Genomic DNA, 57671 nt, shown 5'->3' on the forward strand with positions numbered 1-57671 from the left:
CAGGCGGGCCAGACCAGACTGCACCCCCCTGAAAGTCAGGTTGGTGTTTCTGGCTCTGGGTCAGGTTCAGGACGTTCCTGAAGAAGTTCTGGATCTGGCCATGCAGAATCTGGACGCGAGTCCCACGGCAGCAGCGAAAAATCCAGTAGACTGGTAGTGCAATGCAGGACCCGATCCAGTTCAAACAGAGCTTTCCCATTCGTTCCCGTCCAGATGTGTTGTTCCGTCTGGTGGGTGACCCCAAGAAACGCATGCGCTGGGACAAATCCCTGCGAAAATTCCAGTACGACGGTGAAGAAAAATTGCAGGTGGGTTCCAAAATGAAAGGCTTGCTGCAGTGGAAGTATGGCGGCATGGCCTTCCAGACCAAAATCACACACCTGCAAGGTCCAAACCGTCTGTCTCTGGAGAGCCTTCGCCCTTTTGGCCTCATTGAAAAAATGAGCCAGCAGTGGTCTTTCAAACCCATGCCTGGTGGCGCAGAAGTCACCTTCACGTTCACGGTGGTCCCGAGGTTCAAATTTGTGCGCCGTGGCATTGAGCGCATGGTGCAGGGCCTTTTTGCAGAAACCCTGCTGGAACTGCAGCGGGCAGTGGACTCTTCCACGGCTGGAGCCATGGAAGAAGCTGCTCAGGACATTGCCAAAAAACAGCGTGAAGAACGCAAAAAGAAGAAAAAGAAAGCCTGAGTGTTCAGAGCGTGTTCAAGACCCTGCAAAGGGTCTTTTTTGCTTTGGAGGGTCTTGATTGGAGGACAGAGTCCAATGCAGCCTGCACTTTCTGGGGCTTTTCACGTTTATGATGGTATCCGATGACTGTCGTCTTGCAATCCTCTGGCCTCAGCAAAAGTTATACCCTTGGCGTGGAAACCGTGCACGCACTGAAAAGAGCCGACCTGCAAATCCATCAAAGCAGTTTTGTGGCGGTGATGGGTCCCTCTGGGAGCGGAAAGAGCACCCTCCTCAATCTGCTGGGTTTGCTGGACACCCCGGATGAAGGCGAAGTGACCCTTGCAGGGGTGAAAACCAGAGGCCTGAATGACGATGCCCTGACTTTGCTCAGGCGGGATCGCATTGGATTCATTTTTCAGACCTTCGAACTGATTCCCACCCTCAGTGCAGAAGAAAACATTCTGCTCACCTCTGACCTCTCTGGAAAACTCAAAGAAGCCCGCCAGCATTTGCCCGGTTTGACCCAGCGTCTGGGCCTCTCTGGTCGCCTGAAAAACCGGCCTTCTGAGCTCTCAGGGGGGCAACGCCAGCGGGTGGCCATTGCCAGAGCCCTGATCAACCGACCATCGGTGATTCTGGCCGATGAACCCACCGGAAACCTCGACAGCAAAAACGGTCGGGAGGTGCTGGAGATTTTCCAAACCGGGGTGCGTGAAGATGGCTGGACGGTGGTGATGGTCACCCACGATCCAGCTGCAGCTCTGGCCGCAGACAAAATCGTGTTCTTGCGGGACGGTGAAATTGTGGGGGAGACCGAAACCAGCAGTCCAGACGCTCGGGCCAAAATTGAGGAGTTTGTCGGCGTTTGAGCCTGTGGCTTTCCAACATGGATATTGCGCAAGAAACGAAAAAATTGAAACACCTGAAACTCTGAACCGAATGCACAAAAGCAGAGAAAGAGGGCCGTGGCTCAGTGTCTTTTGATCTGCATTTGACCATTCTATCCACAGGGTCATTGACCTGATTTCAGGGATCTGCTATAAACAAGTTGATCGTTCAACCGATAAACCCAAAGGAGTGTGCAGCTGTGTCCCGTGCCACCTTGCGTGCTGTTGCGGAACGTGCTGGTGTGTCTTACCAGACGGTTTCCAACATCATCAACAACACAAAAGCGGTCAAACCTGAAACCCGTGAACGGGTGGAACAGGTGATCCGTGAGCTGGGTTTTGTGCCCAACTTCACGGCACGGGTTTTGCGCCAGCAGAAATCCATGACTCTGGGTTGCGTGTTCTACGAGGTCGCAGATTTCGACCTGCAGGACCCCTACCGCAACATGATTCAAGCTGCAGTTTCGAAAGCTGCTAAACAGGCCAATTACAGCCTGCTCACCTACCATGTGTTCCGTGAAAACCCGGCAGATTTTGAAGAACTCAAAATCCACCTGTCGCAGGGGAGACTGGATGGCCTGATTTTCCTGAGCCCCAGCATTCCCCAGTCGATCATCGAGGAAATTTCCCACTGGCAACGTCCGGTGGTGCTCTATGACCGCTTTGAGGAAAGCACCGATTTGCCGTCCTTCATGCCTCAATATGCCGATGGAATGCGTTTGCTGGTGGAGCACCTCACCTCCAGAGGTCGCAAGCGTCTGGCCTTTGTGGCTGGACGCAGGGAAGACCACACCCAGTCTGGAGAGTTGCGCCTGAGCAGTTTTCTGGAAGCCGCAAAAGCACAGGGTGCTCTGGCTTCAGAGGAACACCTGTGTTTTGGAGACTGGTCTTTCGAGAGTGGAAAGAAGGCTTTCTCGCAACTCTGGAACCTCAACCCGCGCCCAGATGCGATTCTGGCCGCCAACGACAGAATGGCCATAGGTTTGTTGCATGCTGCGCTTGAGGCTGGCATATCCGTGCCTCAGGAGGTGGCCATCACCGGTTTCGATGACATCGAGTTTTCCCAGTACACCCATCCCACCCTGACCACCGTGCATGTGCCATACATCGAAATGGTGGACCGGGCCATCGATGCCCTGCTGGCCATGATTGATGGAGAGGAAGTGCAGGATCACCTCTGGCTTCCTGTGACCCTGAGCGTCCGCCAGTCGTCCTGAATCCCTGACCTGTTTGATCTGCCTGTTGATGGATTGCCAAGTTGATCGATCAACTTATTTTTGGACCACTTGGTTGATCGATCAACCCGAGGAGGAGACCATGAACCCCAGCGAAGCCACCCCCGAGCCCACCGTTTTCAGAACGGTCAACCGCAGTGTCCGGCAGGAAGCCATCACCGGCCTTTTGTTTGTGTTGCCTGCCTTCATTGGATTTGTGCTGTTCTACCTGTATCCGGCCATCCGGGGACTGTGGATCAGTTTCACCGACTGGAACATGCTCCGGGAACCCACCTTCGTGGGTTTTGAGAATTACCTGCAGGTTTTCCAGGACGAAAAATTCTGGAATGCCTTGTGGATCACTTTCAAATACGTTTTGCTCAACATTCCCATCCAGACCCTCTTGGGGATTTTGCTGGCCGTGGCCATGGACCGGGTGGTCAAAAGCACCGTCATTCGGGGCCTGATGATTCTGCCTTACCTGCTGTCCAACGTGCTGGTGGCTCTGGTGTTCCTGTGGCTGCTGGACCCTTCTCTGGGCATTGTCAATGCCGGGTTGCAAGCTCTGGGCCTGCCAAAACAGGACTTTTTCGTGTCCACCGATCAGGCGCTTCCCACCGTGGCTTTTGTGAACATCTGGAGGCATGCTGGATTCACTGCCCTCTTGTTCTACGCCGGACTCCAGAGCATCCCCCGCAGTGTGTATGAGGCTGCCAAAATCGACGGAGCCAGCGAAAACCAGACCTTCTGGAGGATCACCCTGCCCCTTCTTAGACCTGTGACGGTTTTTGTGGCCGTGACCTCCATCATCGGATCTTTCCAGATTTTTGACACCGTGGCTGTGGCCACCAACGGCGGACCTGCAGATGCCACCAAGGTGCTGGTGTACTACATCTACGAAAACGGTTTTGCTTTCTTCAAGATGGGCTACGCCACCGCCATGAGCATGGTGCTGTTCGCCATCCTGATCATTTTCACCCTCCTGCAACTCAAATTCTTCCGCGCCGACCAGTCGGATCTGGCCTGAGAAAGGAACCCACATGACCGTGCAAACTGCAAAACCTCACAAGCGATTCGAATGGGACAGGTTTTTCGCCTGGTTTGGCATCACCCTCGTGATCCTGCTGTCCATTTTCCCCATCTGGATTGTGCTGAAGACCGCCCTGAGTTCCAGCACCACCCTCTTTGAAGGGGCCTCCAGAATCCTGCCCTCCGAACCCACGCTGGACAACTTCAAACGGGTGCTGGGCATGGTGAGCGCCGAAGAAGCCCTCAAGGCCGGAGGCTCGGGCCAGAGTGTGAATTTCCTCAAGGCCATCAAGAACTCGGTGGTGTTCACCGGACTGATCGTGCTGGGACAGACCTTCTTCTCCGCTCTGGCTGCATATGCTTTCGCTCGACTGAAATTCCCCTTCAGGGACCAGATCTTCACCCTGTTCCTGAGCGCCATGATGATCCCCGGCATTGTGCTGTTCATCCCCAACTTCATCACCATCAAGAACCTCGGGTGGCTCAACACCATGCAAGGCATGGTCGCCCCCTACATCCTGATGACCCCCTTCGCGGTGTTCTTCCTGAGGCAGTTTTTCCTCTCCATTCCCCGTGAAACCGAAGAAGCCGCCCTGCTCGATGGTGCATCCCCCTTCATGATCTTCTGGAAAATCGTCCTCCCCATGAGTCAGGGGCCTCTGGCAACACTGGGCATCCTCACCACCATTGGCATGTGGAACGAGTTCTTCTGGCCTTACCTGATCGGCAAAGACGAGGGTGTGTACACCCTGCCTGTCGCCCTGCAACAGTTCCAGACCCAGACCCCACAAGGTTCACCCGACTGGACAGGCCTGATGGCCGGAGCCTTTCTCTCCATCATTCCTGTGTTCATCCTGCTGGTGGTGATGGGCAAACGGGTCATCGAATCCCTCGCCTTCAGTGGCGGCAAATAGAGCCCCACACCAGAGCCATCCCAAACAAAGGTTTCAGTGTTCAAGTGGTGCAAGCCCTTGGATGGAGACACAACACGCCCCAAAAAGGCAAAAGAACACCCGGAGGAAAGCATGAAAAAGTTCGTGACCATCAGCAGCATTCTGGCCCTCACCTCTAGCGCACACGCCGCCACCACGGTGGATTACTGGCTCTGGGACAGCAGTCAGCTTCCCGCTTACCAGCAGTGCGCCAGAGACTTTCAGAAACTCAACCCTGACATCAGCATCAAAATCACCCAGAAAGGCTGGGACGATTACTGGACCGGCATCACCACCGGGTTTGTGGCAGGTACCGCCCCTGATGTGTTCACCAACCACCTCTCCAAGTACCCCGAGTTCGCCCTGAACGGCCAGATTGTGGACATCGCCCCTTACATCAAAAAAGACGGTGTGAAAGACATCTATCTGGAAGGCCTGTACACCCTGTGGGGCAGGGACGGGAAGCAGTATGGTCTGCCCAAAGACTGGGACACCGTGGCCATCATCTACAACAAGGACATGCTGAAAAAAGCCGGGATCGATCCCAAAGCCCTGTCCAACCTCAAGTGGAACCCCAAAGATGGAGGCACCTTTGAGAAACTGGTCGCCCAGCTGACCCTTGACCAGAACGGCAACAACGGCCTCTCCAAGGGCTTCGACAAGAGCAAAGTGAAGCAGTACGGCCTGATCAACCCCTGGGACCCCAACCCCTACGGACAGACCGGCTGGAGCTGGCTGGCGGTCTCCAACGGCTTCAAGTTCAACGATGGCCTGTACGCCACCAAATACTATTACGATGATCCCAAACTGGCTGAAACCATCCAGTGGCTTACCGATCTGGCCCTCAAAAAAGGCTACCTGCTGCCCTACAAGGACACCAAAGGTCTGGGTGCCAACGCCAACTTTGTGGCAGGCAAAGGGGCCATGACCACCGACGGAAGCTGGATGATCAAGTGGTACATCGAAAACGCCAAATTTGATGTGGGCTTCGCCCTGCTGCCTGTGGGTCCCTCTGGAAAACGCGTCAGCATGTTCAACGGCCTTGCAGACAGCATCTGGAGTGGCAGCAAGAAAAAAGACGAAGTCTGGAAATGGGTCAAGTACCTCGGCTCTGAAGCCTGCGAAAGCGCAGTGGGCAAATTTGGAGTGGTGTTCCCTGCCACCAAAAAAGGGGTGAGCAACGCTCTGGCAGCCCACAAGAAGAACGGTGCAGATGTCTCCGCCTTCACCAAACTGACCCAGACCAAAGGCTCCACCTTCCTGTTCCCGATCACCGACAACGCCAGCCAGATCAACTCGATCATGACCACCGCGCTGGAAAACGTGTATCTCGGCAAGGCCAATGCTGCTGAAGCCCTCAAAGAGGCCAACGAGAAAGTCAACAAACTCTTCAAGTAAATCCTCACCTCTCTTCTTCCTTTCCATGGGGGAGCCTTCGGCAAGAGGCTTCCCTTTTTTTCTTCAAGGAGCGTGCATGACCACCGAACGACTGACCACCGGTTTCAAAAGCTGGAGCCTCCCTCTGGACGATTACCAGATCCTCCTGAACGGATACCAGAGCTGGAGTCCAGCAGACCTCAGAAACCTTACGGACACCCAGGTGCGCCCAATTCTGGACGTGCTGGTGAAACAGGGTTACGACCTGCAGTTTCCACCCACCAACGCTGCAGGACACTGGCGCAGCCACCACCTGATTGCTCTGGTCACCGACAAAGGGGCCTACATCGGGTTTGCCCTGTCTGCCAAAACCAGCGTGACCTGCTGGGAAGCCCGCATCGAAAAGGATCAGGTGACTTTGACCCTGCAAGTGGACGGCGCCCCAGAGGAAGTGGCCTTTGAATGGACCGAACACCCGATTGAGCGTCTGGAAGCCCTCTCACAGGAATTTGCCCGCAACATGCAGTCCCCATCTCGGACCCCAATCCGGGTGTGGTGCAGCTGGTATTCTTATTACCGCCACATCACCGAAAAAGACTTTCTGGACAATGCAAAGCTGGCCCGTGACCTGCAGCTTCCCTTCGATTGTTTTCAACTCGATGACGGTTACCAGAACGATCTGGGCGACTGGTTGCTTCCCCGTCCAGCCTTTCAGGGGGATGTCAAGGGCATTCCAGCAAAAATCGAAGCTCTGGGTTTCAAAGCTGGCCTGTGGATGGCTCCATTCATTGCCAGCCCCACCAGCGAACTGTTCAAAACCCATCCCGAGTGGTTCCTGAAAGACGAAAACGGTCAACTGGTCGAGGCTGGAGACAACTGGGACAACGTGTATTACGCCCTTGACCTCAGCCAGCAAGAAGTGCTGGACTGGCTCGAAGATCTGGCCCGCACTTTCCGGGGTTTTGGGTACACCTACTTCAAGCTGGATTTCCTCTTTGCTGGAGCGCTTCCGGGTGTCAGGCAAAACGGCACCAGCAGAACCGAGGCCTACCGCAACGGACTGGCAGCCTTCAAAAAAGGTGCGCCAGATGCCTTCATCCTCGGGTGCGGAGCCCCTCTGGCCCAGAGTGTGGGTCTGGTGGAGGCCATGCGCATCGGACCGGATGTCACCCCTTTCTGGGACGAGTCTGCCCGCAGGCAGTGGGTGAGGGACGAGAGCACCCCCTCATTGAAAGGCACCTTGCAAACCTGCCTGAGCCGCTTTTACCAGCACCACTGGTACATGCCGGATCCAGATGTGATGTTGGCCCGCCAGAAACTCAGCCTGCTTTCGGACCGGGAACGCGAATCCCTCCTGAGGCTGTTGCAGGTGTGTGGTGGCCTTCTTGCCTCCAGTGATCCTTTGATGCTGCTGGAAGAACCGGACCTCGACCTCCTCAGGGAAGCTTTGATATTTCGGCCCAGAGACCTGCCCAGCACCTTGAACCGGCGTTTTGGTGTGGCACCCACCCATTATCACACGGTCACCTTCAATCTGACCGAAGAGATGCAGGATGGGATTGTGCCCCATGGAAGCCGGATGGAAAGGGTGCTGGAGCCTGTGTGATGGCCGAGAGCCGAGGATAAAACAGATTGCCGAGAGCCGAGGGCCGAGAGCAACAAAAGCTTTTGCTCATGTTTGATGAAGCAAGGTTGCTTCTGGAGAGGAAATGCAATACCAAAGCCCTCGGCACTGGGCTCTGGGCTCTCGGCGCTTTGTCTCCACAGGCGTGGTATACCTATTCATGTGACAAAACTTGAAGCCCAACAGCCCATGCCGGAATTTGCATTGCAGGACCAAGCGGGAAAAACCCACAAACTGACCGATTACCGGGGCAAGTATGTGGTGCTCTATGTGTACCCCAAAGACGACACCCCCGGATGCACCAAAGAAGCCTGTGATTTCCGGGACAACCTTGAACTGAAAAACCTCGGGGTGCAGGTGCTGGGCCTGAGCAAAGACGATCAGGACAGCCACGCAGCCTTTGCAGAGAAATTCAGCCTGCCTTTCCCCCTGCTCTCTGACCTCTCTGGCGAATACATCACCAGCATTGGGGCTTGGGGCACCAAGAACATGTATGGCAACATTTCTGAAGGCATCAAACGCACCACCTTTGTGATTGACCCCGAGGGGAACGTCGTTAAGGCGTGGTATGCCGTCAAGGTGGATGGGCATGCCGAGAGCGTTCTGAAGACCATCCAGAAAGACATGGAGAAGAAATCCAAATGAGCCTTGAGGCCCTCAAAGAGCAGGCCGCCATCAAGGCCGTCGGTTACATCCAGAGCGGCATGCGGGTGGGCTTGGGAACGGGTTCCACAGCCAAATACGCCATTCTGGAACTGGCCCGCAAACTCCGTGAAGGGGAACTCTCAGACATCGTGACCGTGGCGACCAGCATTGAAAGCGAACGCCTTGCCCGTGAGAACGGCATCACCGTGCTTGACCTTGATCCCACCCCTCTGGACGTTGCCATTGACGGTGCAGACGAGATTTCCCCAGAGTTGAACCTGATCAAAGGCCTCGGGGCTGCCCTGCTGCGCGAAAAAGTGGTGGAAATTCAGGCCAAAACCTTCATCGTGATTGCCGATCACACCAAACTGGTGTCCCACTTGGGCCAGAAAGCACCCGTTCCCGTCGAGGTGGTCCAGTTTGGGGTCCAGAGCACCCTGAAACGCCTTGAGCAGTACGGCAACCCCAAACTGCGAGAGAAAAACGGCGAATTGCTGGTCACCGACAACGGCAACTTCATTGCAGACCTCTGGTTTGAGAATCCCGATCCAGTCACGCTGGAGCGCAACCTCAAAGGCACCCTCGGGGTGGTGGAAACCGGATTTTTTCTGGGCATGGCGTCCAGAGCGATTGTGGCCCATCAGGACCGGGTGGAGGAGATTTTTTTGCAGAAGGCTGAAGGCTGAAGGCTCTATGCCGAGTGCCCAGAGCCGAGTGCCGAGGGCAAAAAGCAGAAAGAAGGATGCCGAGCACATAGGGCAGAGCGCTTGAACAGCCAGAGAAAAACAAAGAGCGCCTTTTGGCGCTCTTTCTCGCTGTCTACTGTGAACTGTAAACTCAAACTCAAGACAGGGTTTTCTGAGGGAATTCATCCAACTGATAAGACCCAAACAGCGTCTGAATCGAGAGGTTGCGCTGCACGTCTTTGCGGGTCCAGCCTTCGGGCAATGCGAAGGTGATCACTCTGGGACGGTGGGCGGGCAGGTCCAGATAGTTGTCTGAGAAGACCACATCGGCATGCTTGAAATCCAGTTCCACAAAGCGGGCCAAGGTCTGTGAGGTGAGGGTCAGTTCTGCAGTGCTGCCTTCGGTTTTGACCTCTGCAACGATCTGGGGGCGGTCATATTTCATGTGCTTGTCGAGGCTGAAGGGCATCACCTGCGTTTGCAGCAGTTCGTTTTGCCAGAGTTCCACCACCAGCACGGTTTTTCCAGCTTCACCTTGCAAAGGAAGGCTGTGAACCAGTGTGTCTTTCAGGGCCAGAGCGGTGGTTTTCAGGCTGCCTCTGGAGAGGGCTTCGCCGGAAAGGGTTTCAAAACTCCAGCGCACTTCGATGGTCTGGTCCTGCACCCGGTCCGAAGTGACGTGCAGATCAATGCGGTCTGGATGGTCTTCCAGAGAAAGCAGCAGTGGAGCGTAAAAGCGTTTGGCAGCGTAGTGCAGGGCTTTCCAGCGTCCGTAATGGTCCAGACTGGCCCATGAGGCCACCGGCCAGCAGTCGTTCAGTTGCCAGTACAGGGTGCCGGAAACCCGGTGGCGGTTGCGCCTCCAGTGCTCCACCCCGTAACGCACCCCTTCGGCCTGCAAGACCATGCTGAGGTACACCAGTTTGGCAAAGGAGGTGGGCAATTTGAAGTGCTCCAGCATTTGCTTCACAATCAGACCGTTGCCGATGTGGCTTTTCTGGTGGTGTTCCATCACTTCTGAGGTGATGTTGTGGTCTTCTGGCCCTGCAAAGGTGTCAATGGTTTTCATGGGGGGCAAAGACTGAAAGCCAAACTCGGACATGAAGCGTGGAAACTGTGTGCGGTACGCTGAAAATGGAGCCCCTTTGTGCCAGACATCCCAGTAGTGCATGTCGCCCTGATCTGCTCCGTTGGCTTGCACAATGGGCAGGTGACTGGAAGGGGAGGAGGGCCAGAACAGGCGTGTGGGGTCTTCCTGACCCACCCACTCGGGCAAAAGGCGGTAAATGAACTGCTTGTATGCTTCTTTCAGGTGGGTGCGCTCGGGGGTGTCCCATCCCCACCATTCCCAGCCCATTTCCTGCTCGTTGTCTCCGCACCAGAGGGCAATGCAGGTGCGGTTCCTGAGGCGTTTCAGGTTGTCTTGCAGTTCCAGTTTGACGCTGTTCAGGAAGGCTTCTTCATGGACAGGGTAGATGTTGCAGGCGAAAATCAAATCCTGCCAGACCAAGAGGCCCAGTTCATCACAGAGGTCATAAAAACTGTCTGACTCGTAGTACCCTCCTCCCCAGACACGGATCATGTTCTGGTGGGAGGCCACTGCAGATTCCAGTAGGTTGCGTTCCTGACTGGCGGTGATGCGGGTGGGAAAAGAATCTGCGGGAATCCAGTTGCTGCCTTTGCAGAACACTTCGATGCCGTTCACAAAGAAGGTGAAAGAGCGGCCGTAGGCATCTGGAATTTGCTTGACTTCAATGGTCCTCAGGCCGACTTTCTGGGTTCGCTGATCCAGCATGGTTTTTCCAGAGACCAGTTCGGTTTCAAGGGTGTACAGGGGCTGTGCACCATACCCATTGGGCCACCAGAGCTCTGGTTTGGCGGTGGGGAAACTGAGGTGCACGGTGCCATCTGCGCCCACCAGAGCCGACCCTTCATGTTCAAGTTGTCCCTGTGGATCCAGCACCTTGACCTTGGTTTGGAGGGGAAGGGTGCCCCACTGCTCCACTTGCACTTTCAGATGCAACTGAACCTGACCGTCCTGATGGTTTTGCTGGATGTGCACATCGTCCAGTCGGGCTTGCTGGTGGGTTTCGAGCATCACCTTTTTCCAGACCCCGATGGTGGGCAGCACCGGACCCCAGTCCCAGCCGAAGTGGCTCGGGGCTTTGCGCAGGGTGGCGCTTTCAAAGACGCCGGGTCTGGTGGCTTTGGCCTCTCGCACAAAGGGCATGGGTGCCTTGAACAGCACATGCAAAGCATTTTTGCCTTGAAGCAGATCCGAGACATCCAGCCGGTAGGTGCGGAACATGTTGTCTGCGTCCAGCAGTTTCTGGCTGTTCAGGGTCACTTCTGCGAGGGTGTCCAGCCCTTCAAAGACCAGAAAAGAGCGGCTTCCTGCCTCGGGTTTGCTGGCAATAAAAGAAAAACGGTATTCCCAGTTGGTTTCTGCAACCCACGCCACATCTTTCTCGTGGGTGCCCACAAAGGGATCGGGAATTTTGCCCAGAGCGAGCAGGTCGGTGTGGACCCCTCCGGGAACGGTGGCGGGCATCCATTCTGTGCTGCCCACCTGACGAAACTGCCATGTGCCATTCAAGCTTTGACGTTGCATGTTGCTCCCCTGCTGTTTACTAAACTGTTACTCCAGCATAAGAGCAAAAAACAGCAAAGAAGCCGGGTTGTATGAAACACTTTCCAAATCAAGCGTAATTTTGCTTGTTTGTTACGAAATCTTGTGCTGATCCGTGAAGCAGGAGGATTCAACCGAATCCTCCTGCTTTGAAAAACCCTTTCCAGATCTAGGGTTTTTGGTTCTTCCGTCAATTGCTTGAAATGCTGTCAGCCTTTCTTGGGCTGGCTGGGTCTGACCTCTACCCGTGAAGGCAGGGTGCGCTCGGGCATCTCCAGCAGGTCTTGCACGATCTGGGCGATGTCCTCGGGTTGGATTTTCCAACTGTCCTGTGCGTTGGGGGTGTGGTTGTTGAAGTGGGTGGCCACACTTCCGGGCATGATCTGGGTGGCTTTGATGCCCAGAGCCCGCAAGTCCAGCATGGCCGCTTCGGTGAACCCGTTCAGACCAAATTTGCTGGCGTTGTACGCAGCCCCACCTGCAAAAGGATTTTTCCCTGCCAGGCTGGAAATGGTGATGAAGTACCCCTGTGTTTTGCTCAGGGCCTCCACGCTGGCTTTCAGGGTGTAAAACACCCCGGTCAGGTTGGTGTCAATGACCTTGTGCCAGTCTTCGATGCTCAGGTCCTGCACGGGTTTGAACACGCCCACACCGGCGTTGGCGACCACCACATCCAGAGCCCCAAATTTTTCCAGATGGGCCTGCACGGCGTCTTGGAGTTGCTGGGCGTCTCTGGCATCGGCAGGCACGGCCAGCACTTTCTCGGGATGGCCCAGAGAGGCGGCTGCGGCTTGCAGTTCTTCTGCATTGCGTGCCGTGATGGTGACGTTCAGTCCGGCTTTGAGAAGGGTTTGTGCAACACTGTATCCAATGCCTTTGGATGCTCCGGTGACAAGTGCATTCTGGTGTTTCATGACAGAGCCAGTCTATCCACAGTCTGTCCTCAAGAATGCAACCAAACCCGTACTCTGGCGCAAAAGGGTGCAAAAAACAGACCCGGTTTTGCAACCGGGCCAACACATGCGAACTTCGGCAGGAGGGACAGACGAAGGACGGTCTCAGTAGGCTGTGCCGCGTTTGCTGTCTCCAGCAAAGCCAAGGTTCTCTTTGACTTTGGGCTCCACCATGGTTTTGATGGCTTGCATCCCTGCAGGGATGTTGTGGCTCAGGCCGTCCTTGCGCATGCGCATGAAGATGGGGGCCATCGGTCCGATCAGGGTGATTTCGGTGGTGAACAGCAGGTCATTGCCCTGTTTTTCCCAGGTGCGTTTGGTCAGCATCTCCACCCCCAGAGCAAGGGTCGTGGAGATGATGTAGCTCTGTCCAACATCACACATCAACACAGAAAACTTGCTTGAGGCGCCATTTTTGTGTTTGATCGTTCCTTTTGTGCCAAGTCTGAAAAGGCCTTCGAGTTGTGCGCTCTCCACCTCGGGATCCCACATGCTCCAGTGGGCAACGTCGGTGATGACCTGCCAGAGGGCGCTGGGATCACAGTTCAACCGCTCGGTGTGCGTGTATTTGGTCATGGTCCATCTCTCCTTGCTGAAGTTGTGGTTATGGGTCAATTGTATAGGGGAAACCCTTACAAAACCATGAATGCAGTGATGGCCGTCACGGGCAAAAAGCCCAATTCAATCAAAAAGCCCCCGGATGTTGAGGTCCGGGGACACAATCCTGCACGAAAATTACTGCACCTGTGTGGACTGGATCGCAGTTAAGGCAATGGTATAGACGATGTCATCGACCAGAGCCCCTCTGGAAAGGTCATTGACGGGCTTGCGCAGACCCTGCAACATCGGACCCACACTGACCACGTTGGCACTGCGCTGAACGGCCTTGTAGGTGGTGTTTCCGGTGTTCAGATCAGGGAAAATGAACACGGTGGCTTTGCCTGCAACCGGGCTTCCCGGTGCTTTTTGTGCACCCACACTCGCCACACTCGCAGCGTCGTATTGCATGGGTCCATCGATCACCAGATCTGGACGCTTGGATTTGGCGATTTCCGTGGCATGACGGACTTTCTCCACATCGTCTCCAGCCCCGGAGGTTCCCGTCGAGTAACTGATCATGGCGACCCTCGGGGTGATGCCAAAAGCCGCCGCCGAATCTGCAGACTGGATGGCAATGTCTGCCAGTTCTTCAGCGGTCGGGTTGGGGTTCACAGCGCAATCCCCATACACCAGCACCTGTTCGGGCATCAGCATGAAAAACACACTGGACACGATGCGGGCACTCGGGGCGGTCTTGATCAGTTGCAGGGCCGGACGGATGGTGTTGGCGGTGGTGTGCACGGCTCCACTCACCAGACCATCCACCTCACCCAGAGCCAGCATCATGGTGCCCAGCACCACGTTGTCTTCCAGTTGCTGCTCGGCCATGGACTCGGTGAGGCCCTTGTGCTTGCGGAGTTCCACCAGAGGGGCCACATACCGACCACGCACACTGGCAGGATCCACAATTTTCAGGCTGTCTGGAACGTGCAAACCTTGTGCTTCTGCAACCTGATGGACTGTTTCAGGTTTCGCCAGCAAAATGCACTCGGCAATGCCTTTCTCGTGGCACAGCACTGCAGCCCGGACGGTGCGGGGTTCGTCCCCCTCGGGCAAGACAATGCGTTTGCGGGCAGCTCTGGCTTTCTGGATCAGTTCGTACCGGAAAGCTGGAGGAGGCATTTTGCGTTCATGGGTGATGTGGATGTTCTGCTTGAGGTGGCCGGTGTCCAGACGGTCGGCCACAAAATCCAGCACCTGCTCCATGCGTTCCAGATCGTCCAGAGGCACTTGAGGGTCCATCTGGTTCAGCAAATTGGAGGTGTGGTAGCTGTTGGAATCCACCAGCATCACCGGCAAATCCGAATTCAGGGCCGGACGGCACAGGCGCAGGATGCTTTCATCGGGCATCTCTCCGCAGGTGATCAGCATGCCAGCCAGAGGAATCCCGTTCAAACTGGCCAGACTGGTGGCCATGATCACGTCTTCACGGTCGCCGGGCACCACCACCAGCGTACCGGGCTTGAACAAATCCACAATGCGGTTCACCGAACGGGCCGAAACCATGTTGGCCCGAACCCGCCGCATTTTCATGTGCCCCTGATTGAGGATCCGGGCATGCAGGTGCTGCGCCACATCCCAGGTTCTCGGGGAAGCCAGTTCTGCATTGCGGTGGATGATGCCCAGCAAAGGCAGGTGTTCCAGCAGCTCGGAATGGGTGCGCAGGTCGTGCATCAGTTTCATCACGTCGGTGTCTGGAAGGGCAAAGTTCAGCACGTACCCGGCCAGAGCTTGCCTGCTTGAACTGGCAAAATCGTGGGCGGTGATTTCCAGCTGGTCGGCCAGTTCAAAAGTGGGATTGCCTGCCAGAGTGGCCACCAGCACGGTGTCGGCCCCGAGGTTGCGGGCCATGGACACATTCAGTTGGTGGGCGTAAGGGTTTTTGCCTGTGATGGCCAGACCCTCCACCACCACCACATCTGCCCCTTCAGCGGCTTTCTGAAACACGCTGACCACTTCTTCCATCAGGGCATCTTCCTGATGTTGCCCGAGGAACATCTCGGCCCGGTCTAGATTGATGGGAGCCGGGGCGTGCAGGTTGCAGTTCTCTTTGGCGAAGTGCACGCTGCGGTCCAGACTGGCGTGGTCCTGCGCGATGGGTTTGCAAAAACCCACCTTCAGAGACGCCCGTTGCAAAGCCCGCACCAGACCCAGAGCAGTGGTGGACAGGCCCACCTGTTGCCCAACTGGGGCCACAAAAATGGTTTTCATGACAGCACCTTTTCTGTTTGCAGGGCGATCATCAGCTCTTCGTTGGTGCCCACCACCAGAGCCACAGGTCCACGGTCTGTGGTGATCTGGCCGGACGGGCCCCCGACCATGCTCTGGTTGCGTTCTGCATCCAGTTCAAAGCCAAAAATGCCCAGATGGCGGAGGGTGTTTTCCCTCACAAAACGACTGTTTTCTCCGATGCCTCCTGTGAAAATCAGGGCATCGATGCGGCCCAGTGGAACCGCCATGGCTGCCACATAGCGGGCCAGACGGTAACAGAACACCTCAATGGCCAGTGTTGCACCAGCATGTCCTGCCTGACGGGCCTCTTCGAGTTCCCGCATGTCGTTGGACCGTTCACTCAGGCCCAGCAGACCGCTCTTTTTGTTGAGGAGGTCGGTCACCTGATCCACATTGAGGTTCAAAGCCTGCGCCATGAACTGGTGCAAATTGGGATCGATGTCTCCAGAACGGGTGCCCATCACCAGACCTTCCAGAGGGGTCATGCCCATGCTGGTGTCCACGCTTTTCCCACCTTTGACGGCAGTGATCGAGCATCCGTTGCCCAGATGGGCACTGATCAGGCAGGTGTCTGCCAGAGGTTTGCCCAGCAGTTCAGCGGCACGTCCGGTCACGTACTGGTGACTGGTGCCGTGAAACCCGTAACGACGGACCCCATGTTCGCGGTACAGGCTGGAAGGCACTGCATAACGGTAAGCGTGCTCGGGCATGGTCTGGTGGAAGGCCGTGTCAAAGACCGCCACATGGGGCAGGTCCGGAAAGGCTTCCATGGCGCTCTGGATGCCCAGCAGGTTGGCCGGGTTGTGGAGGGGTGCCAGAGGAATGCACTGCTCGATGGCCTCCAGCACCTTTTCATTGATCACGGTGGCGGATTTGAAGAATTCTCCACCGTGCACCACCCGGTGCCCCACATTGGCCACCTCCGAGAGCAAACCTCTGGTGTTTAAAGCGTCCAGAATGCCCTGCATGGCAATGCTGTGTCCCTGACCCGAGAGCTTGACCGTTTCTTTTGCACCTGCATGTTTCACGGTCAAGACGGGCTCGGGTTCAAAGAGTTTTTCGGCCAGACCACTGGCCAGCGTTTCCTGAGTCGCACTGCGAATCAAGGCGAATTTTAAAGAAGAACTTCCACAGTTGATGACCAGAGTGTCGCGCATCCCTTTCACTTTACCTGTCCGTGAAGGGTTTCAAAGTGAGGTTTGCCCCGGACAGGGTGGGGGAGAATGTCCCGAGGCCATGTGATGTCATGTTATGTTATGCCCATGTGGCTCAAACAACTGAAAATCGGTGACATGCGGGTCACCTCCTTGACCGATGGCAAATTCAGACTGGATGGCGGTGCCATGTTCGGCACGGTTCCCAAGGTGCTCTGGACCAAACTGACCCCCTCCGATGACCTGAACCGCATTGCCCTGAGGATCAACCCTTTGCTGGTTCAGACCTCAGGAAAAAACATCCTGATTGAAACCGGCATGTGGGAAGGGGACGAAAAATTCCAGAGCATGTTCAGTCTGGAACGGGACAGCACCATCTTCGAAGGTTTGAGGCAGCTGGGCTTGGACCGCACGGACATCCATCTGGTCATCAACACCCACCTGCATTTTGACCATGCTGGACGCAATGTGCTGGAAGGCAAACCTGCGTTTCCAAACGCCAGATACCTTGTGCAAAAACAGGAGTTGCACGATGCCCACCACCGCCATGAACGCAACCGCGCCTCTTATTACACCGAGCAGTACGTGGCCCCCATCGAAGAGGCAGGTTTGTTTGATGTGCTGGATGGAGACACCGAAATCCTGAACGGCATCAAGGTGGTGCAAATTCCCGGGCACAACCTTGGGCAACAGGCGGTGGTGCTGGAATCCGAAGGCCAAATGCTGGTTTACACGGCAGATTTGCTGCCCACTCTGGTCCACGCCCCGTACCCTTATGTGATGGGTTATGACCTGTACCCGGTGACCACTCTGGAAACCCGCAAGCGCTTTTTCCCCGAGTGGTTTGAAAAAGGGGCCATTCTCGCTCCTCCGCATGACCCTGAGTACGCTTTTGGACGGCTGGAAATGCATCCCAAAAGTGGATTTCTGGCAAAGCCCCTTTGAAGCAAACCTCAGGCGAAAGGAGCAGAGACCCAGAGAGCGGTTTCTGCTCCTTTTTTCAGGTCACGGATTCACTCGAAGAACTTCAGGCTCCATCCGGTGTTGCTGGCAGAACCCCGGGTGTAGGTGGTGTTGCCCCACCACATGAAGCTGCCCGAGTACCAGAACCGCCCGGCCCAGAAGTTGCTCGGGAAGCTGTTTTTGGGCACCCCGTGGTAGGCCAGAGGAAAACTGCTGCCTGCGGGTGGGCTGGTGTTGATGTCTCCATTGAGCAGCACAAACGAGTGGTGTCCAACCCCTTTGGCATACAGGGTGGGGTCCCATCCGGCCATCATCGGCGCATTGCTGGAAAACAGGCAGCCATTGGATTTGTACCAGTCCCACACGTAAGAGGGATCCCCTCCGGCACGCAAACGCAGGTCTGCAAGACAGTAGTTCACATCCCAGCTTCCGTTGGCAGAGTACACGATGTGCAGTTGGCCTGAAGGATCCATGATGGGCTGAGGTCCTTCATTGACCCACGAGGGGTGCCAGCCATCCACCCTCTCCCAGCTTTCTCTGGGCTGGGAAATCACGAAACGGTTTCCGGTCACGGTGGTGGGATTGGTCATTCTGGCCAGATACAGGGTCTGTTCCTGTTGTTCTCCGGCAGCAAAAGTTCTCTCCCAGCCGGACCACACAAACCACCACTGGTTGTTGTATTTGAACGGAACCCCATCAATGGCCCACTGGTTGCCCGGCAACGCCATCTGGGTGGCTGCTGAATACCCCGAGGTGGGGTTTTGCGACTGGATGAAATACATCCGGTGGTTTGCCCCAGCGCCTCCTGCAAAGTAAATGTAGTGGGTGGTCCCATCCTTGATGATCTCAGGGGCCCAGATCTCGGGGATGTTGTTGGGGTTGCTCCAGACCTGTTGTCTTGTGGCACTTGCCAGACCTGCAACCGAACTGGCTGAACGCACAAAAATCAGTTTGCCATCGGACTCCACAGAGTGGTAGGTGCTGCCCACCCGGATCACGCTCGGGTCGGCATTCTGAATGGAAAGCTGGGCCTGAGGTTTGACCTCTGGCAGGGAAGAGGGGCCAGAGGAACAGCCCATCAACAGGCCGGACCACAACAGCAGGGTGACTTGTGTTTTGAACATCGGATTTTTCATGGAACTCCTTGTGTACATCCAGAGGATTCGTTCCGTCAAAAACACATGCATGAAAAAGGACCCCTCAAGCTCGGGTGCTCAAGTTCAAGAGGAAGGAAAACGAAAAGGGTGTTTTCGCTGAATGGGGTTCTGGAGGTGGCTCGAATATTAACAAGAAAATTTGTTAATTGTCAAATGGAATCAAGTGGTCAAGTGGGCACGCAAAAAGCAGGGTGTTCACCCTGCTTCAGATGTTTGGAAGTTTGTGGTGGCTTTTCAGCGGACTTTGACTCTGGGCTTGTCTTGCGGGAAACGGTAGGCCATCCGCATCACCAGATCCTGCTCGTAATTGCCGAATTTCCGGCCAAACAGGTTGACTCCGCCTTTGTGCCGTGCATCGTCCTTGACCCCAATTTTGACTTTGATGTGGTTTTTGGACCCGAGGTTCAGGTCTGCCAGCGTTACGCCAGACAGCTTTTCTCCATCGATGAAGCTGCCTTCTTCGGTGACCTGCCAGTGCTTCAGGAGGCCATACATGGTCTGGTCTTCCAGCCACCATGCAGGGGTCAGACGGCCTCGGGTGCCCCCGAAATCACCGGGGCTGGTCCATGTCCCGATTTCGATGTCATTGAGCCAGAGGGTGATGTCACTGGGCCAGTCGGGATCGTACTGGGGGGCTTCTGAGCAGATCTCCATGGAGAGCACCAGAGATTGCGCCACCGACCCATAAGGCAGGTTGTTGGGGAAGGCATATTCCACAAAGCCTTCTCCAAACCACAGAATCTGGGCATACACATGGTCTGGCTCGAAAAAACTGCGTGGATCATCGAACATGCCGATGATTTTGCTTTCACTGGCCAGACCGCAGGTGGGTTTGACTTCAAAGTTGCGGTAATTCCCGATGGGCATGGAGACCGTCACGGTGTCGGTTTCTGCGGCAACGTTGGCTCCGGGCAGGCGCAGGATGATCTCGTCGTATTTCTTGGCACACAGTTTCTGAGACCCTCGGGAGCCGGGCTCGTACTGCACGCTGATCAGACCGGCCTCTTGCAACTGGTTCAGGTTGAAATTCACCGTCGAGTGGGGCAATCCCATCGCCTCTGCAAGTTCGCTGATGTTCATGGGGTTGTGGGAAAGCAAGCTGAGGATCAACAGTCTGGTGTCTGAAGCCAGGGCTTTGAGGACAGGCAGAGATGAATCTCCATCAATGTACAGGACGCGGTTTCCAGAGATGCCCATCTGTGCTCCTTTGGAGGGGAAGATGGGTTCAATTCTAACAACTTTGATGATGATTTTGCAACATTGCAGAAATTGTTGTTTTTTCCTCAGGTGGGGCTCAGTTGATGGTACAGAAAGCAGGGCTTGATCGAAAGTTGTGAAAGCTGTGATTGTAGCAGTGACCCAAGAAGATGAGTCGAGACTGAAATCATGAGAAAAACCGTTTTCTGAAAGCTTGATTTGAAAAAGTAATTTTACACAAATACTTCTTGAGGGGTGAGGAGGGGCAGCCCTGAAAGCATGCTGTTTGTTCGACGCAAGCATGAACGCAGTCCAGTTTTGAAACTTTCAAAGATGTTGACAAGAAATAAAAAAAGTTGTTAGTATTAAGGGGCAAGACAGCAAACCACAAACCTCTCCTCATGCAGCAGGTGTAGCCATGCCCTTAGATGCTTTGCACCCGAGGCCGCAATTTCAGCGTGCCACATGGGTCCCTCTGGATGGATGGTGGCAATTCAGTTCGCAAAACGAACTGGGCATCCACCCTCCTGAAACCCTCGAATTTTCTCAAAACATTCTGGTCCCTTACAGCCCCGAGTCTCCCCGCTCTGGTGTGCAAGACGAAAGCCCACACCAGCAGGTGTGGTACCGCACCAGCCTGACCCTCCCTGAGCATCTGGTTCCTCAGGACAATGAACGTCTGGTGCTGCATTTCGGCGCAGTGGACCACCATGCAAAAGTGTGGGTCTCTGGACATTACGCAGGTGAACACATCGGAGGGTACACCCCTTTTTCCTTCGACATCACCGAACACGCCCACGAAACCATGCTGGACATCGTGGTGCAGGCTTGTGATTTCCCCACCGACCTGCGCATTCCCAGAGGCAAACAGGACTGGCTCGACCAGGCCCACTCCATCTGGTACCCACGCACCACCGGGATCTGGCGCACTGTCTGGTTGGAGAAAGTTCCAGTCCAAAGGTTGGAAAAGCTGCACTGGACCGCCAATGTTGAGCGCTTTCAAATCCAGTATCAGGCCAGTGTCAAAAACGCCGAGGGATGCCGCTTGCAGGTCCGGCTTTACCTGCGTGAGCAACTGATTGCCGAAGACACCACACGGGTTCAGCAAGGACAGGTCACACGCACCATCCACCTGCCCGACCCCGGCATTGACGATGCCCGTGACGATTTCCTCTGGAGCCCCGAGCACCCCCAACTGCTTGATGCTGAAATCACCTTGCTGGATGAGCAAGGCAAGGTGCTGGATCAAGTGTCTTCCTATACTGCCCTGCGCAGTGTGGAGGTCCGGGACAACCACTTCTATCTGAACGGTAGACCCTATTACCTGCGTCTGGTGCTCGATCAGGGCTACTGGACCGAAGGCCACGCCACGGCCTCTCTGGAAGAACTGCGCCGGGATGTGGAGCTCACCAAAAAGCTGGGCTTCAATGGGGTGCGCAAACACCAGAAAATCGAAGACCCCCGCTACCTTTTTCAGGCCGATCATCTGGGCCTCTTGGTCTGGACCGAAATGCCCAGCCCTTACACCTTCTCCCCAGAGGTGGTTCAGCACGTCACCCGCGAATGGCTGGAAGTGCTGGACCGGGACCGCTCCCATCCTTGCGTGGTTGCGTGGGTCACCTTCAATGAATCGTGGGGGGTGCCAGACCTTCCTCTCGTGGAGGAGCAACGGCAGTTTGTCAAAGCCCTGTACCACCTGACCCGTTCCATCGACCCCACCCGCCCGGTGATTGGCAACGATGGCTGGGAGCATGTGATCACTGACATTTTCTCCATCCATGACTATGAAGCCCGTCCAGAGGTGATCCGCCAGAATTACAGTGCAGAAGCCCTGAACCCACAGGGTGCCCGCAAATTCATGCCCGGACGCAGACAACTGCTGGTCGGAGACTGCCCGCTTGAAAAGCAACCTTACATGCTCACCGAGTTTGGCGGAATTGCTTACACCGCCACCCCTCAAGAAGGCTGGGGGTACAGCACCGCACAGACCAGTGAAGACTTCATCGAGCGGTACGAGAAACTGCTGGCCGCGGTGCACGACAGTCCGGTGCTCTCTGGGTTCTGTTACACCCAGCTGACGGACACCTTTCAGGAAATCAACGGCATTCTGACCATGGACCGCACCCCCAAAGCCGATATGGAACGCTTTGCAAAAGCCAACAAAGGCAACAAGATGGTGCACCCTCACCCCAACGAGATGCAGTACTCCCACCGATGGCTGAAAAAACAGCCCCAGAGCAACCCAGAGCAAACCCAGACCCGTTCGGATTCACTGGCCTGAAGGTTCCCGTCACGGAACATCCACAAGCTGGTGGTAAAGAAACTTTCTAGGAGGAAAGCATGAACCTGAAACCCCTGACCCTGATTCTGGCCCTCGCTGCTGCATCCACCGCCCATGCTGAATACACCGGACCCAAAGTGGAAATCACCTACCTCCACGGCTTCACCGGACCGGACCGCCCGATCATGGAGCAACTGGTCAAGAAGTTCAACGAAGCCCACCCCAACATCGAAGTCAAAGCGCAAGCCCAGCCCTGGGGCACCACCTGGCAGCAACTTGCCCCTCTGGTGGCCTCTGGACGCGCCCCTGACGTGGTGGTCATCAACGAAGACCAGATCACCGGATTTGTGGCCCGTGGTGCCGTGACCCCCCTGACTGCAGCAGACCTCAAAGCAGGTGGCATCAACAAAGCCAGCTTCTACCAGCCGCTCTGGAAAACCGCCGATTACAAAGGACGCAGTTACGGGGTGCCCATCCACTCGGTTGCTCTGGCGATGTACTACAACAAAGACCTGATGAAGAAGTACGGCATCAGCAAAGTGCCCACCAACCGTGCAGAATTCCTTGCTGCTGCCAAAGCCTGCACCGTGGACAAAGGCGGCAAGAACCCCGGCGAAGCTGGATTTGACCCCAAAAACCTGCAAACCTGGGGCAACGGTGTGGTCAACGGCTGGATGGGTGGAACCATCGCCTACTCGGTGCTGCGCCAGAACGGTGTGAACCTTGTGGACAAAGACCTGAATGCCGCTTTTGCCACCCCTGCAGGTCAGGAAGCCATTCAGTTTCTGGTTGACCAGATCAACAAGTACCAGACTTCACCTGCCAACGCCACCGAGCAGAGCGAAATCAATGCCTTCCGTCAGGGCAAAACCTGCTTCAACTTCAACGGCGTGTGGATGCTCGAACAGTACAAAGGTCAGGATGGCCTGAACTTCGGGATTGCCCCCTTCCCCCAACTGGGCACCAAGATGAAAGCCGCATGGGGCGGAAGCAGCCACCTCACCCTGCCCAAACAGCGCGCCAACTACGACAAAAACAAGCGTCTGGCCGCTCTGGAATTCATCGGCTGGATGACCCAGCCCGCCCAGAACCTGTTCTGGACACAGGCCGGAGGTCTCCCCACACAGGCCAAAGTCGCCAGCGACAAGTCCTACGACAACAACCCCATCTCTGGACTGTTTGAAGGCTTGCCCAACGTGTACGCCACCTCTGGTTACCCCTGGGTCGGTCAGGTGCGCGGTGCATGGGATGCTGCTGTAGAGGCCGCCATCCTTGGCAAGAAAACCGTCAAAGACGCTCTGGAAGACGGCATGAACGAAGCCAACAAGCAAATCGATCAGGCCAGAAAAACCCTCCAGTAAACCTCTCCCTGGCCTGACCGGCACCGTGCTGGTCAGGCCAGCTTTTGAAGGAGAGCCCCATGAGTGACATGACCAGCAACACTGCACTTCCCAAAAAACGCAGCCGGAAAATGACCCACAACAACACCCATCCCATTGTGCCGTGGCTCTACCTGCTGCCCCATGCCATTTTCTTCCTCGGGTTCATTGTTTTCCCGGTCTTTTATGGACTGTACATCAGCATGCACCGCTGGGATCCCCTTTTGGAAAGCCAGCCCTTCGTGGGTCTGGAATTTTATGCCAACCTGTTCAAGGCTGGCACCCCACAAAGCGAGTTCTTCTGGAAGACCTTTGTGAACACCACCCTGTTCACGGTGATCAGTGTGCCCCTCTTGGTGGGCACCTCCATCGGACTGGCAGTGCTCCTGTTCAAACCCATTTTTGGCCGGGCTTTTTTCCGCTCCATCTTTTTCATGCCTGGCATCCTCTCGGTTTCGGTGATGGGGATCCTCTGGAAGTGGCTTTTTGAAAACCAGAGCGGTCTGGTGAACATCATCCTGACCGAGTACCTGAAACTGCCTCCCATTCCATTTCTGACCAGTGAAGGTTGGGCATGGGTGCCGATTGTGGTGGGCACCGTTTGGTGGACCATCGGTTTCAACATGACCCTGTACCTCGCCGCCATGAACAACATCCCCAAAGCCATCTACGAAGCTGCTGAACTGGATGGTGCCACCAACTGGCAGCAATTCCGTTTTATCACTTGGCCCAACCTGTCTGCGACCACCTTGTTCGTGGTGGTGACCACCGTGCTCGGGTCGTTCCAGTTGTTCGGGCAGCCTCAACTGATCACCGGAGGGGGACCCACCCGTTCCACCCAGAGTGTGATTATGTACATCACCGAGGAGGCTTTCTCCAACAACCAGTTTTCCAGTGCTGCCGCGATGTCCTTTGTGTTCGGGGTGCTGATGCTGGTGTTCACCGCTTTCCAGTTCTGGTTGCAGACCCGTGATCTGCGGAAAGGCAAAAAATGACCACCCAGTCTGCCCCCAACTTGCCTCAGGCCAGAAAGCGCCGCATCCCGAGGCAAATCCCCAGATTCCTCTTGCTCTGCTTCCTTGCCTTGCTGTTTCTTGCGCCCATTTACTGGATGCTGTCCACCAGTTTCAAACCCGAATCGGACACCATCAGTTTGCCGATCCAGTGGTGGCCCAAAAACTTCACCATTGAAAACTACCGCGAGATTTTCATGTCTCCAGACGGCAACATCCTGCGCTGGACCTGGAACAGCGTGTTCACCAGTGCGGCTTACACCTTCATGCATGTGCTATTTTGCTTGCTTGCTGCTTACCCTCTGGCCCGCATGCAATTTCCGGGGCGTGACCTGTGGTTCTGGTTTGTGATTTCTTCCATGATGGTGCCCGGCATCGTGACCCTGATTCCCAGTTACATCATGATGATCCAGCTGAACTGGATTGACACCTACCACGCCCTGATCTGGCCGGGGGTCTCCGGGGCATTCGGGGTTTTTCTGCTCAGGCAATTTTTTATGGGCATCCCCAATGAACTGGAAGAAGCTGCTGTGCTGGACGGGGCCAACAGCTGGCAAATCCTCTGGAAAGTGATTGTGCCCCTGTCCGTCCCAGTGCTGGTCACCCTTGGGGTGTTTGCCTTCATGGGAAGCTGGAACAACTATGTGTGGCCGCTTTTCGTGGTGCACGGTGACCTGCAAACCCTTCCGGTGGGCATCACCTCGTTTTCCAGCCGTTACACCACCGATTACGGCAAACTGATGGCCGGAACCGCCATTGCATCCATTCCAGTGCTGGTCGCCTACCTGATCGGCCAGAGGTACCTTGAGCAGGGCCTCTCTGCTGGAGGCAGCAAAGAATGAACCCGTTCTGGTGGGGTGTGGGCATCGAGAACACCAGCATGCCAGACCTCGGGGTGAACGAGCTGTTCATGACCCGGCATCAGGACCACTGGCAGCAGGATTTGCTGAGGGCCAAACGCCTCGGGGTGCAGTTCATCCGGTACGGTCTGCCTTGGGACATGCAGCATCCAGAAAAGGACCGTTTCGACTGGAGTTGGACCGATCAGGTGATGGCTTTCCTTGCAGAAATCGAGCTGGAGGTGGTGTGGGATCTGGTGCATTTTGGCACCCCCTCATGGCTGGCAAACGGCTTTCTGAATCCTGATTATCCAGCAGAAATCGCCAGATACGCCAAAGCTTTTGCCCAGCGTTACCCACAGTTCCAGAGATACACCCCCTTCAACGAGCCTTACATCTGCGCGTTTTTTCGCGGAGGGAACGGCACATGGCCCCCATACGGCATCACCTCTGGTACATTCGTGCAGATGTTGATGCCCCTGATCGAAGGCATCCGCCAGACCGTGAAGGCCATTCAGGAAGTGAGGCCCGAGGCCCAGTTCTGGCTGAACGATGGGGCAGATGGTTTTGTGACCTGTGATCCTGCGTTGCAAGACCTTGCCTCTGAACTTACCCAGTACCGGTTTCTGGCTCTGGATCTGTTGCTGGGCAAGGCCGATGATCAAAGCTGGACCGCTCAATTCCTGTCCCGGCATGGGATTGACCCTGACTGGATCAGCGGTTTTGTGCAAGAACCTGTCCAGCTTGATGTGATCGGGCTGGATTATTATCCCGGATCAGAGCATCAGATTTTCCAGCCCACACCGGACCGTCCCGCATCAGACTGGGGGCGCAGACAGGATTATGCTCTGGACGCTGATCCCAATCCGCCCGGTCTGGGTGCCACCTTGAAACTGTATTTTGAGCGCTACGGCAAACCTGTGTATGTCGCAGAAACCAGCTCAGATCGGGACCAACTGGACTGGCTGAAATACAGCGTTTCCGAAGTGGCCCGAGTCCGATCAGAAGGGGTGGAGGTGCTGGCTTACACATGGTGGCCCCTCTTTGACCACATCGACTGGAACTCGGGCTTGACCCGCCTGACCGGGCATGTGTGCCCCTCGGGGCTGTACCACCTGCAAGGTGACCTGCACCGCACAAAAGGGGAGGCCAGAGACGCTTTTGCCCTGCTGACTTCACACGACCCCACCGATCAGGGTCAGCCCACTTTCCTTTTTCATCCCGGAGTGAAACCATGAAAAAATCCCTGACCCTTGGCCTGACCCTGCTGACTCTGGCAGGCTGTGCCCACGCGGAGAACCGAATGAAATACCAGAATCCCGTCCTCGACATCAACTTCCCCGATCCCTTTGTCCTGAAAACCCCTGAGGGGTACTACGCTTACGCCACCAACGGCGAGGGCAGAGACATCCAGATGGCCTTCAGCAAAGACATGGTGAACTGGGAAGTCAAAGGTGATGCGCTGGGTGGCCTGCCGTTCTGGGCTCTGGGTGGACTGACCTGGGCTCCAGAGGTGATCCAGAACGAAGGCAAATACCTGATGTATTACACCCTGCGTGACAAGGACAGTGACCGCCAGTGCATCAGTGTCGCAGAATCGGAAAAACCCGAAGGTCCCTTCATGGACACCTCCGAGAAACCCCTGATCTGTCAGGCCGATGAAGGGGGCAGCATCGACCCGAGCCCTTTCCGGGACAAAGACGGGCAACTTTACCTCTACTGGAAAAACGACGGAAACGCCATTGGACTCTTGACTTACCTGTACGGCCAGAAGCTGTCCAAAGATGGCAAAACCTTGCAAGGAGAGGCAGTGCAGTTGCTGCACAACCGCGAACTCTGGGAAGGCAACCTGATTGAGGCTCCCACCATGCATGAACAGGATGGGGATTATTACCTGCTGTTCTCTGCAAGTGACTTTGCCAGTGACCTGTACGGTGTGGGATATGCCGTGGGGAAAAGCCCTCTGGGACCTTTTAAAAAGTCCCCAGACAATCCCATTGTGTACTCCGTGGGAGATGTGGCCGGACCCGGACACCAGACCATCACCACCGATGGTGCCGGCAACACCTGGCTGGTCTACCATGCATGGACCGCGGGCTTCATCGGAGACAACGTGGGCAAGCGCACCATGCGCATTGACCCCATCTTCTTCAAAAACGGCAAAATCACCTTCAAAGAGCCCACCCTGACCGAACAGGAAGGCCCCATCATCCCATGACTGCCAGAGGTTTGGACATCGGGCACAAAACCGCTCTGGTGCGCCAGTTCTTGCAGGAGGCTGGGGGGGCAGCGGTGCGCCTGAAAAGCATTGAATGGTTTGGCTGGATCACTGCTGGAGGTTCCAGTGCCGTGCTGCAAACCGTGGAAGGGGGGGTGGCTGAGGTCCTGATCACAAATACAGACTTCATCGTGCTGACCGATGCCATCGAAGCCCCCAGAATCCGGGATGAAGAACTGCTGCCAGAGACCCAAATTCATGCTGTCCCTTGGGCACAGGCCCACCTGCAACAGGCCTTTGTGGACAGCCATGCAAAAGGGGGAGTGGTCTTCAGTGACCGCCCCTCGGGGTCAGAGCAACCCCTTCCAGAGCACTTCTGGTTGCTCAGGCACAGCCTGACCCCTTACGACATCGAGCGTTACCGGGCTCTGGGCAAATCCAGCGCAGAGGCCATGACCGAAGCCCTGAAACAGGCTCGTCCAGACCAGACCGAAAACGAGTTGGCTGGAATGGGTGCAAGTGCTCTGCGTGCCAGAGGTCTGGATGTGGGTCTGGTGCAAGTCGCAGGGAAGCGACGCCTGAACCTGTACCGCCACGTCCCCCCTCAACATGACCCTCTGGGTCCTTGGGCGATGATGTCCTTCTGCGCAAGGCAAGGCGGGCTCTGGGTCAGCTTGACCCGTTTCGTGGCCTTTGAACCTTTGCCAGCAGGACTGCAGGAGAAGCACCACAAGCTCAAAGAAATCGAAGCGGCAGTGCTGCAAGCCACCTGTGCTGGAAACACCCTCGGGCAGATGTACCACATCCTCAAAGCTGCATACGCTTCCAGAGGAGAAGGAAACGCCATTTTGGAGCACCATCAAGGCGGACCAACGGGTTACGGTTGCCGTGAACGCATCGCCCTGCCCTCAGACCCTTATGTGCTGCGGGCCCCACAGGCATTCGCATGGAACCCGAGTTTGCGCGGAGCCAAAATCGAAGACACCGTGCTGCTCCATGAGGACGGCAGCCTCGAAGTGCTGACCTTGGATCCCTTATGGCCTGCTTCTCTGGAACAGGGTCTTTTGCGTCCAGACGTGTTGCAGCAGTTCTGAAATTCGACCACGCCTCAATCAACCGCTTCAGGAATGGCACCTGCCATGTCCTGCAGAGAGGAGTCCACCATGACCTCCATGAGTCCACTGCACCCCGGTTATTTTGCTGACCCTTTCATCCTCAGACACCAGAACCAGTACTTTGCATTCGGCACTGGACAGCATGCAAGGGAGGGCCGGGCTTTTGAAGTGCTCACCTCCACAGACCTGATCCACTGGACCTCTCTGGGCGGGGCTCTGGAACCCGTAGAAGGCTTCGAGGAAGGCGATTACTGGGCCCCAGAGGTCGCTTTTTCCGATGGTACCTTCTACATGTATTACAGTGTGGGCCACGGAGACAAAGGCCAGCATTTGCGTGTGGCCACCTCCCAAAAGCCCGAAGGCCCCTACATCGACCAGAAACTGAAACTGGTTCCAGATGAACCTTTTGCCATTGACCCCAGCCCTTTTCAAGACGAGGATGGCCAGTGGTACCTCTATTACGCCCGTGATTTTCTGGATGGAGACCGGGTGGGCACCGCTCTGGTGGTGGACCGCCTGAAATCCATGACCGAACTGGAAGGCAACCCGCAAGTGGTCCTCCGTGCCTCTCAGGACTGGCAAATTTACCAGAGAAACCGCGAAATGTACGGCCAGACCCTCGACTGGCACACCCTTGAAGGTCCCTTTGTGGTCAAACGGAACGGCAAATGCTACTGCTTCTACTCTGGTGGTGCATGGATCAACGACACTTATGGGGTCAATTTTGCTGTAGCAGACCATCCCCTCGGACCATGGACCGAACCCCTGGGCCATGCCAGTGTGCTCAACACCCACCTGACCGGCCTGACCGGACCCGGCCACAATGCGGTGGTCACCGACGCTGAGGGACAGGACCACATCGTGTTTCACGCATGGAACACTGAGCAGACCCAAAGACAGCTTTATGTGTGGCCTCTGGAGTGGAGGGAGATGGGGCCAGTGGTTGGCAAGGGGTAAAGGCTGCCGAGGGCCCAGAGCCAAGGGCATCGGGGCTCACCTCCAGAAAATGGTCAAAGGGCTCCGTTTTTGTAAAAGCTTTAGCCAAAGCAATTTCCAGCTGTCTGCTTTCTGCCTTGGCATTTTTTGCCCTTGGCTCTCGGCTCTGGGCCCTTGGCAAATGGCAATGCATGCTTGACCCCTCCAGTGCCCTCGGCATAACGCCTTTCCCACCCTCCCTATGCTAAAATCACTCCGAAACGCATCCCGAGCACTGTATTTCTCTGATGGGCAAACCTGCTCGGGGCGTCTTGGAGGTCTCATGCGCTTGAAAGTCGATTTGCTGCCCAGAGGCTCCTATCCAGATGTGGTGATTCTGGTGGATGTCCTGCGTGGCACCACCAACGCCCCCATTTTGCTGGAGGCTGGAGCACAACATCTTTACCTTTCTCCCAGTTTGAAAATCGCAAGGCAATTTGCTTCAGAAAACCAACTCTTGATGGTCGGTGAACGGGACGGCATGCCCATGGAAGGCTGCAACCATCCGGCCAGTCCAGCAGAACTCCGCAACCTGAAGTTGCAACAGGATGTGATGTATCTGGCCCAGTACACCCCTCAGGCGGTGCGTCAGGTGCAAGGGGCCAAACATGTTTTGTTGGGCAGCTTTTACAACGCCAGAGCGGTGATTCAGAAAGCCTTGCAACTGGCCACCGAAGAAATTGCCATTGTGTGCACCGGGCAGGACGGCAACGAAACCCTCGAAGACACGGTGTGCGCTGGGTTTCTGGCCCGTCGCATCGAAAAACACCTGGAAGTGCAACTGCTGGACGCTGCCCGCATGGCGATGGCTCTGGTCCGGGCTTTCCCGGATGTGCAGGAGGCTCTGGTGCAATCGTCTACTGGTCAACAATTGCAGAAACTTCGTTTGTACGAAGACATTGCGATTTCCAGCCTGATCTCTCAAACTGATGAAGTGCCCATGCTGCAAGAAGTGATTCTCAAAGAAGACACCCCCATCTACAGGTTCGAGTGATGCAGAGACTTTCCTTGTTCAATTTCCCCGTTGACCCTCTGGACCTCGATGGTGTGGTGGAGCGTCTGGAAGGCTGGATGGGTGCGTTTGATCCCCACACCGTCATCACCCTCAACCCCGAGATCGTCATTCAGGCTGAAGAGGAAGACGCCGAACTCGCGCAGGTGATTCGCGGAGCCGATCTGGTCAGTGCAGATGGGGTGGGCATTGTGTGGGCGGTCAAGAAAATGCTGGACATCGATTTGCCGGGTCGGGCCTCGGGTATCGACATCGTGATCCGTTTGATGGAACGGCAAGGCCCCAACCTGAGGGTGTTCTTTCTGGGAGGCAAACCGGGCATCGCTGAGCAAGCTGCCAAAGCCTGTGCAGAAAAATACAACGTGCAAATCGCTGGCTTTGACCACGGATACTTCAAAGACGATGGCAATGAAGACCTGAAGCTCGTGGAGAAAATCCGCGCAGCCTACCCGCACCTGCTGATCACCTCTCTGGGAGCGGGCCGTCAGGAGAAATTCAACCACCGTCACCGCAACCGCCTGAGGGTTCCAATCATGATTGGTGCAGGTGGCACGCTGGACGTGCTCTCTGGAACCGTGGAGCGTGCCCCAGAGTGGACCCAGAAAATGAAAGTCGAGTGGGCCTACCGGATTCTGGGAGACCGCAAACGTTGGAACAGGTTTCCCCGCCTGATGAAATTTGCCATGCGGGTGCAGAACGCCAAACCCATCGAGAAAAAATAAGCCCCATCGTTCATCAGGCGGCAGGAAGTTGTGTTCCTGCCTCTTTTGGGTTTCCTCTACTGCTTTTAACAGTGAATGCGTTTAACAGTGAAATAGAAGGATTCTTTTGAATCCTTCTGTTTCAAACAACACGACCTCAAGCATCAACCCCTTATTTCTCTGTCAAATGCTTTAAAATGCTGAACTGCCTGCTCAAAACGCTGAACTGCCTGCTCAAAACGCTGAACTGCCTGCTCAAAACGCTGTTCGATGTCTTTCAGTTCAGAGGTTCCTGAAAGTTCCCTGCAGGCGTCTTCGCGGACCAGATGCAGATGCCTGAGAATGTGCTGCTGGTGCTCTGGATCGTCCAGCACCGACATCACCACCCCGAGCACCTCCAGCAAACGGATCATGATGGCTGGAGAGGTCTTTCCAAACTGTCGGATTTGGTGGAACATTTCATCCATCAGGCCACCAAAGCCAACTGTGGGCACCATGACCCGCACCTCTCCACTCTGGTCCAGATGCACTCCACTGTGCAAGTTGCGGTTTTTGAGCAGGCACAAAGCGCTGCCCATGCGATCGATGCAGGTGATGACCGTAAATGGATCTTTGATGCCTGATTCCATGCTCCGAACGGCAATTTCATTCAACTGACGGATGGCAGCCTCTGGATCGTGGGGGGTTTTGCGGTAATCGCTGAAATCCAGAAAAGGGGTCAGATGGATGGGTTTGGAGGTCTCCGCAATCACCATCCCCGGAAACACATACTGCCCCGGACGGATTTTCAGGACCACCACGGCATCCAGAGCTCTGGCTTTCTGAACCAGTCCCTTCAGGTTGATCTGGTACAGGTTCCCTGCACTTGTGGAGTAAACCTGCACAGGATCTTTCAATGGTGTTTCTGGCTCTGGGACAGCAGGCAGACTGGAGGAGACCTCCAGCATGATCCCTTGCAGTTCCTTCCCGAGCCGATTGACCAGTGTGGTGATGTTCATAGCTTGCACCATCTGGTCAATGAACATCACCAGAAAGCCCACACTCAGGTAAGCCAGCAGCAATCCCACATTGACGGTCAGCACAGGAACCGGAAATCCCTCCGGTGTGCTTTTTAGGGCCGCAATGGCCCATAGGTTGAAACTGAAGGTGCCCAACAGCACCCCGAGGGTCAACTGGCTTCGCCAATCCTGTGAAAAATCTTCAAGCAACCTCGGTCCCATGTCCCGCGAGTCAAAAGACAGGGCAGCAATGCTGATGGTGAAGGTCGAAGCCACAAAGGTGTACATGGAGGCAGCAACGGCGTACAGGAGGTCATGTGCGCCCTGCAAACTCTGGACGTTCCAGAGCCAGTTCAGCCCTTTGAGGTTCAAGGTGTGGTTCAGATACAGTGCAAAATGGGCCAGCATCAGAAAGAGCAAAATGCACATGGTCGGAATCATCCAGAAACGACGGAACCATCTGGAATGGGTCATGACCTGATTCTAGAAAGGTTGCAGGATAAACATCCGATAAAATCCTCAAGGAAAGTTCATGAAAAAAACGCCATCTGGTGGCGTTTGTGACTGAAAAAGATGTCTCAGGTCAGGCTTTGGGAGTGACTTCCTTGAAGGCAATCGGATTGGACAGCACGATGCTGGTCTGGCAGGTGAAACCCATCTCAATGAGTTCTGCGAGCACTTTTTCCAGTTCGCTGATGTTTTCAACGGCAATGCGCAGCATGCAGGAGTTTTCTCCAGTGACCGAGTAGCATTCCAGCACCCCGTCACGCTTCTTGGCCCATTCGATCAATATCGGATCTTTTTGGCCACTGTCCTGCACGCCAATGAACGCCATCACCTTGCGCCCGAGGTTCTGGGGCAAAATCCGGGCTGCATAACCCACGATCACCCCGGCATATTCCAGTCGGCTCACCCGTTCTGCGGTGGCCGGAGCGGAAAGGCCAATGCGTCTTCCCAGTTCACGCATGCTCAGGCGGGCGTCTTGCTGCAACTCCTGCAAAATTCTTGTGTCGAGGTCATCCAGCTTGCTTTTCATTTGACAAGGAACAGTGTACCGATTTGTGAGGGGGTTGGCTACCCTGCTTTATGCCTAACTCAAGCTGAGGCCAGAGCAGTGCATCATGCTACAATTCGCCTGATGAAACGAATCGCTGTGTTTGCTTCGGGAAGCGGCACCAACCTGCAGACCCTGCTGGGATGGTTCCCCCACAAGGACCCGAGGGCAGAAATCACGCTGGTGATCAGCAACAAACAGGACGCTTACGCTCTGGAACGGGCAAGGCAAGCCGGAGTGGAAGCGGTGTACATCCCTTGGAAGAAAAATGGCCGGGAAGACTTTGAACGTCAGGCCCAGAGCCTCATGCAAGACAGGCAAATCGATCTGGTGGTGTTGGCCGGATTCATGCGGATTTCCAGTGATCCTTTCGTGGAATTCTGGCGTGGGCGCATCATCAACATCCACCCGAGTTTGCTTCCAGATTTCCCCGGTTTGCATCCCCAGCAACAGGCTCTGGATGCAGGGGTCACCCAATCTGGATGCACGGTGCACTTTGTGGATGCTGTGCTGGATGGCGGAGACATGATCCTCCAGAAAGCGGTCCCGGTGCTTGAAGATGACACTGCAGATGCGCTTGCTGCACGCATTCAACCAGCAGAACATGAGGCCTATCCGCAAGCGGTGCGCTTGTGGCTCTCGGGTCTGGCTTTTCCTGTGCCCAACCTTGAGGAAGGCACACAGGAATTTGGCCCAGGGTTTGCCGATGTCCTGAAAAGCTGGGAAGCACAAGGTCTGGATGTTGCACAAAGGCAGCATGCTGTGCGTGTGGCCCGACTGTTGAAAACTTGGGACAAACCCGAGCTGGTCTTCGCTGGCCTGCACCTGTCTGCGGATCCTGTGGTGGCTCTGGCCCGCAGTGCAGACGATTTGCGCCTCGGGTTTATGACGCTTGAACCTTTGCAGGACCGCAAGAACCGCTGGGAAGCCAGAGGTCGCCTTCTGGAACGTGCAGAGGCTCTGGGCCTGAAAGAGGCTTTTGAAGCTGCTTTGCATGAAACGGCCCTCGAATGGGACCGCACCACTTTTTAAAGCATCTGGCAGTGCAACCAGAGAAGAGACATCTTGTTGCCCCGATCAACGCAGTAAGGAGAATTGCATGAACGTTCTGGTGATTGGCAGCGGAGGCCGCGAACACGCCATTGTGAAAGCCCTCAAAAAATCAGACCGCATTTCACGCTTGCAGTGCATTCCCGGAAATGCAGGCATCGCAGAAGATGCAGAGTGCATCCAGCACAGCCTTGAACCTGCTGCCATTGCACAGTATGCCCGTGAAAATGGCGTGGACTTTGTGGTGGTGGGGCCGGACAACCAGCTTGCAGATGGCATGATCGATGCTTTGCAAGCTGCTGGCATCCGTGCTTTCGGCCCGGTCAGAGCTGCAGCCCGTCTGGAATGGTCCAAGCGGTACTCCAAAGAAATCATGGCCAAATACCACATCCCCACAGCGGCCTACCAGAGCTTCACAGATCTGGATGCCGCCAAAGCTTATGTGCAGCAGCAAGGTGCACCCATTGTGGTGAAAGACTCTGCTCTGGCACTCGGCAAAGGGGTCACCGTGGCCCAGACCATCGAAGAGGCCCTGACTGCTCTGGATGCCATCTTTGACCGTCCCAGTGGGGCAGAGGTGGTCATCGAAGAATTCATGCAGGGCATGGAGGTCTCCATCATGGCCTTCTGCGATGGAAAAACCGCTGCCATGATGCTCCCCAGTCAGGACCACAAAACCATTTTTGACGGAGATGTGGGCCCCATGACCGGCGGAATGGGCGTGATTGCACCCTTCCCCCTGACCGACGAACAGAAAGAACGCATCCAGAGCGAAATTCTGGACCGCTTGATGGCTGGCATGCAACAAGAAGGCATCCCTTATCAAGGGGTGATTTATCCCGGCTTGATGCTCACCCCTCAGGGACCCAAGGTGGTGGAATTCAACTCCCGTTTTGGCGACCCAGAGGCCGAATGCATCCTGCCGCTTCTGGAAAGCGACCTGCTGACCATCATGGAAGCCTGTGTGGATGGAAACCTGACCCAAGACATGGTGCAGTTCAGCACAGATGCCAGTGCTCTGGTGATTCTGGCTTCTCCGGGTTACCCTGCCAGCAGCACGAAAGGCATTCCGATTCAGCTTCCAGTGGTGCCAGAGCACAGCATCATTTTTCATGCTGGAACGGCCCTCAAAGACGGACAGCTGGTCTCCAATGGAGGCCGTGTGCTGGCCGTTCAAGCTCGGGGTGAGGACCTGACCGAAGCGGTCACCAGAGCCTATCAGGTGGCGGACGCCATTCAATTTGAAGGTGCCCAGATGCGTCGGGACATTGGTGGTCGGCTCGGGATCAAAGTTCGGGTTTGATGGACGCAGCAGGCAAAAAAACAAAAGAAAAAGAGAGGCCCTGAGCCTCTCTTTTTGGTGGTCAAAATGGTTTGGATGGTCCAACAGGGTTGCTTTTTAAAGCATTTGACAGAAAAACAAGAGGCCATCCATCTGGAAAGGGTTTTTAAAATAGGAGGATTCAAACGAATCCTCCTACTTCAATGTTAAACCCAGTGGTTGCTCAGAGAACAGGCAGGGGCATGTTGTAGAGCGAATCGACAAATTTTTGCCAGTTGGTGGTCACAAAGACAATGCCTTCTTCTTTCTCCAGGAGGACTTTGACTTCCACTTGATCTCCTGCAATGGTGTCCGCATCAGGTCCATCTTTCATGTTGCCTTTGGCAGTGAAGAGGTTGGCATAGTGATTTGGAGTGCTGTACACCAGTTTGGCCTCAACATCACCAACGGGTTGCCCATTGACATCGGTGGTGTAGTTTTTGGCAGAGGCGGTGAATTCTGCAGCATTGCTGTCCAGAGCCACATTCAGTTTGATGTCACCAGCAGTGAGACCCCCTTCTGTGCCCACTGAAGCGCAGGTGTTTTCTGTGGTTGCTGTGACATTCACATTGCCACTGACACTCAGGGTGTGCTTGCTGGTGGTCAGTTTGAACTCAGCAGAAGCAGATCCCTGTTTGCCCTGGGCACTGAGGTTGCCTTTGGCGGTGATCTGGCCACCCACATTGAGGGAAGCATCGGCTTTGTTCACCAGAATGACATCGTAGGTCGAGTTTCCTCTGGTGTATTTGCACTTGCTGAAATCCTGATTGAGGGTGGCGGTGTAGAGGGTTTCGCCACCAGAGGTCAGTGTGTCTTCCAGATCCATCAATTCTTCACGGTAACTGGTGGTGTTGCTCCAAGTGCTGGACAGCACAGCAATTTCTTTGTATTTGGTGGTTTGGGTGAAGTTGATCCCTTTCACGGTAAAATTCACCACCATGCCATCGGTGGGTTCATTTTTGGTTTTGGTCAGTTTGCCAAAGGCATCGCGGGTGTAAGTGCCCCGCAGCAGTTTGTAATCCGGATCTTCAGGGGTGCCTTGTGCTTCCAACAGGGCTTTCAGACCTGTTGCTTCGAACAAGGCTTTTTGCAGTCCTTCGGCAGACATTTTGGTGGGTTGTTCTGGAAGAGGTGGCAGTTGGATGCCCAGAGCCAGCATGGCTTTTTGGGTTTGGGGGGTCAGGTCTGCAGACATTTCCATCATGGTGCTCATGTCTTTGGGAATGGCTTGCAGCACTTTGGCGTTGTCTTCGGTCTTGACAGGTACATTGGGTCTGCAACCGGCAACCACCAGAGACAAAGAGATGAGGGCTGCAAAAGTCAATTTGTTGGATTTTTTCATTGGGATATTCCTCCGAACGTCATTCTATATGCATCACCTTTGGTTTGGAAGTGACGAATTTGAAACTTGAAGGACACAGTCCTTTATACTTGAGCGGTGATGTGGTCAACAATTCCAAAAATGTGTTTGTGTGGTGCATTGGTACTCTGGTTGTTGAATTCGTGCAGCACGAATCATTCGTATGCGGGAACATGGAATTACAAAGCCACACTCGATGATGGCACGATCCTTGAAGGGGAAACCAAGGCCACCCAATACACACGGGAAAACCAAACTTTTGTGAAACTCAGTGACTATACAGGTGTTTTGAAAGAAGACCAGATTCACATTGAGGTCCGTGAGCAGCGTGACAACGTGTTCTACGAGGTCACAGGCACCCTTGCTCCAGAGGGTTCCAGGAGCAAGCTCTCGGGTCAATTGAAAATCAAAGAAACCCATTCCAGTGGTGAAGTGGTCAACACCCTGGTCACCCTGCAAGCTTGGAGGTAAAAACCCTCCAAAAGGAGGGTTTCTGGACTTCAGGGGTTCGCAAGTTCATTTTTTCAGCAGTTTGTAATCTTCATAGGTGAAAATGGCCAATCCACCATATCCACTTTTGGGTTGCAAGGTTTGATTCACAGTGTTCAAAGTGGATTCCATGTAACGCCAGCCTTCTTCATAAAAGGTGGTGCTGGCTGGGCTCAGTCCCCGTTCGTTTTTGGTGTTGACCCCGAGCACCACTTTTTTGCCCACTTTGCTGGCGTATTCGATTTCGCTGTAACCGCTGTTCACAATGCCTTGCACGGTGTCGCGGTAGTCCATCAGCACAGTCAGGTCTGCAACATCAATGATCCATTCAGAAAGAGGACGGGTTTGCCCGTTGCGGAGCACCTGAATTTCATCGAACCAGCAGGGGATGTCCACAGCCAGAGGCTGGCTTTGCAGGGTGTTTTTGACCTGTGCAAAGAGGTCCAGAAGACCATTGGCCACTTGCTGGGGGTTGTTTTGCCATTCAGGAAGCAGGTAGGGTTCCACATCCAGATGCAGCCCAATGCCTTGTGCCTGAGGATACTGGTTGGCCAGTTGGACCACCTTCTGGGCAAATTGCACCCCCTGATTCTGGAACTCGGGCAAAGCCCAATGGGGATGTCCGGTCAGCAGTTCCACATTGAATTTCCGGCTTCTGGCGTCTTGCACAAAACCGGCAAGTGCAGCAGGGCGGTTGTTCAGGTGGTCTTCGGCCTCCAGGTAAATGGTTTTGATGGGGTGGCTGGAAGCAAAAGTGTAAAAAGCACTGCGGGCTTTGCTCTGGGTGACCAGATCGGCATAGGTCCACACGGCAGTCTGGAAGGACAGGGCTTCTTGATCAATCTCTGGGGCAGGAGCAGGGGTTTGGGAGCATCCCACCATCAGGGCAATGAGGGAGAGGGACCAGAGGCTGCGTTTCATGGCTTCAGCATGGCATAAGCTGGTGGTCATGTGGTTACAATTTCGTTTCATTAATCCATGACAGAATTTGAATGTTTCATGGTCCGAAATTCGTTTGACAAAGAAAAAAACTCCATGGAGACTCGGTGGAAAAACCTGTGTTTGATCACTTTAGGATTCTCATTTGTAACCAAAAGTTTCACTCTGGTTAAAACATCGGGTTTCCAGAGCGGTCTCGGCCCTGATGCTGACACTTCTGTCAGGCATTGAGCAGGAATCTCTTGGGTGAAAGTCAATCGAAAACGAGTCCTCTGGTGTAAGCATCTCTGGTGCAACAACCTTGATACTCCGATGGTAGCAACAGAATGACTGCACACTTCAGGGCTGGCGTATCGTATACACTTTTGAAGTATGCCTTGGAAGCTGGTGACAGAGTTTACTTTTGACAGTGCCCACGTGATCGTCGGTTATGACGGTCCTTGCGGCCGATTGCACGGCCACACCTACCGGGTGAAAATGGAGCTGCAATCCAACAAACTGCGCCCGAGTGCGCACGTGAAACGCGACATCATGGTCGCCGATTTCAAAACCCTCAAATGGGCCAAAAAAGATGTGGAAAAGGGTGGCCTCGATCACGCCTACCTGAACGACCTCCTCGGAGACGACACCACCGCCGAAGTGATCGTGCAGCACCTGTACCGCAAAACCCTGGACCGCATCCGTGAAAACCTCCCCGAGGGTGACGATGGCAGCGACCTGCAACTCAAAGTGACCCTCTGGGAAACCCCCGAGTCTTACTGCGAATACTGGGAGTGAGCATGAAATACCCGGTTTATGAGCGCTTCTACACCTGGCAGGGTGAAGGGGTGCACCTCGGGAGGGCGGCCTACTTCATCCGCTTGTACGGTTGCCCCCAGAAATGCTTCTGGTGTGACAGTGCAGGCACCTGGCATCCAGAGTACCGTCCCCCTCAGGTGGGCCTGTATTCTGGACAGGAACTTGCCGAATTTGTGCAGCAGGAGAGTCCAGAGGGGGCCATCGTGGTGATCACAGGCGGAGAACCCATCCTCTTTGACCTCTCTGAGTTGACCAACGAACTGCACCAACTGGGCCGCAAAGTGCATCTGGAAACCAGTGGAATTGCGCCCCTCAGGGGAAATCTGGACTGGATCACCCTGTCTCCGAAGCCTTTTGGGATGCCTCCCCTCAAAGAGGTGGTGAAGCAAACCCACGAGGTCAAAATCATCGTGCATGACCTTTCAGACATTGATGCAGGGTTGAAGGTGCTGGAAGGTTTGCCAGAGGAAGCTGTCATCTGGTTGCATCCCGAGTGGTCCAGAGCCAGAGAGAAAGACATGACGGTGCTGAACGCCATCACAGAGGCCGTCAAAGCCAACCCGAGGTTGCGGGCCGGGTACCAGATGCACAAAGCCTACCGCGCCGATGACCTCGACCCACACAGCGACAAACGCCAGATTCCCCTCGGGGGAGATCCCCAACTGGGGGTGTAAGGAGACCCATGAGCAAGAAAGCCGTTGTGCTCCTCTCAGGAGGACTGGATTCCAGCACCACCGCTGCCATCGCCCAACTCGAAGATGGTTTTGATGTCACTGCCCTGTCTTTCCGTTACGGACAACGCCACACCATCGAACTCGAACAGGCCCAGAAAATCGCCCAGCACTTTGGCCTCAAGCACTTCGTGGTGGATGTGAACATCGCACAATGGGGAGGCAGTGCCCTTACCGATGAAAGCATTGATGTGCCCACCCACGGCACCGAAGACGGGACCATCCCGCCCACCTATGTGCCCGGACGGAACACCGTGTTCATCTCGATTGGACTGTCTCTGGCAGAAGCCATCGAAGCCGAAAGGGTGTATCTGGGCATCAATGCCGTGGATTACTCGGGCTACCCGGATTGCCGCCCAGAGTACCTGTCGGCTTTCCAGACGCTTGCGGATCTGGCCACCAAAGCAGGATTGGAAGGCAAAGGAGCCAAATTGCATGCACCTCTGGTCCTGATGACCAAAGTGGACATCGTGAAGAAGGCCCTGGAACTCGGGGTGCCCATTGATCAAACTTGGTCCTGCTATCAGGGGGGCTCAGAGCCTTGCGGGGTGTGCGATTCCTGCCGGATTCGCGACAAAGCCCTCATCGAAGCAGGAAGACCTGACCTTGCCACCAAACACGCCCAGAGGGAACTCGGGCTGCTCTGAGGGTCACATCATCCAAAAAAGAAGCAGAGGGACATTCCCTCTGCTTCTCAAGTTTCAGCTCACTTCACTTCAAATTCACCCACAAAGACCGTTTCAGAGCGGTCTTTCAGGCGCAAGGTGATGATCTGCTCCTGCTGTTTGGGGGTGCCAAAACCCGTGATCAGTTTGGCCTGCAAGGTGACGGCCCCGGCCAGAATTTGCTGGCGGTTGCCATAGTAATTGGTCTGAATGGAATATTTGCCTTTCTTGGCGACTTTCAGGCTGAATTCCTCAGGGCCGTAGCCTCCAGTCATGTCTCTGGAAATCCGGCCTCCCTGATAACTCAGGCGGTGACCGTAATACACCTTCTCGTCGTTGGGATCGGTCACCCAGAGGTCCATGTCGGAGTTGTCGGCGTCCCAGGTCAGGACCACCCTCAGGTCCACAGGCAGGTCCTTGATGAACCTCGGGTCCATGAAGCGGGTGTCCAGAGGCTGAGCCGAACTGTGAATGATGGCGTTCAACTCGTTCAGGGCAATCAATTCCACTTCGCTGAAACGACCATCCCACCGCTGGTCCACCACGCGGTACAGGTTTTCGATGGCTTTTTGGGGGTTTCCGGCCTGTGCATGTGCCAGTCCCAGATCGCGGAAACTCTGGGGCTCATAAGGGGCGAGGTCTGCCACCTGTTCCAGAATGGGCAGGGCCAACTCCGGATACCCTGCTTGCAGGTAGCGGTAAGCCTGAATCCGCAGGATGGCCCGGTTTTCCAGTTGCAATTCAGACAGGTTGCTCAGCACTTTCAAGGCCAGTTCTGGCAGTTTCTTGTCAAAAAGCTGATCGGCGACATCCAGATAAAAAGCCGTGCTGTTCTCGTACTCGGGGCGTTCATCCAGATAGATGCGGTACAGGTCAGAGGCTTTCGCTTCCTGCATGCGCCGGATGTAAGGGGCATCGGAGGTCCATTTTTTCAGCTGGATGCTGATCTGGTTTCCTGAGCTTGCAGGGGATTCACCAGAGGACCGTTCCGCAGCCATCCCTGCGGTGTCAGAAATGGAGTTGATGTACATTTCGGCGTCTGGAGCGGACACAGAAGGCAAAGCCAGAGCGTTCCCCGTTTCACTGCGGAAGGTCGGAGAGGGGAGGGGTGTTCCATCGGACTTCTTGGCAGGCTCAGGTTTGGGAGGGGTGTCTTTCGGGAAGTCTTTCTTCCACCAGTTTTCATAATCCTGAAGGAGCCCGAGCACCATGCTGGTGTGGTCTGCCTTGTCCTGCTTCTGTGCTTGTGCCTGCTGGTCTTTGAGGCTCTGGAATTCTGCTTGAAGCTCTGCAGGAGGATTGATGTCGTAACGCACATAATCCTGCACAGTGTCCAGCACCAGCAAAGACGTCTGAGGGGTCACCAGATTGAACGCCTTGCCGATCCTGCGGATCTGGCCTTGATTCAAGCGTTCCTCTCCACGCAAATCTTCGATTTTCCAGCTTGCCCAGAGTTGTGCCACCTGATTGCTGCGGGTTGCAGAAGCGGACACCTTGAGGGTCTCGGGCTGTCCATCCAGTGTGTAAGACACCTGAGCGGTGCTGGCATTCAGGATGCCTGCCACCAGAAAGGCATCGGCGGTTTCAGAGACCACCAGATCTTTGGCTCCCTGCGCGGTCAGGTTCTCAAGGCTCTGGCGACCTGCCACAAGGGCATTCAGGGCCTGCTCCATGGACATGCGGTTCAGCAGAATGGTCTGCCCAGAGCCAGCCGTCAGGTGTTTCAGGCGCACTGGATCATTGCTGCTTCCAGAGGAAATCACATGGGTGGGAACGTCCGCTTCTTTCAGTTCAGCGTTGGTCATGTTGTCGAGCCCATCGGTGAAGATCAGTCGCTCAGATGCCCCTGCACAATCTGCCAGCGGTTGTCCCTGTCCAGAATCCATGTCTGGGGCGCAACTCAGGGCGTCAAAGTCGGTGCCTCCATCGTAAACGGTGTTGTTCAGGGCCTGACGCAAAGCGGACCAGTTGCCATTTTGCACCTCAAAGACCTCTCTGGGACTGGCTTCATTGCTGAAACGGGTCAGGCGCACCTGAAGGTTCTGAAAACGTGCAAAGTACTGTTCCAGCAACTGCAACTCTTTCTGGTGGTCCCGCTTCAAACCCGACAGGGAACTGTCCCACCAGAGGTCCACCACTGCTGGAGGTGCACGCTTGACCATGCGTTCCTGACGGGGAATCACGGCCATGAAATAGCGCTGACCATCAAAGTTCTGCACGAACGTTTCGGTGCTGTTGGTCTCGGGCAGGGCAATTTCGAGGGTGCCGGTTCCAGAAAAATCCAGCCGTTCAAATTGCAATTTCTGACCGTTTGCCCCTCTGGGTTGGAATTCCAGATCTTCAAGTTCTGTGGGTGCTTTGAGGGTGGCCTCGGTGTTGTCGGTCAGAATGTTGACCCGCAATCTGGACACATCGGTGTAAAGCAGGGGCAATTTGTAGGTGTTCTGCTGGACCCTCTCTGAAACAACGAGTTTCACTTTGCGGATGCCCATGGCAGGCAAAGGATACACGCGCACCTTGTAATTGTTGCCTCTGGTGACCTGCAAAAGGGCCGGGTCCACCTGTTGGCGGGTCACATCTTCAAAAATCTGCTGGGCTTTGGGTTTCTCGACGGCCACCGCATCCCGCCACTTGCCATTGAAATCCAGAGCAAAGCCAGTGACGCTCTGGCCTTCCAGCAAGGGGAATTCCAGTTCTCCTTCCAGCACGCGCCGGTTCGGATTGAAGAAAGTCAGTTCAATTTCGGTGCGAGCGAAAGGCCCGGTGATCTCGGTGTTGATCACCACGTTTCGCAATTCAACAGGGGTCTCTTTGGGAGCCACTGGAGCAATCAGAATGGGCCGGACCTGGACACTCTGGGCGTTCACCACCGAAGGGGTTTGCGAAACCATCAACAATGCAGCACTCAAAAACAGCCATTTGTACATGTGTGACCTCTCTGGCAGGTTTGTGTGAAATCTTCCACTCTGGATTCATCTTATGTCATCGTTGCAAACGCATTCGCAAATTAAAGGAATGCTCAAAATGACATGAGCTTCCCATTTAAATGTTGAGGTTCCAATGTCCAGAGGGGATTTGGAATTGCAAAGTCTGTTTTACAAATCAGCAGCCTTTCAATCAAAAAAACCACCCCAAAGGGTGGCTTTTGAAGTTGCAGGGTTCAGGCTTGCGGAGCGGCTTTGACACCAGCCATCATCAGGCCAAGTTGTTCCTGGGTGGCCACGCTGGCGTCCACCTCACCGACCACTTCACCTTCAAACATCACCAGAATGCGGTCTGAGAGGTTCATCACCTCGGTCAGGTCGGCACTGATCAGAAGCACGGCCAGACCCTGATCCCGAGCCGCCACAATCTGCTTGTGAATGAACTCGATGGCCCCGATGTCCACCCCGCGGGTCGGCTGGGAGGCGATCAAGATTTTGGGGTTCTTGGCCATTTCTCGGGCCACAATGATCTTCTGGGCATTCCCCCCCGAGTACTGGCTGGCCAGCAAAGAGGTGCTGCGCGGACGCACATCAAACTTCTCTGCCCGTTCTTTGGACACCTGCTCGATCTTGTCGAGGTCCAGGAGGCCCAGAAGACCTGCAAAGGGAGAGCGCCCATGCTGTCCGAGGATCATGTTCTCTGCGGTGGTCATGTCCACGACCAGACCGCGCTCGTTGCGGTCCTCTGGGATGTGGGAAACCCCGGCCAGAGAAACTTTGGCTGCATTGGCATGCTGGATTTCCTGACCCTGATAACGGATGTGACCCCCATTGATGTGGAGCAGTCCGGTGATGGCCTCGACAAGCTGGCTCTGGCCGTTTCCTTCGATCCCGGCAATGCCCACAATTTCTCCGGCCCGCACATTGAACGACACGTTGTTCACAATGGGTTTTTTGTTGGGTCCCTGCACCGTGACGTTTTGCAGTTCCAGAGACACTTCTTTGGGTTGAGGTGGGGCTTTTTCCACGCTCAGGACCACATCGCGGCCCACCATCATGCGGGCAATTTTGATTTCGGTGGCATCAAAAGCATCAATGGAACCAATCATTTTGCCGTCGCGGATCACTGAGATTTCGTCGCAGAGTTCCAGCACCTCGTGGAGCTTGTGGGAAATGAAAATCACGCTGTTTCCCTGCGCAATGTAATTGTTTTTCAGAAAAGCGAACAGCTCTTTGGTTTCGTTGGGGGTGAGCACGGCGGTGGGTTCGTCCAGAATCAGGATTTTGGCCCCACGGTACAGGGTTTTCAAAATCTCCACTTTTTGCTGGAGGCCCACAGGCAGGTCCTCAATTTTGGCATCAGGATTCAGATCAAACTTGAACTGGTCAATCAGCTCTTTCACCCGTTTGCGTGCAGAGGCGTAATTGATGCTGGTGCCCTGCATGGGTTCCATCCCGAGGATCACGTTTTCGGTGACGGTCAGGGGTTCCACCAGCATGAAGTGCTGGTGCACCATCCCGATGCCCTGTGCAATGGCGTCTTTGGGGTCATGGAAGTGCACCTGCTGACCATTCACCCAGATTTCACCACTGGTGGGGGGCTGCATCCCATACAGGATTTTCATGAGGGTGCTTTTCCCTGCACCGTTTTCACCGACCAGTGCATGGATGCTGCCCCACTTCACTTTCAGGTTGATGTTGTCGTTGGCCAGCACCAGAGGGAAACGTTTGGTGATGCCTCTGAGTTCAATGGCATAGGGTTTGGCCTGGGTCATGGGCACATGGTACCGCTTTTGACGGGTATAGACAATCAACTTTGTTCTGTTGGGTCTTTGGCTTCTGCTTGCTTGAGGCTGCAACTGAACCTGTCCTGTGCAAGGTTTCGCACTTCGAAAGCTGGGTCACAAATGGGCAACACTCTTGCTCTAGCATGCAGTCATGAAGTCTGCCCCCACTTGCTGCACAGGACATGGATTCCTGCCTGTCTGAAAGGAACCAGCGGTGCATCTTGATGGCCAGAGACCAGCAGGGTCTTTCCATCCAGTGGGGGCCACTTCAGCGATGCACAGCTTCACACTGTCAATCCACGGGAGAGTCCCCATGAAAAAACGTTTTGTTGTTCAGAGCAAATCGGTTTTTGCTTTGCTGCTGTTGTCTGCCCTGAGCAGTGCAGCCCATGCCCAGCGCTTCTGGGATGCCGTCCAGGTTGGTCAAAATGGCTGGCTTTTCTCGGGTGCCGAACAGGGCCTCTGGATGGATGAAAAACCAGCAGACATTCAAGCGGCTCTGGACACCATCGTCATGGTGGACCGCCTGCTCAAGAAACAAAACACCCAATTGGTGCTGGCCTTGCTGCCTGCCAAATCCCGCGTTTATGCAGATCAGCTTCCAGTGGGGTTTGCTGTACCAGAGACCGTCAAAAACCGTTATCCGAATGCTCTGGAGGCTTTGCGCAAGGGGGGCGTCAAAGTGGTGGATCTGGATGCTGTTTTTGAAAAAGCATCCCCCGAGGTCGGACCCCTGTTTCAAAAACTGGACCACCACTGGAACCCCAACGGTGCAAAAGTGGCAGGTCAGGCGGTTGCAGAAGCCATCAAAAGCGAAGTTCAAGACCTCCCAGAGGTGAAGTACACTTTGCGAGAGCTGCCAGAGGCCACTTATCAGACCAGCAGTTTGAAAAGGGTGCTCAGCGCAGACCTGCAAAAAAATTACCCTGCAGAAACCTTCCGCTCTTTCGCTGCAGACCGGATCACCGAAAGCAGCTTGCTTGGAGATGACCAGCCTCAAATCACCCTGGTGGGATCCAGTTTTTCGGACCACACGTCCGGTTGGCCATTTGACGATGCCCTGAAGTTTCACCTCTCCAGAGATGTGCTGGATGCAGCCAAACAGGGGCAAGGCCCTTACACACCCGTCCTGAATTATTTCAGGGAAGCCAGCACCCGGGAAGCTCCACCCAGAGTGCTGATCTGGGAATTCTGGGAAGCCTTTCTGATCAACAAAGGGCAAGCCCGCAACAACGCCTTGCTGCGCTTGGATCTGGCCAGCAACATCCTCGGGAAATGTGGAAATGGAACAGGTTTGACCGCTACCCTCTCCACAGACCAGGGCCACTTTGTGTTGCCTGTGGATGGAACCCGCCTGAACCAGTATTTGCATGCCCAGCTGAACACCTCGGGCAGCAATGGGGTCAGGCTTGAAATCCGTTCAGCACAGGGGGGCCAGCGCAGTGTTGCCATTCCCGCCAACCCCTCTCAAAAAACCGTGATGCTGGATGTTCCGGTCTATCCAATGGCTGGACAGCAGGTCTCTGAAATCCGCATTTATCCCGGTGCGGGAACACAAGCCACCGTGCAGGACACCCAACTGTGCACCTTGCCAGAGGAAGTGATGCAAACCCTGAAGCCCGTGGACCTCAAAAGTTGGGATGCCATCAAAAACGACAGCCATCCCGAGATTGCTGTATCGGGTTTGGACGATCTGGAAAAATCAGGCAACCGATGGGGTCTGGGAAGTGACACCACTTTGTCCTTCTTGCTGGATCAGCCTGCCGAAGCCACGTTGAACCTGTCTTTCCTGAACAAGATTACAGACCAGGGCCTCACCATTGAACTGAACGGTCAGGTGGTCAAGCAAGTGAACCCTGTTCTGAAAGACCAATTGATGCAAATGAGCCTGTCGGTGTCTCTGGGAGCAGGCATGAACGTGCTGCGTCTGTTGCCTCTGGACCACAACCACGGCAAAACGGCTTTTGTGCCTTCCGAGCCCCGGCAACTGAGCCTGAGCTTCACAAGGTTGGGACTGGCTCCTGTCACCCCTCTGGACCTCAAAGAAACCAACCTGATTCAGACCCCCACCCCCACCACCATGGTGATCAGTGGATGGTCCACCATCGAAGCAGGCACCCGCAGATGGGCGCTTGGGCCGGAATCCACCCTGACGTTTTCCCTCAATCAGGCTGCAGACCTCACTCTGGATGCCACCATGTACACGCCGATTTCAGACCAGAGCATTGGAATCGCTGTGAATGGAGAATTGCTGGACACCGTTCAGTGGACCACGGCAGGTCAGAAAAATGTGCGTGTGAAATTGCCCCTCAGGCAGGGCAAGAATGTGGTGACGTTTCAGTATTCCCGCTGGAATGGAAATCCCACATCGTTTGCAGCTGCAGACAGCCGTCCCATGGCTGTGCTGTTCAGTGCTGTGGTGCTGCGTGATGGTGGCAACCAGTAACAGCAATGGGGTTGTGTTTGTGGAATGGCAGTGTCTGCTGTGTTTTTGCTGATGGCTGACCACGGACTGCTGACCGCTTTTCCGTCCTTTAAACTGAAAGGACCGGAGGAAGGCCCCATGAAAATCACCCTGATTGACGAGCCCCTGCTGAAGTCGGTCCTCACCCTCGCCACCCTCATCGAAGCCAGAGATGCTTACACAGGAGGGCACACCTGGCGGGTCAGTCAGTATGCCGTGAAACTGGCCCAGCACATCAACCTGTCACAGGACGAGGTGTTTCTGGTGGCTCTGGGTGGGATGGTGCATGACCTTGGAAAGATTGCCATTCCAGATGCCATCCTCAACAAACCAGAGAAGCTTTCCGAAGAAGAGTACACCAAGATGAAGCAGCATCCCGTGGTGGGGGTCAGTTCCATGGCCGACCATCCGTTGTTTGCTCTGGTGCGTCCCATGATCGAGGAGCACCATGAACGGCATGATGGCAAAGGCTACCCCTACGGCAAGACCGGAGACCAGACCCACCTGCATGCCAGAATCATTGCTCTGGCAGATGCTTTTGATGCCATGACCAGTTCCAGACCTTACCGCAAAGGCATGCCTGCACAGAAAGCCCTGTCCATCCTTTTGGAAGGTGCAGGCACCCAGTTTGATCCAGAGCTGGCAACACATTTCGTGGGTTTGGGTCAAAAGGGGGCACTGGACCACATCCTCGGGCACAGTGCAGAAGGGCGTCTGCTGGTCACCTGTCCGGCCTGTGGCCCCACTCTGGCCCTGCCCAGAAAACATGAGGATGGGGATGTGCTGTGTTGTCCGAACTGCACTGGAAAATACCGCCTCCACCGTAAAGGAGACCACTACGAAGCCGAATTCACCGGGGTTCTGGATCCGGGCATGACCGCCAGGCCCGACATTGAGCAGGTGCAGGACTTCCTCAAAGAAGCCCCTTCAGCGGTGTGGGTTCCGGGCTGAACAGAGGGAGAACCCATAAAAAAAACCCTCCAACTGGAGGGTTTTTCTGTTGATGAGGTTTATTTCTCGGGAACCTTGACTTTGCCGGAGACGATGCTCTTTCTGGCAGCTTCCACTTTGGCGAGCACGCTGGCGGGCAGCAGTGCACGGTTGTAGTCGCTGACAGCGTAGCCCACGCCGCCTTCTTTCAGGCCGAGGGACAGGGCACCGCCTTTGAACTTGTTGTCCACGACGCTCTTGATGATGGAGTACACGGCGTTGTCCACACGCTTGAGCATGCTGGTCAGACCGTGGTTGAGGGTTTTGGAGTTGCTGTCGGTGTCACCGAAGCGGGTCTGGTCGGAGTCCACACCAATGAAGAACATGGGGCGGCTGTCGCCAGCACACTTGGCTTTGTAGCCTTCAGATTTGGGCACGTTTTTGAACATGTCGCTCTTGAAGGTGACGCCTTTGGGCAGCTGGGCTTTCTTGAGGCACTGGGTGGTCTTGACGTAGTCGATCAGACCGTTGCCAGAAGCACCTGCAGCAGCGTAGACGATGTCGGTGCCGCGGGCTTTCATGGTGCCAGCGATTTCCTTGGCCTTGGCGGGGTCGTTCCAGGCCTGTGGGGTGGTTCCCACGTACTGGGCGATCACTTTGGCTTTGGGGTTGGCGGCTTTCACACCGGCGGTGAAGCCAGCTTCGAATTTGTGGATCAGGGGGATGTCCATGCCACCGATGAAGCCGACCACTCCGGTGGAGGAGGTCAGACCAGCGATGTAGCCCACCAGGTAAGAGCCTTCGTGCTCTTTGAAGGTGACGCTCTGGACGTTTTTGGCTTCGGAGACATCGTCGATCAGGCCGAAAGCAAGGTCGGCGTTCTCTTTGGCGACGGTGGTCACAGAAGCGTTGTTGGCAAAGCCGATGGCGAGGGTCAGGTCAAAGCCGTTTTGGGCAAAGGAGCGGATGCCGCTGACCACCTGGCTGGGATCGGAGGGTTCGAAATCCTTGAGGAGGATTTTGAAATCTTTCTCGGCGCGTTTGGCACCGTTCCAGGCAGATTCGTTAAAGGACTTGTCAAACTTTCCGCCCGCATCGAAGGCGATCCCCACTCTGACCTGTTGAGCACTGGCTGCGCTCAGCATGGCACTCAGGCCCAGCACAGCGATTAACGCAGTTTTCTTCATCTTTTTCCTCCTGGGATGTTTCCCTGTACTGACTATATGGCACCCGACTTGTTTAGGCAAGGGTTTGTACCCGATTTGACACTTCAGTGAATCTAACGGCATTTGCGACAAAACCTTCATTTGCAATGAAAATGTAAGTTTAGAGATATAAAGATTTTAAAGATTTCTTATTCTACCTCTGAATCTCAAGTTTGCAAGAGGGATGGCATCAGGGGTCAGGGTCAGCGCAAAGTCACGGTCAGGCCATGCCAACACCAAGAGCCATCAGCCGTCAGCGATCAGCCGTCAGCCAGAAGGAACGTTTTCTGGCTGCCTTTTGAACGGAAAGTCTGAGTGGCTTTCCGTTTGTGGCTTTTTGTTTTGCTGTTTGCAAAAGCCTTTTGGTGGGCTTTTTGCTGAAAGCTGAGGGCTGATCGCTGAACGCTTTTTCAAGTGACATGCCAAAAGTCAGACTTTGTGCTTACCCTGAAGCGCCTCCAGCCACCAGAGGATTTTTCGCTCAAAACAGAATATAATACTCGGGTATGAGCACCCACGAACGCTATTTATCGCTGGTGAACGAGATTCAGGAGCATAACCGCCGTTATTACCTCGAAGACAACCCCTCCATCCCGGACGCCGAGTACGACCTCCTCATGCGTGAATTGCGGGCTCTGGAAGAACAGCATCCCGAGTGGATCGCCAAAAACAGCCCCACCCAGACTGTGGGCACCGACACCGACAACGAACTGGACGATGCCTTGCTGGCCCGTTCACCCTTTGCACCCATCCAGCACCTGAACCGCATGACCTCTCTGGACAATGCCTTCGATGACGCAGACCTGCAATCTTTCGAGGAGCGCATCAACCGGGTGCTGGGCACAGCCAACCAGAGTTATGCCTACACCTGCGAACTGAAAATCGATGGTCTGAGCATCAACGTGTACTACCACCATGGTCAACTGACCTGGGCAGCCACCCGTGGCAACGGGGTGATCGGTGAAGACGTGACTGCCAACCTCCTGACCATTCCCGGCATTCCCAGAAAGCTGGAAGGGGTCCCTGAGCATCTGGAGGTGCGCGGAGAAGTCTTCATGACCAAAGAAGAGTTCTTGCGCCTGAACGCAGACGCCGAAGAAATGGGCACAACGGTGTTCAAAAACCCCCGCAATGCAGCAGCAGGGTCGTTGCGCCAGAAAGACCCCACGGTGACGGCCAGTCGCAAGTTGCAGGTGAATTTTTATGCTCTGGGAAGCACCGAAGGCCTGCCCATCCAGACCCAGTCGGATTTGCTGCAGTGGTTGCAAGACCACGGTTTCCAGACCAACCCTTATTCCAAACGGGTTCAGGGCTGGCATGAAGCCGCCGAGTACCACCGCGAGATGATTCAGGAGCGTCCCAACTTCCCTGTGGACGCAGATGGCAGTGTGGTCAAAGTGGACCGTTTCGACCTGCAAAACGAACTGGGCTTCACCTCCAGAGCCCCCAGATGGGCCATCGCCTACAAATTCCCTGTGGAAGAAGCCAGAACCGTGCTTCAGGACATCCAGATCAATGTGGGTCGCACCGGAAAACTGGCTCCTCTGGCTGTGCTGGACCCTGTGGATGTGGAGGGTTCCACGGTGGCCCGGGCAACGCTCCACAACGAGGATTTCATCCGGGATCTGGACCTGCACATCGGAGACACCGTGGTGGTGCGCAAAGCCGGTGGGGTCATCCCTGAAATTGTGCGTGTGGTGAAAGAACTTCGTCCAGAGGGGGCTGTGCCTTTCCGTTTCCCCACCCACTGTCCGGTGTGTGGCCACGAAGTGACCCGCGATCCTGAAAATGCCGACACCTACTGCGTGAACCCCGAGTGCCCTTCGCAGGCCTACCAGCGGATTTTGCACTTCATTCACAAAGGGGCCATGGACATTGCCGGGATGGGGGAGAAGACCCTCGAACAACTGGTGAACGCTGGCACCGTGACCAACGTGGCAGACCTGTATGCCCTGAACATGGAGACCCTGCTCAAACTGGAACGCATGGGCGAGAAAAACGCCACCAAGCTGCTCCAGCAACTGGAAGAAAGCAAATCCCGGCCCATGGCCCGCCTGATTTTTGGTCTGGGGATCCGCTATGTGGGGGCCAGAAACGCAGAATTGCTGGAAAAACACTTCCCGAGTCTGGACGCTTTGCTGGCAGCCTCGGAGCAGGATCTCTGCAACATTCCGGGCCTCGGGGACCGCATTGCAGAAAGCGTCTACCACGCTTTGCAAGACCAGAACATGCGCGACCTGATCGAGCGTTTGCGTGGGTTTGGTCTGAACTTTCAGAGCACTTTCGAAGCCGCAGGAGAAGAACTTGCTGGTCTGTCTTTCGTGATCACCGGAACCTTGACCCGCCCCAGAGATGAAGTCAAAAAGCGTCTGGAACGTCTGGGTGCCCGTGTGACCGGAAGTGTGACCAAAAAAACCGATTACGTGCTGGCCGGAGAAGAAGCCGGTTCCAAGCTGGACAAGGCCAGAGAACTCGGGGTGAAGGTGCTGGATGAAACGGCTCTGGAAGCATTGATTGCTGAAAAAACCGCCAAATGAGCTTTTGACAGCACTTCAAATCCACATTCATGAATTGCAGGTCTTTCGGGACCTGTGATTTTTACCCTTTTCATATACCCCCCTAGGGTATATAGTGGAAGCATGAAAGTGATGATCATTGGAGGGGTTGCTGGAGGCATGTCCGCAGCCACACGCCTCAGAAGACTGAACGAAAACGCCCACATCGTGGTGATCGAGCGTGGCGAACACGTTTCTTTTGCCAATTGCGGTCTGCCTTACCACATTGGGGGCAGCATCGAAAAACGGGAGAAACTGCTCCTCCACACCCCCAAAAGCCTGAAAGACCGCTTTGAACTGGATGTGCGCACCCTCACCGAAGCCGTCCAGATCGATCCAGAGGCCCACACCGTCACCCTGAAAAACCTGCGCACCAAAGAGACCACCTCTGAAACCTATGACAAGTTGATCCTCAGTCCCGGTGCCTCTCCCATCCGGCCTCCCTTGCCGGGCATCGAACACGCCCTGACCCTGCGAAACATTCCAGACATGGACCGCATCAATGCCCATCTGGACCGCGTACAGGCCAGAGAAGCCGTGGTGATTGGCGGAGGTTTCATCGGACTGGAAATGGCCGAAAACCTTGTCGAGCGTGGTCTGAACGTGCATCTCGTGGAAGCCGGACCTCAGGTGCTGGCCCCCATGGACCCGGAAATGGCCGCTCTGGTGCAGCAAGAACTGGTCAGGCACGGGGTCAAACTGCACCTGAACGCAGCCCTGCAAAGCATCGAAGACAACGGTAAAACAGTGGTGCTGAACAACGGCGTCCAGCTTGCAGCAGACCTGATTGTGCTGGCCATCGGGGTCAAACCCGAGACCTCCCTCGCCAGAGAAGCCGGACTGAGCCTCGGGTCCAGAGGGGGCATTCTGGTGAACGACACCCTCCAGACCAGCCATCCTGACGTTTACGCGGTTGGAGACGCCATCGAAAAAGTGAACCTGCTTGGAGAAGCTGCGCTGGTGCCCCTCGCATGGTCTGCCAACCGACATGGCAGGCTGGTTGCAGACCACATCTCGGGCCGTTCCATTCGCACGGGTCTTCATCAGGGGACTGCAATTGCCAAAGTGTTTGATCTGGCCGTTGCCAGCACGGGCCTGAACGAAAAACAACTGAAGAACTCGGGCAAGCCGTATCAGGTGGTGCACGCCCATCCCGGTTCACACGCCGGGTATTACCCCGGAGCGGAACGCCTCAGCCTCAAACTGGTGTTCAATCCCCAGACCCGAGAAATTTACGGGGCGCAAGCGGTGGGCAAAGACGGTGCAGACAAACGCATTGATGTGATTTCCACCGCCATCAAAGGGGGCATTCTGGCAGATGAACTCAGCGATCTGGAACTGGCGTATGCTCCACCTTTCAGCAGTGCCAAGGACCCGGTCAACATGCTGGGCTACATGGTCGAAAATGTGCTGGAAGGGGTGCCCACCATCCAGTGGCATGAAATCATCTCTGGGATGGTCTTGCTGGATGTCCGTGATCCTCAGGAATACGCCAGAGGCCACATCAAAGGGGCCATCAACATCCCCCTGAATCAGCTTCGTGCAAAACACCACTCGCTTCCCAGAGGCCCCATCACCGCATACTGTCAGGTGGGTCAGAGGGGGTATGTGGCAGCCCGTTTGCTGGGACAACTCGGGCATGAGGTCAGCAATCTGGATGGGGGATACGCTACCCTCAGTGCTGCCCGTCCAGATTTGACAGAAGTTCCGGTGGTGTGAGGCAGCCATCGGCTCAAAAAGCCCAAAAGGCAATGCTGGATCAAAACAACCCAGAGTTCAGTGGAGGTTCCTGAACTCTGGGTTTCCAGATTGTTGAAGGCTTCTCAGAAGTTCCAAAAAGAAAAATCCTCCAGAATCTGGAGGACCTTTCTTTGCCTGTCAGGTTTTATTCTACAGCCAATCCAGCCCGAATCCAGCCCGAGGTGCCCCCCATCAGGTTCAGCACGGGTCCAGAGAGCACCTGTGTGAGGTATTCGCTGGCCATCTGGCTGCGCCCTCCGGCCTGACACACCACAATCAAGGGGGTTTGAAAAGAAGTGGTGTGATTGGGAATGCTGCTGAGGGGAACGTTGCGTGCGCCGGGCAGGTGGCCCGAGTTGAACTCGTCGGGTTCGCGCACATCAATGATGGTTGCGCCCTGTTCCAGCCAGTGCTGCACTTCGTTGGGGAAAATGTCTTGATGCATGGTTTTCATCCTTTCCGTGTGGGTTGCTGGGCCTGTTTCCACTGCAGGATGCCTCCTGTCAGGTTGTAGACCTGTTTGCCTTCGCGCATCAGCAGACGGGCAGCCTGTGCACTGCGCATTCCGCTCTGGCAGTACACAATCAGGGGTTTCTCGGGCAGTTTGGAGAGTTGCCCGGCCAGATCGGAGAGGGGCACAGACAGGCTTTTGGCGATGTGTTCCTGTTGGTGCTCTGGGCGGGTGCGCACATCCAACAGAACAGCGCCTTTTTTGTGCAGCTCAAGGGCCTGTTCAGGGGTGATGGATTCAGGGGCGCGGAGGAGGTTTTTCAGCCATTGCAAGAAGGGATTGGGCATCGGGTGCTCCTTGTGAACAACCCTATTATACCCCTAGGGGGTATAATGTCAATCCTGATCCCTCTGCATCATCCAGGGTCAACGCAAAGTCTGAAGTTTGGCAGGCCGACTGAGAAAGCGGTCAGCGGTCAGCCATCAGGGATCAGTGAAAAGCGGATCCAGAGGCTTTTGCTTTCGAGAGCAGCAAGACCAAAAGGCCAAGCTCCATCAGGTTTGGCAAGCTCAACCGACTGGAAGAAGACTTTCCTTCTGGCTGACGGCTGAACGCTGACGGCTCTTTCTGTTTGCATCGCCCGAACAGCGACTTTGTGTCTACCCTCCTGCATCATCCCCTGAGGAGCTTCATCACCTTGACGATTTCCGCTGGATTTCCCTCTCCAGAGGCCTGGCACTCGGTGAGGTACTTTTCCATCACCAGATCACCGGTTGCACTCAGGGCACTCTTGATTCCCGAAAGCAGGGTCAGGATTTCGGTGCACGACCTCTCCTCGTCAATCATTTTGTGGAGGCCACGGATCTGGCCTTCCAGACGGTTGAGGCGGTTGAGGATTTTCTTTTTCTGCTCATCTTGGACGACGGTCATGAAACCATTATATACCCCCTCTGGATATGGAGTGTGACGTGTGGGTGCTCTGGACGGAAAGTGATAGACTGTTTTAAACTTGAGGTTCGCCCGTTGGGGCAGCACAGGGAGGTCGTATGCTCAACATCTCAAAAGACGTGATCATTGGCATTGCGGGCTTCACCTTACAGAACGTGAGTGGTGTGAAGTCCCCATCCAAATCCATCCGCGTGGAACGGGAACAAGACCAGGTGACCCTGGATCTGGGCCTCACCATTGGTTATGGCAGCAACCTGCTGAAACTCTGCTCAGAAGTGCAGCGTTCGGTGGCTGAAAATGTAGAATTGATGACCGGACTGAAAGTCCGTGCAGTGAACGTCACGGTTCAAAGCGTCGTCGAGTGATTTGCAAGTCTCAGGGTCGTGGACAACATGTCCACGACTCTTGATGTGTCAGAAAGGGATCCCAACAGTGTCAGATCAAAACCGCAGACAGAAAAACCAACCCACCGGTTCTCGCAGAAACTCCAGAGAGTTTGCCTTCCGGGTGATTTTCGAGGCCCAGCAGGGCAAGCAGGACATGCAAGACACCTTCTCCCGTGTGTTGGCGGCTTCCCGTCAGGGCGACCATGAAGTCTACCCGGAACTGACCCCCGAGGCCGAGGAATTCGCTCAGGACCTCGCCCTGACCTACGACAGCAACCGCGACGCTGTGGATCAGGTGCTCCAGATGAGCATCACCGGATGGACCTTCAGCCAGATGCCCCAGACCGATGTGAATGTGCTGCGCATCTCGGCCACCGAAATGCTGTACTTCCAGACCGACGCCCCGGTGGTCATTGAAAGCGCCATCCGCATGGCCCGCCGTTTCGGCACCGATGACTCTGGCCGCTTTGTGAACAGTGTGCTGGACAAACTTGCAAAAGGCCTGCAAGACGGCAGCATCCCCAAACCTGTGAAAACCCGTTCGGCTGAATCGGACATGGAAGAACACGAAGAACCTCTGGAGGATGAAGCGTGATTGAACTGACCGGAGCCCCTGCTGCCGAAAGCCTGCTGCAACAAGCCCGAGACCGCATGCAGAACCTTCCTGTTGTGCCCCACTTGCATGTGGTGCGCCTCGGAGAAGACCCGGCCAGTGTCAGTTACGTGCGCCTCAAAGACAAAAAAGCCAGAGAAATTGGCCTGCAATCCACGGTGCATGTCCTGCCTGAAGACACCACCGAAGCGGCGTTGCTGGCCCTCATCGACAACCTGAACGGGTCCAGAGATGCCCACGGCATTCTGGTGCAGTTGCCTCTTCCTTCGCACATCCATGCCCAGACAGTGCTGGAACGCATTGCCCCTGAAAAAGACGTGGACGGATTTCACCCGCGCAATGTGGGAAAACTCTGGCTCGGACAGGAAGCCCTGCTGCCCTGCACCCCCGCTGGCATCCTTGCCATGTGCGACCACTACCAGATTCCCCTCTCGGGCAAGCATGTGGTGATCGTGGGACGCAGCAACATTGTGGGAAAACCTCTGGCCGCCCTGATGCTGTCCAGAGATGCCACCGTGACCGTTGCCCACAGTCGCACCTCCAACCTGCCAGAGATTGCCCGCACCGCAGATGTGCTGGTCGCAGCAGTGGGCCGTGCTGGAACCATCACCCCGGACATGGTCAAACCCGGTGCTGTGGTGCTGGATGTGGGCGTCAACCGCAAAGACGGCAAACTGGTTGGCGATGTGGACCCTGCTGTGCGTGAAATCGCAAGTGCCCTCACGCCCGTTCCCGGCGGAATCGGTCCCATGACCGTGGCCCACCTGATGCTCAACACCG

At 55.3% G+C, this 57671-nt stretch carries 50 protein-coding genes and 1 pseudogene (2 of these 51 cut by a window edge); 34 read left to right on the plus strand and 17 right to left on the minus strand.

The features are described from left to right. From Q371_RS06395 to rpiA, 10 genes and pseudogenes are all read left to right on the plus strand, one after another. Positions 1-157: the final stretch of a UvrD-helicase domain-containing protein gene (locus Q371_RS06395; RefSeq protein ID WP_034337761.1), read on the plus strand. The gene continues 2510 nt to the left of window position 1, outside the view; 157 of the gene's 2667 nt are visible here — the last part of the coding sequence; its start codon lies off the left edge, out of view; it ends in the stop codon at positions 155-157. 4 nt (positions 158-161) lie between these two features. Continuing rightward, complete coding sequence (locus Q371_RS06400) at positions 162-689, plus strand: SRPBCC family protein (RefSeq protein WP_034337764.1); 528 nt, start codon at positions 162-164, stop codon at positions 687-689. A gap of 122 nt (positions 690-811) precedes the next feature. Beyond that, the gene (locus Q371_RS06405; RefSeq protein WP_034337766.1) at positions 812-1540 is read left to right on the plus strand and encodes an ABC transporter ATP-binding protein; all 729 of its coding nucleotides are present in this window, start codon (positions 812-814) and stop codon (positions 1538-1540) included. A gap of 218 nt (positions 1541-1758) precedes the next feature. Then, entirely contained in the window at positions 1759-2775 is a 1017-nt protein-coding gene (locus Q371_RS06410) for a LacI family DNA-binding transcriptional regulator (protein WP_034337768.1), read from the plus strand. 100 nt (positions 2776-2875) lie between these two features. Further along, complete coding sequence (locus Q371_RS06415) at positions 2876-3799, plus strand: carbohydrate ABC transporter permease (protein ID WP_084571273.1); 924 nt, start codon at positions 2876-2878, stop codon at positions 3797-3799. A 13-nt stretch (positions 3800-3812) separates the two neighbouring features. Next, the gene (locus tag Q371_RS06420) at positions 3813-4715 is read left to right on the plus strand and encodes a carbohydrate ABC transporter permease (protein WP_034337771.1); all 903 of its coding nucleotides are present in this window, start codon (positions 3813-3815) and stop codon (positions 4713-4715) included. A 111-nt stretch (positions 4716-4826) separates the two neighbouring features. Further along, positions 4827-6131, plus strand: coding sequence for an ABC transporter substrate-binding protein (locus Q371_RS06425; protein WP_034337775.1), 1305 nt, complete (start codon positions 4827-4829; stop codon positions 6129-6131). A 499-nt stretch (positions 6132-6630) separates the two neighbouring features. Further along, positions 6631-7089: pseudogene (locus Q371_RS28200) on the plus strand (alpha-galactosidase); the annotation flags it as partial. An 807-nt stretch (positions 7090-7896) separates the two neighbouring features. Continuing rightward, entirely contained in the window at positions 7897-8379 is a 483-nt protein-coding gene (gene prxQ / locus Q371_RS06435; RefSeq protein ID WP_342668499.1) for a thioredoxin-dependent peroxiredoxin PrxQ, read from the plus strand. Further along, on the plus strand, positions 8376-9065 hold the full coding sequence (gene rpiA, locus Q371_RS06440; RefSeq protein ID WP_034337782.1) for a ribose 5-phosphate isomerase A: 690 nt from the start codon (positions 8376-8378) through the stop codon (positions 9063-9065). Before prxQ ends, rpiA begins: the two co-directional genes overlap by 4 nt. 157 nt (positions 9066-9222) lie before the next feature. Here rpiA and Q371_RS06445 read toward each other — a convergent pair whose 3' ends face one another. The 5 genes from Q371_RS06445 to Q371_RS06465 form a co-directional block, all read right to left on the minus strand. Continuing rightward, positions 9223-11676 (minus strand): beta-mannosidase, encoded by a 2454-nt coding sequence (locus Q371_RS06445; protein WP_034337784.1) that lies wholly within the window; start codon positions 11674-11676, stop codon positions 9223-9225. Positions 11677-11903: 227 nt separating this feature from the next. Continuing rightward, entirely contained in the window at positions 11904-12608 is a 705-nt protein-coding gene (locus Q371_RS06450) for an SDR family oxidoreductase (protein WP_034337785.1), read from the minus strand. A gap of 144 nt (positions 12609-12752) precedes the next feature. Continuing rightward, positions 12753-13223: an SRPBCC family protein gene (locus Q371_RS25445; protein ID WP_051963480.1), complete on the minus strand. Its 471-nt coding sequence runs from the start codon at positions 13221-13223 to the stop codon at positions 12753-12755. Positions 13224-13382: 159 nt separating this feature from the next. Further along, positions 13383-15458: a phosphate acetyltransferase gene (gene pta, locus Q371_RS06460; protein WP_034337786.1), complete on the minus strand. Its 2076-nt coding sequence runs from the start codon at positions 15456-15458 to the stop codon at positions 13383-13385. Continuing rightward, a complete protein-coding gene (locus Q371_RS06465) occupies positions 15455-16636 on the minus strand; it encodes an acetate kinase (RefSeq protein ID WP_034337787.1) in 1182 nt (393 codons plus the stop codon). Before Q371_RS06465 ends, pta begins: the two co-directional genes overlap by 4 nt. Before the next feature lie 105 nt (positions 16637-16741). On the opposite strand from Q371_RS06465, the gene Q371_RS06470 reads away from it, so the two are divergent. Then, on the plus strand, positions 16742-17578 hold the full coding sequence (locus Q371_RS06470; RefSeq protein ID WP_034338055.1) for an MBL fold metallo-hydrolase: 837 nt from the start codon (positions 16742-16744) through the stop codon (positions 17576-17578). Between the two features lie 68 nt (positions 17579-17646). On the opposite strand, the gene Q371_RS06475 is transcribed toward Q371_RS06470, so the two are convergent. Together Q371_RS06475 and Q371_RS06480 are read right to left on the minus strand one after the other, a co-directional pair. Further along, the gene (locus Q371_RS06475) at positions 17647-18732 is read right to left on the minus strand and encodes a glycoside hydrolase family 43 protein (protein WP_245618254.1); all 1086 of its coding nucleotides are present in this window, start codon (positions 18730-18732) and stop codon (positions 17647-17649) included. A gap of 255 nt (positions 18733-18987) precedes the next feature. Next, entirely contained in the window at positions 18988-19950 is a 963-nt protein-coding gene (locus tag Q371_RS06480) for an ArsR/SmtB family transcription factor (protein WP_034337788.1), read from the minus strand. A 418-nt stretch (positions 19951-20368) separates the two neighbouring features. Here Q371_RS06480 and Q371_RS06485 point away from each other — a divergent pair, with 418 nt between their 5' ends. The 10 genes from Q371_RS06485 to Q371_RS06530 all read left to right on the plus strand — a co-directional run bounded on the left by Q371_RS06485 (position 20369) and on the right by Q371_RS06530 (position 31504). Then, on the plus strand, positions 20369-22231 hold the full coding sequence (locus tag Q371_RS06485) for a glycoside hydrolase family 2 protein (RefSeq protein WP_051963482.1): 1863 nt from the start codon (positions 20369-20371) through the stop codon (positions 22229-22231). 59 nt (positions 22232-22290) lie between these two features. Then, positions 22291-23592 carry an ABC transporter substrate-binding protein gene (locus tag Q371_RS06490; RefSeq protein ID WP_034337790.1) on the plus strand — a complete coding sequence of 434 codons (1302 nt, stop codon included), beginning with the start codon at positions 22291-22293 and terminating at the stop codon, positions 23590-23592. 59 nt (positions 23593-23651) lie between these two features. After that, entirely contained in the window at positions 23652-24605 is a 954-nt protein-coding gene (locus Q371_RS06495; protein WP_342668500.1) for a carbohydrate ABC transporter permease, read from the plus strand. Beyond that, positions 24602-25465, plus strand: coding sequence for a carbohydrate ABC transporter permease (locus tag Q371_RS06500; RefSeq protein WP_034337792.1), 864 nt, complete (start codon positions 24602-24604; stop codon positions 25463-25465). Before Q371_RS06495 ends, Q371_RS06500 begins: the two co-directional genes overlap by 4 nt. Further along, the gene (locus Q371_RS06505; protein ID WP_034337794.1) at positions 25462-26700 is read left to right on the plus strand and encodes a family 1 glycosylhydrolase; all 1239 of its coding nucleotides are present in this window, start codon (positions 25462-25464) and stop codon (positions 26698-26700) included. Before Q371_RS06500 ends, Q371_RS06505 begins: the two co-directional genes overlap by 4 nt. Continuing rightward, positions 26697-27680, plus strand: coding sequence for a glycoside hydrolase family 43 protein (locus tag Q371_RS06510; protein WP_245618255.1), 984 nt, complete (start codon positions 26697-26699; stop codon positions 27678-27680). The genes Q371_RS06505 and Q371_RS06510 overlap by 4 nt, the downstream gene beginning before the upstream one ends. Continuing rightward, the gene (locus Q371_RS06515; protein ID WP_034337797.1) at positions 27677-28774 is read left to right on the plus strand and encodes a M24 family metallopeptidase; all 1098 of its coding nucleotides are present in this window, start codon (positions 27677-27679) and stop codon (positions 28772-28774) included. Before Q371_RS06510 ends, Q371_RS06515 begins: the two co-directional genes overlap by 4 nt. 78 nt (positions 28775-28852) lie before the next feature. After that, entirely contained in the window at positions 28853-29752 is a 900-nt protein-coding gene (locus tag Q371_RS06520; protein ID WP_245618256.1) for a glycoside hydrolase family 43 protein, read from the plus strand. Positions 29753-30053: 301 nt separating this feature from the next. Then, complete coding sequence (locus tag Q371_RS06525) at positions 30054-30764, plus strand: 2-phosphosulfolactate phosphatase (RefSeq protein WP_034337800.1); 711 nt, start codon at positions 30054-30056, stop codon at positions 30762-30764. After that, a complete protein-coding gene (locus Q371_RS06530; RefSeq protein ID WP_034337802.1) occupies positions 30764-31504 on the plus strand; it encodes a WecB/TagA/CpsF family glycosyltransferase in 741 nt (246 codons plus the stop codon). The genes Q371_RS06525 and Q371_RS06530 overlap by 1 nt, the downstream gene beginning before the upstream one ends. A gap of 143 nt (positions 31505-31647) precedes the next feature. Here Q371_RS06530 and Q371_RS06535 read toward each other — a convergent pair whose 3' ends face one another. Next, complete coding sequence (locus tag Q371_RS06535) at positions 31648-32955, minus strand: DUF2254 domain-containing protein (RefSeq protein WP_034337805.1); 1308 nt, start codon at positions 32953-32955, stop codon at positions 31648-31650. Positions 32956-33064: 109 nt separating this feature from the next. After that, positions 33065-33517 (minus strand): Lrp/AsnC family transcriptional regulator, encoded by a 453-nt coding sequence (locus Q371_RS06540; protein WP_034337807.1) that lies wholly within the window; start codon positions 33515-33517, stop codon positions 33065-33067. A gap of 102 nt (positions 33518-33619) precedes the next feature. On the opposite strand from Q371_RS06540, the gene purN reads away from it, so the two are divergent. Both purN and purD read left to right on the plus strand, forming a co-directional pair. Next, entirely contained in the window at positions 33620-34567 is a 948-nt protein-coding gene (gene purN, locus Q371_RS06545) for a phosphoribosylglycinamide formyltransferase (protein ID WP_034337808.1), read from the plus strand. A 67-nt stretch (positions 34568-34634) separates the two neighbouring features. Then, a complete protein-coding gene (gene purD, locus Q371_RS06550; RefSeq protein ID WP_034337811.1) occupies positions 34635-35888 on the plus strand; it encodes a phosphoribosylamine--glycine ligase in 1254 nt (417 codons plus the stop codon). A 202-nt stretch (positions 35889-36090) separates the two neighbouring features. On the opposite strand, the gene Q371_RS06555 is transcribed toward purD, so the two are convergent. Beyond that, positions 36091-37248: a hypothetical protein gene (locus Q371_RS06555; protein ID WP_034337814.1), complete on the minus strand. Its 1158-nt coding sequence runs from the start codon at positions 37246-37248 to the stop codon at positions 36091-36093. 279 nt (positions 37249-37527) lie between these two features. Between Q371_RS06555 and Q371_RS26895 the strand changes: the two genes are divergently transcribed. Continuing rightward, positions 37528-37737 (plus strand): hypothetical protein, encoded by a 210-nt coding sequence (locus Q371_RS26895; protein WP_157442569.1) that lies wholly within the window; start codon positions 37528-37530, stop codon positions 37735-37737. 45 nt (positions 37738-37782) lie between these two features. Here Q371_RS26895 and Q371_RS06565 read toward each other — a convergent pair whose 3' ends face one another. After that, a complete protein-coding gene (locus tag Q371_RS06565) occupies positions 37783-38676 on the minus strand; it encodes a hypothetical protein (protein WP_157442570.1) in 894 nt (297 codons plus the stop codon). 390 nt (positions 38677-39066) lie between these two features. Between Q371_RS06565 and Q371_RS06570 the strand changes: the two genes are divergently transcribed. The 3 genes from Q371_RS06570 to queC are packed head-to-tail and all read left to right on the plus strand — an operon-like array spanning position 39067 to position 40870. After that, positions 39067-39471 carry a 6-pyruvoyl trahydropterin synthase family protein gene (locus Q371_RS06570; protein ID WP_034337821.1) on the plus strand — a complete coding sequence of 135 codons (405 nt, stop codon included), beginning with the start codon at positions 39067-39069 and terminating at the stop codon, positions 39469-39471. Positions 39472-39473: 2 nt separating this feature from the next. Continuing rightward, entirely contained in the window at positions 39474-40166 is a 693-nt protein-coding gene (locus tag Q371_RS06575; protein ID WP_034337824.1) for a 7-carboxy-7-deazaguanine synthase QueE, read from the plus strand. Positions 40167-40174: 8 nt separating this feature from the next. Next, positions 40175-40870, plus strand: coding sequence for a 7-cyano-7-deazaguanine synthase QueC (queC, locus tag Q371_RS06580; RefSeq protein WP_034337827.1), 696 nt, complete (start codon positions 40175-40177; stop codon positions 40868-40870). Positions 40871-40929: 59 nt separating this feature from the next. On the opposite strand, the gene Q371_RS06585 is transcribed toward queC, so the two are convergent. Both Q371_RS06585 and Q371_RS06590 read right to left on the minus strand, forming a co-directional pair. Then, on the minus strand, positions 40930-43815 hold the full coding sequence (locus tag Q371_RS06585; RefSeq protein ID WP_034337830.1) for a VIT domain-containing protein: 2886 nt from the start codon (positions 43813-43815) through the stop codon (positions 40930-40932). Positions 43816-44048: 233 nt separating this feature from the next. Continuing rightward, on the minus strand, positions 44049-45587 hold the full coding sequence (locus Q371_RS06590; RefSeq protein WP_034337834.1) for an ABC transporter ATP-binding protein: 1539 nt from the start codon (positions 45585-45587) through the stop codon (positions 44049-44051). A gap of 325 nt (positions 45588-45912) precedes the next feature. Here Q371_RS06590 and Q371_RS06595 point away from each other — a divergent pair, with 325 nt between their 5' ends. Beyond that, positions 45913-48045 (plus strand): alginate O-acetyltransferase AlgX-related protein, encoded by a 2133-nt coding sequence (locus Q371_RS06595; protein WP_034337837.1) that lies wholly within the window; start codon positions 45913-45915, stop codon positions 48043-48045. A gap of 117 nt (positions 48046-48162) precedes the next feature. After that, positions 48163-49014: an HD-GYP domain-containing protein gene (locus Q371_RS06600; RefSeq protein ID WP_034338072.1), complete on the plus strand. Its 852-nt coding sequence runs from the start codon at positions 48163-48165 to the stop codon at positions 49012-49014. A gap of 59 nt (positions 49015-49073) precedes the next feature. Here the strand turns inward: Q371_RS06600 and Q371_RS06605 are convergent, their stop codons facing one another. Further along, positions 49074-50180, minus strand: a complete 1107-nt coding sequence (locus tag Q371_RS06605) for a BMP family lipoprotein (protein ID WP_034337840.1) — start codon at positions 50178-50180, stop codon at positions 49074-49076. A 524-nt stretch (positions 50181-50704) separates the two neighbouring features. On the opposite strand from Q371_RS06605, the gene ligA reads away from it, so the two are divergent. Then, complete coding sequence (gene ligA / locus Q371_RS06610) at positions 50705-52735, plus strand: NAD-dependent DNA ligase LigA (RefSeq protein ID WP_034337843.1); 2031 nt, start codon at positions 50705-50707, stop codon at positions 52733-52735. Positions 52736-52837: 102 nt separating this feature from the next. Further along, positions 52838-54472, plus strand: coding sequence for a CoA-disulfide reductase (locus Q371_RS06615; RefSeq protein ID WP_034337846.1), 1635 nt, complete (start codon positions 52838-52840; stop codon positions 54470-54472). A 166-nt stretch (positions 54473-54638) separates the two neighbouring features. Here the strand turns inward: Q371_RS06615 and Q371_RS06620 are convergent, their stop codons facing one another. From Q371_RS06620 to Q371_RS06630, 3 genes are all read right to left on the minus strand, one after another. Further along, a complete protein-coding gene (locus Q371_RS06620) occupies positions 54639-54938 on the minus strand; it encodes a rhodanese-like domain-containing protein (protein ID WP_034338075.1) in 300 nt (99 codons plus the stop codon). A gap of 5 nt (positions 54939-54943) precedes the next feature. Then, the gene (locus Q371_RS06625; RefSeq protein WP_051963484.1) at positions 54944-55291 is read right to left on the minus strand and encodes a rhodanese-like domain-containing protein; all 348 of its coding nucleotides are present in this window, start codon (positions 55289-55291) and stop codon (positions 54944-54946) included. Between the two features lie 325 nt (positions 55292-55616). Beyond that, complete coding sequence (locus tag Q371_RS06630; protein WP_034337848.1) at positions 55617-55874, minus strand: metal-sensitive transcriptional regulator; 258 nt, start codon at positions 55872-55874, stop codon at positions 55617-55619. A gap of 116 nt (positions 55875-55990) precedes the next feature. On the opposite strand from Q371_RS06630, the gene Q371_RS06635 reads away from it, so the two are divergent. The 3 genes from Q371_RS06635 to Q371_RS06645 all read left to right on the plus strand — a co-directional run. Next, positions 55991-56257: an Asp23/Gls24 family envelope stress response protein gene (locus Q371_RS06635; protein ID WP_034337850.1), complete on the plus strand. Its 267-nt coding sequence runs from the start codon at positions 55991-55993 to the stop codon at positions 56255-56257. 67 nt (positions 56258-56324) lie between these two features. After that, on the plus strand, positions 56325-56873 hold the full coding sequence (nusB, locus tag Q371_RS06640) for a transcription antitermination factor NusB (RefSeq protein WP_245618257.1): 549 nt from the start codon (positions 56325-56327) through the stop codon (positions 56871-56873). Next, positions 56870-57671, plus strand: partial view of a bifunctional 5,10-methylenetetrahydrofolate dehydrogenase/5,10-methenyltetrahydrofolate cyclohydrolase gene (locus Q371_RS06645; protein WP_034337852.1) — the 5' portion only. 26 nt of this gene lie beyond the right edge of the window; only the first 802 of its 828 coding nucleotides appear in the window; the start codon lies at positions 56870-56872; its stop codon lies off the right edge, out of view. Before nusB ends, Q371_RS06645 begins: the two co-directional genes overlap by 4 nt.

Source organism: Deinococcus misasensis DSM 22328, assembly GCF_000745915.1.
Lineage (GTDB): Bacteria > Deinococcota > Deinococci > Deinococcales > Deinococcaceae > Deinococcus_C > Deinococcus_C misasensis.

Bases quoted from the DNA above. Each gene is read 5' to 3' on its own strand.
- rpiA (WP_034337782.1), top strand. From the start codon at position 8,376: ATGAGCCTTGAGGCCCTCAAAGAGCAGGCCGCCATCAAGGCCGTCGGT.
- Q371_RS06535 (WP_034337805.1), bottom strand. From the start codon at position 32,955: ATGACCCATTCCAGATGGTTCCGTCGTTTCTGGATGATTCCGACCATG.
- queC (WP_034337827.1), top strand. From the start codon at position 40,175: ATGAGCAAGAAAGCCGTTGTGCTCCTCTCAGGAGGACTGGATTCCAGC.
- Q371_RS06585 (WP_034337830.1), bottom strand. From the start codon at position 43,815: ATGTACAAATGGCTGTTTTTGAGTGCTGCATTGTTGATGGTTTCGCAA.
- Q371_RS06590 (WP_034337834.1), bottom strand. From the start codon at position 45,587: ATGACCCAGGCCAAACCCTATGCCATTGAACTCAGAGGCATCACCAAA.
- Q371_RS06475 (WP_245618254.1), bottom strand. From the start codon at position 18,732: ATGAAAAATCCGATGTTCAAAACACAAGTCACCCTGCTGTTGTGGTCC.
- Q371_RS06555 (WP_034337814.1), bottom strand. From the start codon at position 37,248: ATGAAAAAATCCAACAAATTGACTTTTGCAGCCCTCATCTCTTTGTCT.
- Q371_RS06485 (WP_051963482.1), top strand. From the start codon at position 20,369: ATGCCCTTAGATGCTTTGCACCCGAGGCCGCAATTTCAGCGTGCCACA.
- Q371_RS06570 (WP_034337821.1), top strand. From the start codon at position 39,067: ATGCCTTGGAAGCTGGTGACAGAGTTTACTTTTGACAGTGCCCACGTG.
- Q371_RS06470 (WP_034338055.1), top strand. From the start codon at position 16,742: ATGTGGCTCAAACAACTGAAAATCGGTGACATGCGGGTCACCTCCTTG.
- Q371_RS06515 (WP_034337797.1), top strand. From the start codon at position 27,677: ATGACTGCCAGAGGTTTGGACATCGGGCACAAAACCGCTCTGGTGCGC.
- Q371_RS06480 (WP_034337788.1), bottom strand. From the start codon at position 19,950: ATGGGCATCTCTGGAAACCGCGTCCTGTACATTGATGGAGATTCATCT.
- purN (WP_034337808.1), top strand. From the start codon at position 33,620: ATGAAACGAATCGCTGTGTTTGCTTCGGGAAGCGGCACCAACCTGCAG.
- pta (WP_034337786.1), bottom strand. From the start codon at position 15,458: ATGAAAACCATTTTTGTGGCCCCAGTTGGGCAACAGGTGGGCCTGTCC.
- Q371_RS06530 (WP_034337802.1), top strand. From the start codon at position 30,764: ATGCAGAGACTTTCCTTGTTCAATTTCCCCGTTGACCCTCTGGACCTC.
- Q371_RS06400 (WP_034337764.1), top strand. From the start codon at position 162: ATGCAGGACCCGATCCAGTTCAAACAGAGCTTTCCCATTCGTTCCCGT.
- Q371_RS06450 (WP_034337785.1), bottom strand. From the start codon at position 12,608: ATGAAACACCAGAATGCACTTGTCACCGGAGCATCCAAAGGCATTGGA.
- purD (WP_034337811.1), top strand. From the start codon at position 34,635: ATGAACGTTCTGGTGATTGGCAGCGGAGGCCGCGAACACGCCATTGTG.
- Q371_RS06595 (WP_034337837.1), top strand. From the start codon at position 45,913: ATGAAAAAACGTTTTGTTGTTCAGAGCAAATCGGTTTTTGCTTTGCTG.
- Q371_RS06635 (WP_034337850.1), top strand. From the start codon at position 55,991: ATGCTCAACATCTCAAAAGACGTGATCATTGGCATTGCGGGCTTCACC.
- Q371_RS06510 (WP_245618255.1), top strand. From the start codon at position 26,697: ATGAAAAAATCCCTGACCCTTGGCCTGACCCTGCTGACTCTGGCAGGC.
- Q371_RS06525 (WP_034337800.1), top strand. From the start codon at position 30,054: ATGCGCTTGAAAGTCGATTTGCTGCCCAGAGGCTCCTATCCAGATGTG.
- Q371_RS06445 (WP_034337784.1), bottom strand. From the start codon at position 11,676: ATGCAACGTCAAAGCTTGAATGGCACATGGCAGTTTCGTCAGGTGGGC.
- Q371_RS06600 (WP_034338072.1), top strand. From the start codon at position 48,163: ATGAAAATCACCCTGATTGACGAGCCCCTGCTGAAGTCGGTCCTCACC.
- Q371_RS06520 (WP_245618256.1), top strand. From the start codon at position 28,853: ATGAGTCCACTGCACCCCGGTTATTTTGCTGACCCTTTCATCCTCAGA.
- Q371_RS06575 (WP_034337824.1), top strand. From the start codon at position 39,474: ATGAAATACCCGGTTTATGAGCGCTTCTACACCTGGCAGGGTGAAGGG.
- Q371_RS06495 (WP_342668500.1), top strand. From the start codon at position 23,652: ATGAGTGACATGACCAGCAACACTGCACTTCCCAAAAAACGCAGCCGG.
- Q371_RS06630 (WP_034337848.1), bottom strand. From the start codon at position 55,874: ATGACCGTCGTCCAAGATGAGCAGAAAAAGAAAATCCTCAACCGCCTC.
- ligA (WP_034337843.1), top strand. From the start codon at position 50,705: ATGAGCACCCACGAACGCTATTTATCGCTGGTGAACGAGATTCAGGAG.
- Q371_RS06625 (WP_051963484.1), bottom strand. From the start codon at position 55,291: ATGCCCAATCCCTTCTTGCAATGGCTGAAAAACCTCCTCCGCGCCCCT.
- Q371_RS06405 (WP_034337766.1), top strand. From the start codon at position 812: ATGACTGTCGTCTTGCAATCCTCTGGCCTCAGCAAAAGTTATACCCTT.
- Q371_RS06605 (WP_034337840.1), bottom strand. From the start codon at position 50,180: ATGAAGAAAACTGCGTTAATCGCTGTGCTGGGCCTGAGTGCCATGCTG.
- Q371_RS06620 (WP_034338075.1), bottom strand. From the start codon at position 54,938: ATGCATCAAGACATTTTCCCCAACGAAGTGCAGCACTGGCTGGAACAG.
- Q371_RS25445 (WP_051963480.1), bottom strand. From the start codon at position 13,223: ATGACCAAATACACGCACACCGAGCGGTTGAACTGTGATCCCAGCGCC.
- Q371_RS06490 (WP_034337790.1), top strand. From the start codon at position 22,291: ATGAACCTGAAACCCCTGACCCTGATTCTGGCCCTCGCTGCTGCATCC.
- Q371_RS06420 (WP_034337771.1), top strand. From the start codon at position 3,813: ATGACCGTGCAAACTGCAAAACCTCACAAGCGATTCGAATGGGACAGG.
- Q371_RS06540 (WP_034337807.1), bottom strand. From the start codon at position 33,517: ATGAAAAGCAAGCTGGATGACCTCGACACAAGAATTTTGCAGGAGTTG.
- Q371_RS06500 (WP_034337792.1), top strand. From the start codon at position 24,602: ATGACCACCCAGTCTGCCCCCAACTTGCCTCAGGCCAGAAAGCGCCGC.
- Q371_RS06565 (WP_157442570.1), bottom strand. From the start codon at position 38,676: ATGAAACGCAGCCTCTGGTCCCTCTCCCTCATTGCCCTGATGGTGGGA.
- Q371_RS06415 (WP_084571273.1), top strand. From the start codon at position 2,876: ATGAACCCCAGCGAAGCCACCCCCGAGCCCACCGTTTTCAGAACGGTC.
- Q371_RS06465 (WP_034337787.1), bottom strand. From the start codon at position 16,636: ATGCGCGACACTCTGGTCATCAACTGTGGAAGTTCTTCTTTAAAATTC.
- Q371_RS06505 (WP_034337794.1), top strand. From the start codon at position 25,462: ATGAACCCGTTCTGGTGGGGTGTGGGCATCGAGAACACCAGCATGCCA.
- Q371_RS06615 (WP_034337846.1), top strand. From the start codon at position 52,838: ATGAAAGTGATGATCATTGGAGGGGTTGCTGGAGGCATGTCCGCAGCC.
- Q371_RS06425 (WP_034337775.1), top strand. From the start codon at position 4,827: ATGAAAAAGTTCGTGACCATCAGCAGCATTCTGGCCCTCACCTCTAGC.